Source organism: Nostoc foliaceum FACHB-393, from assembly GCF_014698505.1.
Lineage (GTDB): Bacteria > Cyanobacteriota > Cyanobacteriia > Cyanobacteriales > Nostocaceae > Nostoc > Nostoc foliaceum_A.
This window is the reverse complement of record NZ_JACJTD010000026.1, coordinates 1-57671: the sequence shown is the minus strand read 5'-3', so window position 1 is coordinate 57671 and position 57671 is coordinate 1. Positions and strand designations below refer to the sequence as shown.

The 57671-nt window shown below is 42.5% G+C and carries 41 protein-coding genes, 2 pseudogenes and 1 riboswitch (1 of these 44 running past the window's edge); of the genes and pseudogenes, 19 read left to right on the top strand and 24 right to left on the bottom strand.

The window, feature by feature from the left end:
- The 5 genes from H6G92_RS21025 to H6G92_RS21005 form a co-directional block, all read right to left on the bottom strand.
- Positions 1 to 1672: the 5' portion of a hydantoinase/oxoprolinase family protein gene (locus tag H6G92_RS21025; RefSeq protein WP_190895540.1), read on the bottom strand. 419 nt of this gene lie to the left of the window's left edge; only the first 1672 of its 2091 coding nucleotides appear in the window; its start codon is at positions 1670 to 1672; its stop codon lies beyond the left edge, outside the window.
- A 331-nt stretch (positions 1673 to 2003) separates the two neighbouring features.
- Positions 2004 to 3338, bottom strand: a complete 1335-nt coding sequence (locus H6G92_RS21020) for a GTPase family protein (protein ID WP_190895539.1) — start codon at positions 3336 to 3338, stop codon at positions 2004 to 2006.
- Positions 3339 to 3442: 104 nt separating this feature from the next.
- Entirely contained in the window at positions 3443 to 3667 is a 225-nt protein-coding gene (locus tag H6G92_RS21015; protein WP_190895538.1) for a hypothetical protein, read from the bottom strand.
- Positions 3668 to 3793: 126 nt separating this feature from the next.
- Positions 3794 to 6442 (bottom strand): hybrid sensor histidine kinase/response regulator, encoded by a 2649-nt coding sequence (locus H6G92_RS21010; RefSeq protein ID WP_190895537.1) that lies wholly within the window; start codon positions 6440 to 6442, stop codon positions 3794 to 3796.
- A gap of 197 nt (positions 6443 to 6639) precedes the next feature.
- A complete protein-coding gene (locus H6G92_RS21005) occupies positions 6640 to 7341 on the bottom strand; it encodes a rhomboid family intramembrane serine protease (RefSeq protein ID WP_190895536.1) in 702 nt (233 codons plus the stop codon).
- A 237-nt stretch (positions 7342 to 7578) separates the two neighbouring features.
- Between H6G92_RS21005 and H6G92_RS21000 the strand changes: the two genes are divergently transcribed.
- On the top strand, positions 7579 to 9708 hold the full coding sequence (locus H6G92_RS21000; RefSeq protein ID WP_190895535.1) for a tetratricopeptide repeat protein: 2130 nt from the start codon (positions 7579 to 7581) through the stop codon (positions 9706 to 9708).
- Positions 9709 to 9830: 122 nt separating this feature from the next.
- On the opposite strand, the gene H6G92_RS20995 is transcribed toward H6G92_RS21000, so the two are convergent.
- Positions 9831 to 11591, bottom strand: a complete 1761-nt coding sequence (locus tag H6G92_RS20995) for a serine/threonine-protein kinase (RefSeq protein WP_190895534.1) — start codon at positions 11589 to 11591, stop codon at positions 9831 to 9833.
- A 192-nt stretch (positions 11592 to 11783) separates the two neighbouring features.
- A complete protein-coding gene (locus H6G92_RS20990) occupies positions 11784 to 13337 on the bottom strand; it encodes a YcjF family protein (RefSeq protein WP_190895533.1) in 1554 nt (517 codons plus the stop codon).
- Positions 13338 to 13629: 292 nt separating this feature from the next.
- Here H6G92_RS20990 and H6G92_RS20985 point away from each other — a divergent pair, with 292 nt between their 5' ends.
- Together H6G92_RS20985 and H6G92_RS20980 are read left to right on the top strand one after the other, a co-directional pair.
- Complete coding sequence (locus H6G92_RS20985) at positions 13630 to 14154, top strand: DUF937 domain-containing protein (RefSeq protein ID WP_190895532.1); 525 nt, start codon at positions 13630 to 13632, stop codon at positions 14152 to 14154.
- 134 nt (positions 14155 to 14288) lie between these two features.
- Entirely contained in the window at positions 14289 to 14843 is a 555-nt protein-coding gene (locus H6G92_RS20980) for a pyridoxamine 5'-phosphate oxidase family protein (protein ID WP_190895531.1), read from the top strand.
- A 17-nt stretch (positions 14844 to 14860) separates the two neighbouring features.
- On the opposite strand, the gene H6G92_RS20975 is transcribed toward H6G92_RS20980, so the two are convergent.
- From H6G92_RS20975 to H6G92_RS20965, 3 genes are all read right to left on the bottom strand, one after another.
- Positions 14861 to 15037: a hypothetical protein gene (locus H6G92_RS20975; protein WP_190895530.1), complete on the bottom strand. Its 177-nt coding sequence runs from the start codon at positions 15035 to 15037 to the stop codon at positions 14861 to 14863.
- Between the two features lie 137 nt (positions 15038 to 15174).
- On the bottom strand, positions 15175 to 15591 hold the full coding sequence (gene arfB, locus H6G92_RS20970) for an alternative ribosome rescue aminoacyl-tRNA hydrolase ArfB (RefSeq protein ID WP_190895529.1): 417 nt from the start codon (positions 15589 to 15591) through the stop codon (positions 15175 to 15177).
- 46 nt (positions 15592 to 15637) lie between these two features.
- Positions 15638 to 15892, bottom strand: coding sequence for an RNA-binding S4 domain-containing protein (locus H6G92_RS20965; RefSeq protein ID WP_190895528.1), 255 nt, complete (start codon positions 15890 to 15892; stop codon positions 15638 to 15640).
- 383 nt (positions 15893 to 16275) lie between these two features.
- Between H6G92_RS20965 and dpdE the strand changes: the two genes are divergently transcribed.
- From dpdE to H6G92_RS20950, 3 genes are all read left to right on the top strand, one after another.
- Positions 16276 to 19587 carry a protein DpdE gene (gene dpdE, locus H6G92_RS20960; RefSeq protein WP_190895527.1) on the top strand — a complete coding sequence of 1104 codons (3312 nt, stop codon included), beginning with the start codon at positions 16276 to 16278 and terminating at the stop codon, positions 19585 to 19587.
- Positions 19588 to 19781: 194 nt separating this feature from the next.
- Positions 19782 to 20876: a DUF4350 domain-containing protein gene (locus tag H6G92_RS20955; protein ID WP_190895526.1), complete on the top strand. Its 1095-nt coding sequence runs from the start codon at positions 19782 to 19784 to the stop codon at positions 20874 to 20876.
- A 51-nt stretch (positions 20877 to 20927) separates the two neighbouring features.
- Complete coding sequence (locus H6G92_RS20950) at positions 20928 to 21878, top strand: AAA family ATPase (RefSeq protein ID WP_190895525.1); 951 nt, start codon at positions 20928 to 20930, stop codon at positions 21876 to 21878.
- A gap of 13 nt (positions 21879 to 21891) precedes the next feature.
- On the opposite strand, the pseudogene H6G92_RS20945 reads toward H6G92_RS20950, so the two are convergent.
- A pseudogene (locus H6G92_RS20945) lies at positions 21892 to 22014 on the bottom strand (fluoride efflux transporter CrcB); the annotation flags it as partial.
- A 54-nt stretch (positions 22015 to 22068) separates the two neighbouring features.
- Positions 22069 to 23700, bottom strand: a complete 1632-nt coding sequence (locus H6G92_RS20940) for a cation:proton antiporter (protein ID WP_190895524.1) — start codon at positions 23698 to 23700, stop codon at positions 22069 to 22071.
- Between the two features lie 85 nt (positions 23701 to 23785).
- Positions 23786 to 23872: riboswitch (Fluoride riboswitch) on the bottom strand.
- 529 nt (positions 23873 to 24401) lie between these two features.
- Between H6G92_RS20940 and H6G92_RS20935 the strand changes: the two genes are divergently transcribed.
- Together H6G92_RS20935 and H6G92_RS20930 are read left to right on the top strand one after the other, a co-directional pair.
- Entirely contained in the window at positions 24402 to 24881 is a 480-nt protein-coding gene (locus H6G92_RS20935; RefSeq protein WP_190895523.1) for a YbjN domain-containing protein, read from the top strand.
- A 79-nt stretch (positions 24882 to 24960) separates the two neighbouring features.
- A pseudogene (locus H6G92_RS20930) lies at positions 24961 to 25362 on the top strand (lipoyl protein ligase domain-containing protein); the annotation flags it as partial.
- Between the two features lie 3 nt (positions 25363 to 25365).
- Here H6G92_RS20930 and H6G92_RS20925 read toward each other — a convergent pair.
- The 4 genes from H6G92_RS20925 to H6G92_RS20910 form a co-directional block, all read right to left on the bottom strand.
- Complete coding sequence (locus tag H6G92_RS20925) at positions 25366 to 25980, bottom strand: HD domain-containing protein (protein ID WP_190895582.1); 615 nt, start codon at positions 25978 to 25980, stop codon at positions 25366 to 25368.
- A 700-nt stretch (positions 25981 to 26680) separates the two neighbouring features.
- On the bottom strand, positions 26681 to 28201 hold the full coding sequence (purH, locus tag H6G92_RS20920; RefSeq protein ID WP_190895522.1) for a bifunctional phosphoribosylaminoimidazolecarboxamide formyltransferase/IMP cyclohydrolase: 1521 nt from the start codon (positions 28199 to 28201) through the stop codon (positions 26681 to 26683).
- A 172-nt stretch (positions 28202 to 28373) separates the two neighbouring features.
- A complete protein-coding gene (locus H6G92_RS20915; protein WP_190895521.1) occupies positions 28374 to 28544 on the bottom strand; it encodes a hypothetical protein in 171 nt (56 codons plus the stop codon).
- An 80-nt stretch (positions 28545 to 28624) separates the two neighbouring features.
- The gene (locus tag H6G92_RS20910; RefSeq protein WP_190895520.1) at positions 28625 to 28864 is read right to left on the bottom strand and encodes a hypothetical protein; all 240 of its coding nucleotides are present in this window, start codon (positions 28862 to 28864) and stop codon (positions 28625 to 28627) included.
- 490 nt (positions 28865 to 29354) lie between these two features.
- On the opposite strand from H6G92_RS20910, the gene H6G92_RS20905 reads away from it, so the two are divergent.
- Positions 29355 to 31646, top strand: coding sequence for a glycoside hydrolase family 65 protein (locus tag H6G92_RS20905; protein ID WP_190895519.1), 2292 nt, complete (start codon positions 29355 to 29357; stop codon positions 31644 to 31646).
- 139 nt (positions 31647 to 31785) lie between these two features.
- Here the strand turns inward: H6G92_RS20905 and H6G92_RS20900 are convergent, their stop codons facing one another.
- Complete coding sequence (locus tag H6G92_RS20900) at positions 31786 to 34197, bottom strand: COR domain-containing protein (protein ID WP_190895518.1); 2412 nt, start codon at positions 34195 to 34197, stop codon at positions 31786 to 31788.
- A 621-nt stretch (positions 34198 to 34818) separates the two neighbouring features.
- On the opposite strand from H6G92_RS20900, the gene speB reads away from it, so the two are divergent.
- Together speB and H6G92_RS20890 are read left to right on the top strand one after the other, a co-directional pair.
- Positions 34819 to 35865 carry an agmatinase SpeB gene (gene speB, locus H6G92_RS20895; RefSeq protein WP_190895517.1) on the top strand — a complete coding sequence of 349 codons (1047 nt, stop codon included), beginning with the start codon at positions 34819 to 34821 and terminating at the stop codon, positions 35863 to 35865.
- Between the two features lie 261 nt (positions 35866 to 36126).
- On the top strand, positions 36127 to 36423 hold the full coding sequence (locus tag H6G92_RS20890; RefSeq protein ID WP_190895516.1) for a hypothetical protein: 297 nt from the start codon (positions 36127 to 36129) through the stop codon (positions 36421 to 36423).
- Between the two features lie 201 nt (positions 36424 to 36624).
- On the opposite strand, the gene H6G92_RS20885 is transcribed toward H6G92_RS20890, so the two are convergent.
- Positions 36625 to 37857, bottom strand: coding sequence for a DUF4336 domain-containing protein (locus H6G92_RS20885; RefSeq protein ID WP_190895515.1), 1233 nt, complete (start codon positions 37855 to 37857; stop codon positions 36625 to 36627).
- 335 nt (positions 37858 to 38192) lie between these two features.
- Here H6G92_RS20885 and H6G92_RS20880 point away from each other — a divergent pair, with 335 nt between their 5' ends.
- Both H6G92_RS20880 and H6G92_RS20875 read left to right on the top strand, forming a co-directional pair.
- Positions 38193 to 39158 (top strand): acetamidase/formamidase family protein, encoded by a 966-nt coding sequence (locus H6G92_RS20880; protein ID WP_190895514.1) that lies wholly within the window; start codon positions 38193 to 38195, stop codon positions 39156 to 39158.
- A gap of 64 nt (positions 39159 to 39222) precedes the next feature.
- The gene (locus H6G92_RS20875) at positions 39223 to 39843 is read left to right on the top strand and encodes an rRNA large subunit pseudouridine synthase E (protein ID WP_190895513.1); all 621 of its coding nucleotides are present in this window, start codon (positions 39223 to 39225) and stop codon (positions 39841 to 39843) included.
- 46 nt (positions 39844 to 39889) lie between these two features.
- On the opposite strand, the gene H6G92_RS39625 is transcribed toward H6G92_RS20875, so the two are convergent.
- The 4 genes from H6G92_RS39625 to H6G92_RS20855 form a co-directional block, all read right to left on the bottom strand.
- Complete coding sequence (locus tag H6G92_RS39625; protein WP_242059259.1) at positions 39890 to 40702, bottom strand: hypothetical protein; 813 nt, start codon at positions 40700 to 40702, stop codon at positions 39890 to 39892.
- Between the two features lie 461 nt (positions 40703 to 41163).
- Complete coding sequence (locus H6G92_RS20865; RefSeq protein WP_242059258.1) at positions 41164 to 42450, bottom strand: diaminopimelate decarboxylase family protein; 1287 nt, start codon at positions 42448 to 42450, stop codon at positions 41164 to 41166.
- A complete protein-coding gene (locus H6G92_RS20860; protein ID WP_242059257.1) occupies positions 42438 to 44363 on the bottom strand; it encodes an asparagine synthetase B family protein in 1926 nt (641 codons plus the stop codon). Before H6G92_RS20860 ends, H6G92_RS20865 begins: the two co-directional genes overlap by 13 nt.
- A 5-nt stretch (positions 44364 to 44368) precedes the next feature.
- The gene (locus H6G92_RS20855; RefSeq protein ID WP_190895511.1) at positions 44369 to 44992 is read right to left on the bottom strand and encodes a DUF3859 domain-containing protein; all 624 of its coding nucleotides are present in this window, start codon (positions 44990 to 44992) and stop codon (positions 44369 to 44371) included.
- A 197-nt stretch (positions 44993 to 45189) separates the two neighbouring features.
- On the opposite strand from H6G92_RS20855, the gene H6G92_RS20850 reads away from it, so the two are divergent.
- From H6G92_RS20850 to H6G92_RS20830, 5 genes are all read left to right on the top strand, one after another.
- Positions 45190 to 46221 (top strand): VOC family protein, encoded by a 1032-nt coding sequence (locus tag H6G92_RS20850; protein WP_190895579.1) that lies wholly within the window; start codon positions 45190 to 45192, stop codon positions 46219 to 46221.
- Between the two features lie 199 nt (positions 46222 to 46420).
- Positions 46421 to 47098 carry a hypothetical protein gene (locus H6G92_RS20845; protein WP_190895510.1) on the top strand — a complete coding sequence of 226 codons (678 nt, stop codon included), beginning with the start codon at positions 46421 to 46423 and terminating at the stop codon, positions 47096 to 47098.
- Positions 47099 to 47186: 88 nt separating this feature from the next.
- Positions 47187 to 47396, top strand: coding sequence for a hypothetical protein (locus tag H6G92_RS20840; protein WP_190895509.1), 210 nt, complete (start codon positions 47187 to 47189; stop codon positions 47394 to 47396).
- A 64-nt stretch (positions 47397 to 47460) separates the two neighbouring features.
- Complete coding sequence (locus tag H6G92_RS20835) at positions 47461 to 49125, top strand: FAD-dependent oxidoreductase (RefSeq protein ID WP_190895508.1); 1665 nt, start codon at positions 47461 to 47463, stop codon at positions 49123 to 49125.
- Between the two features lie 235 nt (positions 49126 to 49360).
- Positions 49361 to 50758: a sensor histidine kinase gene (locus H6G92_RS20830; RefSeq protein ID WP_190895507.1), complete on the top strand. Its 1398-nt coding sequence runs from the start codon at positions 49361 to 49363 to the stop codon at positions 50756 to 50758.
- A 23-nt stretch (positions 50759 to 50781) separates the two neighbouring features.
- Here the strand turns inward: H6G92_RS20830 and H6G92_RS20825 are convergent, their stop codons facing one another.
- Entirely contained in the window at positions 50782 to 52212 is a 1431-nt protein-coding gene (locus H6G92_RS20825; RefSeq protein WP_190895506.1) for a hypothetical protein, read from the bottom strand.
- Positions 52213 to 52834: 622 nt separating this feature from the next.
- Here H6G92_RS20825 and H6G92_RS20820 point away from each other — a divergent pair.
- Entirely contained in the window at positions 52835 to 53701 is an 867-nt protein-coding gene (locus H6G92_RS20820) for a GNAT family N-acetyltransferase (RefSeq protein ID WP_190895505.1), read from the top strand.
- Positions 53702 to 53877: 176 nt separating this feature from the next.
- On the opposite strand, the gene mfd is transcribed toward H6G92_RS20820, so the two are convergent.
- Complete coding sequence (mfd, locus tag H6G92_RS20815; RefSeq protein WP_190895504.1) at positions 53878 to 57411, bottom strand: transcription-repair coupling factor; 3534 nt, start codon at positions 57409 to 57411, stop codon at positions 53878 to 53880.
- Positions 57412 to 57671: the final 260 nt, after the last annotated feature.

Below are 57671 nucleotides of genomic sequence, written 5' to 3'. Positions count from 1 at the left end.
TAACTTTTTGGACTATTTCTGTTTGAGCATTAGCTTCATTGATTTCACTTCTAGCTTGAGTTTCTAAATATTCCATTAACTGCTCTAATTTAGGAATTAATGCTTGGTTTAAAGGCTGTTCTACTCCTTTTTCTCTAATGGCACGTACATCAGCTAATCCCATTCCGTAAGCAGATAGAACACCAGCATAAGGGTGAAGAAATATTTTTTTCATTCCCAAAGTATCGGCAATTAAACAAGCAACTTGCCCGCCTGCGCCGCCAAAACAACAAAGCACATATTGGCTAACATCATAACCCCGTTGCAGACTGATTTTTTTAATTGCATTCGCCATATTTTCCACTGCGATCGCAATAAATCCAGCCGCTACTTGTTCGGGAGTACAATGATTTAATGTAGCGCCTTGAATATCTTGGGCTAATTGTGTAAATTTTTGAATTACAGTATCTTTATCTAAAGGTAAATTACCATCAATTCCAAAAACCGATGGAAAATATTGCGGGTGAATTTTGCCTAACATCACATTGGCATCAGTAACCGCTAATGTCCCTCCGCGTCGGTAACAAGCAGGCCCAGGATTCGATCCAGCAGATTTAGGGCCGACACGATAACTAGAACCATCAAAAGAGAGAATTGAACCACCTCCAGCCGCAATGGTATTAATTGCTAATACGGGAACTCGCATCCGCGCCCCAGCAATTTCCGAATCTAGTTGTCGTTCATACTCTCCTTTAAAGTGGGCGACATCTGTACTTGTCCCTCCCATGTCAAAGGTAATAACTAACTCAAAACCTGCCCTTTTACTAGTTTGAACTGCGCCTACTATACCGCCAGCCGGGCCACTCAAAATACTATCTTTGCCTTGAAATTGTTGGGCTGAGACTAAACCTCCATCAGATTTCATAAACATTAATTTGACTCCAGGTAACTGACTCGCTACTTGGTTTACATAGCGACGTAGAATAGGAGTTAAATAAGCATCGACTACTGTTGTATCTCCTCGGCTGACTAATTTCATTAACGGACTCACTTGATGAGATACAGATATTTGTGTAAAGCCGATTTCTTGGGCAATTTGGGCTATTTGTTGTTCGTGTTTAGGATAGCGATCGCTGTGCATGAAAACAATAGCACAACTCCGAATTCCTGTGTTGTAAACTGCTTGTAAGTCATTTTTGGATTTTTGAATATTTATAGGTGTTAATTCATTTCCATGAGCATCATAACGCTCATCAATCTCAATTACCTGCTCATATAGCATGGTTGGTAAAACGATATGACGAGCAAAGATGTTAGGACGGTTTTGGTAGCCAATTCGTAGCGCATCTTTAAAACCTTTGGTGATAAGAAGAACGACGCGATCGCCTTTCCTTTCTAACAGGGCATTTGTTGCTACTGTTGTCCCCATTTTTACTACTTCTATCGCTTCATTAAGAATGGGTTTGTTGCTAGCAATACCCATGATATCCCGAATTCCTTGGATGGCTGCATCTTGATATTGTTCGGGATTTTCTGAAAGTAACTTGTAGACTATAATCCATTGCTGATTAGGCAGAGTCACAATTAAAAAGCGTTCAGGATGTCTTGAGAGTCTGTCTATAATTGTTTGATTATCAGTAACAGCAACAATATCTGTGAATGTACCACCGCGATCGGCAAAAAGTTTTAACATTATTCTGTTTCCTGTATAGTCATGAGAAATTACGAAATAGCTCTAAGAGGAAGTTTTAATTTGCACATTGAGATCGCAGGCGCTGGCAAGAGTTAGAGCGATTGCCATGATGTATCTCTAAGAACATCATTATTATTGTTCTTAGATTACATCTTTTGCTTAAAGTTGACACCAATGGGCACTGCCGTGCCCCTACACCTTGTGATGTAATGTTCGCATCTGAATGGGAACCGCTATATATGAATCTGCGAGTTATCAACCCATAGCAGCCTATGGGCGCTATGTGGAAAATCCATTGAGTAGTTTGCTTTGAGAAACGGATTCTTGAGTTTTAACGTTTAATTCCCTTAAACCGTTCTTGCGCCGCTTGAAACGCTTCTTGCATCACCAACTGAATTCTTTGGGGATCGGGTTTCTTACCTCCCATTAAATCACCAAAGTAAACGCAGGCAGCTTCCCCTAGTGCCCAGGTATAGGCGGCTGCCCAAGAGGCTGCGATCGCACTACCAAATCCTGGTATAAATTTAATTAATTCTCGGGCTATTGCCTGTGCTAAAAAACCACCTGCGATCGCACTCACAACACCTCCCGCCTGTGATGGAGTGACTGTCTGCCCATATAATTTACCCAACAGTCCCACCATTGATACTTGCAAGGCAGTGAGTACGGGCATTGTGGCAAATGGCAGAGGTACAGCGGCGAGAGTAGCAGACATAATCGAAAATGGCAAAATATAGCGGCGTGCAGCATCTCGGTAAAGATTACCAAGTTGCTTCCCAGCTTCTGCTTGATCTAATAGCTGATAAATCGCTTGCGCTTCTGCTTGTGGGAGTAGTTCTGCTAAGGAATCTCGCAGTGCTTCTAAGCCGTAAAATACCGGAGTGTAGCCATCTTCTTCTAAGGTAAAGTCAATTAGTACAGAGCGGTCAGTTATTCCTGCGAAGGCTTGCTGCATTGCGGTAAATGCGCGGTTGACTTCTTGATAATCTGGTGGATAGGCGGGATGATCGACGGTATCGAGAGGATAAACCTCGTGCAAGCAGGTAACTACCAACAGACAGGGAATGTCTGGATACTGCTGGCGCAGCTGTTTAGCGATTTGTCGTAGCGTGTCAGTTGCAAAATCATTGATTTTAACTGTCAGAAGCAGGATTCTGGCGGAACGAGTTTCCTTTTTTAAATCGCCAACTAATTCCTGAATGATTAATTGAGTATCTTGTTTAACATCACCGAGTCCCACCGTATCAGTAAAAATCAGTAACGGCAGGTCATTGGAAGGATAGGCATAGCGCTGGGTGTGTTGCGTGTGAGGACGAAATCCCTGACCGACAATTTCGGCAGAAACTCCCGTCAATCCCCGCACAATTGAACTTTTTCCGGCTTGGGGTTTACCAATCAGCAGTGCTTCAGTAGTTGGCAGTTCGGCTCGAACTTTCTCTAAAATCTCTGCAACCTGAGTTTCGCTCACGCTAAACCATTCAACAACCGTCTGTGCCAGTTGTTCTACGGGTAGGAGTTGCGTTAGATGTGTTGTTGCTTTATTCCAAACACTACCAATGCGGTTTGTCCAGGAATTATCCACCGATTTGGTAGTTGCTCCATTGGTCGGTTCACTCAATTGCTGAGAATTAGTTGACGGTGAGTCAGCATCACGTTGCTCAGTCATTTCCATCTAAACGTAGAAGACCCTTTTTCTAATCTTATAGCGATTCTCAAAGGGATAACCAGTACCGTTAGTAGTGTATAAACTTGGGCGATTGCGTTTTGGAGCTAGTGGTGTCTCACATTCCTAAATGAACTGTCGCCGTAGAAAAATGTAGCAAAGGAAATTATGATATCGACTAACAATGGCATTGCATCGACTAACAATGGCATTGCATCGACTAACAATGGCATTGCATCGACTAACAATGGCATTGCATCGACTAACAATGGCATTGCATCGACTAACAATGGCATTGCATCGACTAACAATGCGATTGCATCGACTAACAATGCAATTGTATCGACGAGATACCACGCCCACAAGGAACGTGGTTTAAATTAGTCCTTTAATAAAAAAGTTTTTTCGCCAACGAAACACTCGGTATATACCAACAAATAATCACCAATGACCAATGACTAATTAATCAAATCAGTAATTGCTTTCACCAATGCATCTGGATCTACTGGTTTAGAAATATGCATTTGAAATCCTGCTGCTAGTGCTTGCTGCTGATTCATTTCGCCTGCATAAGCCGTCAGAGCGATCGCTGGTACCAATCCTCCTTGTTGAGGCGATCGCGCCCTCACTTCACGCATCAGCATATAACCGTCTGTCTTTGGCATTCCAATATCGCTAATTAAAACATCTGGTATTGATTCAGACAGCGCTTGTAATGCTTCCTGTGCGGAAGATACGGCGGTTACTTCTACACCGTAGTCTTGCAAAATAAAGGTCACTAAGTCGCGGATATCTGGTTCATCGTCCACTACCAAAACTTGTGTATTCGAAAGGAGCGAGGATTCAGGCTCACAATCTAAAAACTCATTATTTTCACGCCGAACATCTTCACTTCTGACTAAAAGCGGTAGCTCAACAGTGAAGGTGGTACCTGATCCTTCTCCAAGACTTTCGGCTTGAACTTTTCCTCCATGCATCTCTACAACCTTACGCACGATCGCTAATCCTAAACCTAGTCCACCAAATGTCCGGGTAGTTGTGCTATCAGCTTGGCGAAAGTAATCGAACACATAAGGCAAAAACTCTGAGCTAATTCCCTTACCTGTATCGCTGATCTTAATTTGAGCTTGGTTACCAACTTGCATTAGTCGAATTTCTACCCGTCCGCCTGTTGGGGTAAATTTTACCGCATTCGAAAGTAGATTCCATACAACTTGCTGAAGCCGATTTGGATCGCCCATCACTTGCTCCAAAGTCGGATCAAATATAGTCTTCATTTGAATTGACTTAGCTTGTGCTGCTAGTTGTACTGTCTCTAGTGCTGCTTCAACTACCATTACCAAGCTAACTGGACAGATATTTAAGTTTAATTTTCCTTGGAGGATGCGAGACACATCCAACAAATCTTCAATTAGCTGGGTTTGTAACTTGGCGTTGCGTTCAATGGTTTCTAAGGCGTGGTTAGTGGTTTTTTCATCAAACTTGCGAGTCCGCAACATTTTCGACCATCCCAAAACGGAGTTGAGTGGGGTTCGTAGTTCATGGGAGAGAACCGCCAGAAACTCATCTTTGATTTTGTTGGCGATTTCTGCTTGTTTGCGTGCTTTGGTTTCTCGTTCGAGTAGGCGATCGCATTCTTTCTCGGCTGATTTGCGATCGGTAATATCTAGTACAAAAGCAACACCATTATCCTTGGAGTCATTTAACAAGGCTACCCCCAAAACAATTGGGACTCGCTTCCCGTTGCGGTGGATGTATTCTTTCTCGTAAATTTTGGAAATTCCAGTGGTTTGCAGTTCCAAAAGGGCGCGATCGTCTAAATCCTTATATTCAACAGGAGTAAGTTCTCGCCAATTAATTCTACCTAAGGTGGCAAACTCATCACGAGTGTAGCCAGCTAGCTGGAGAAAGGCATCATTGGCATCAAGAATAAAGCCATCTACATTCCAAAAAGCGACCCCGATCAGGTTGGATTCAAACAAACGCCGAAATCTGGCTTCACTTTCGCGTAATGTTTTTTCTGCCCGTTTGTGTTCGGTAATATCACGAGAAACAGTAATTACGCCTTCAATAGTTTGGTCGGAATTTCGTAATGGTGTGAGGATGTATTCATAATAATGCACGCCATCAGGAGTAACATATTTACATTCATCCTTGATTGGCTGCCCAGTTTTCATGACAGTTTGTCGTTGATTATCTACCTGTTCTATAAGGTCTGCGGGTACATCCAGGTCTTGCAAAGTTTTTCCGACAATATCCTGAGGCTTGAAGCCTAATACCGTAGCTGCATCATGACTGACATACTGATAGCAACCTCTGCCATCAAAGATATAAATGTGATCGACTGAGGCGGTGAGGATGGCATTTAAAATATTTGCCTGTTCTTGCACTTGGGTTGTGAGTTCACGAGTACTTTCTTCTGCTTGCTTGCAGACAGTAGTTTCCATACAAACGCCGATCATTCGTACCGCTTGTCCGCGATCGTCGTAGATAAATTTTCCCTTGGCAGAAATCCAATGTACACTTTGGTCTGATCGAACTATACGAAATTCATCGTTGTAGTCAGTCTTTTGTTCTAAAGCGTAGGCGATCCCTTGCATCACAGATTGCCTGTCTTCAGGATAAACGCACTTCTGAAACGTTTCGTAAGGGCCGTCAAAACTACCTGGTAGCACACCAAAAAGCACTTCATGATTTTCAGACCAGATGACTTGATTAGTAACAATATTCCAATCCCACAAGCCCATCTGGGAAACCTCTAGGGCTAGCCTGAGCCGTTCTTCACTCTCCCTTAGCGACGCTTCTACCTGCTGTCGCTCTGCAATTTCTTGTTGGAGTTGCTGTAAAGTGACTGCTACATCTGTTGGCACATTAAAAGCTGTGGATGTCTTTTGTTCAAGATGCCACTTGATATCATATTTAACAGCTTGAATATGGGGATATTGTAGTGCAAGTGCCAGTTTTTTTTCTAGCTCTATTACTTGCTGCTCAAGCGCTGTTTGCCTTTGCTGATAAAATATTTCTGATCGTTCTAACTCAGCTACACGCTGCCGTAGAACTGCTAATTCATCAGTGATTTTAAAGTTAATTTTATCAACATTTGGCATCTTATACACCGCTATATAACTAAACAATACCGATTTGAATAATTGGCATCCCCTAGTATTAGCAGTATGGATTTTTCAACTAAAAAACGCAATCCATCAAAAGGCACATAGGAGTTTTAGCCAAAAGATATCTTCTAACATTCAGATCGATGTCTGACGATAACAGGCTTTGCATCGAGCGGTGATTTAGTAATAAATCATCTCTTCAGACGCATGAAAGCTGCACCACTCAATAATCCCAGAACTTGCCCCCAGAAGACAACACCCGATTGATTTACGCCAACGGGAGGAATATTTAAACTACCAATACCATAAAATAATTGTTGCACAAACCACCAAAATATATAGAAAAAAGCTGGAAGTTCGATGGGGATATACAAGATTATTAGCGGCAAAATAGTGTCAATTTTTGCTTTAGGAAACTTCATAATATATGCTCCTAAAATAGCTGCGATCGCGCCATTCGCCCCAATCAATGGGACTGTCAAACTCGGTTCAGCCAGAACTTGCACTACTCCTATCATTACGCCAGCCGCTAGATAAAATCCTAAATAGCGTCCATGTCCCAAAATATTCTCAACAGTTTTGCCAAAAACCCACAGAAATAGTAGGTTTCCTAATATCTGGCTAAAACTACCATGTATAAATATTGCAAAAAATAGTGAAAATGCTCGCCAAATTACAATTATCCAAGCAGCAGAGTTGTTGAAGAACAATGCATTTGTAATTGCTCCACTAATCTGCGCTGGAATCAAACCCCAACTATTAACAAAATAACCTAGCCCGCCACTAAATTCTAGTTGAAGTTCCCATAAAAATACGGCAACATTAATACCAATCAGCCAGTAATTAATAACCGGTTTGATCCGGCAACGGATATTATCACTAATAGGAATCATACTAATTCGTAATTTGTAATGACGCTCGTTCGCTCTTAGCGTCTCCCTTTGGGAGAAGACTCGCTAACGCTGCGCTAACGTAATTCATAATTCGTAATTCATAATTAAGAAACACCAAATATTCCTATCTGCTCCTCTGCTCCCCACTCCCTACTTCCTACTCCCCGCTCACCCTATCCTCCCTAACGTGTGGCAAGATTGAAATCAGATCGCATCGCACTTAACTAGGCAAACGAGATGCTAGGAAACACTCTTGTAGGAAGATACCAAATTATTAGTAACTTGGGAGGTGGGGGTTTTGGTGAAACTTTTGTGGCCAGTGATACCCAATTACCCGGTTCACCTCCATGTGTCGTTAAGAAACTTAAACCCCAGGCAAGTGATCCGGTAACTTTGGAGACAGCTAGGCGTTTATTTGATACAGAAGCACAAGTTCTGTATAAATTAGGAACTCACGATCGCATTCCCCAACTGTTAGCTTACTTTGAGGATAACGCCCAATTCTATCTCGTACAGGAATTGATCGAAGGTCATGACCTGAGTCAAGAATTAATCCCAGGTAAAACCCTCAGTCAAGACCAAGTAATTTCACTTTTACAAGAACTTTTGACAATTTTAGAATTTGTCCATCAACAGAATGTAATTCACCGTGATGTCAATCCGCGAAACATTCTCAGACGGCACCCAGATGGCAAATTAATCTTAATTGATTTTGGTGCAGTTAAACAAATTACTACCCAGGTGATTACTCCCGAAGGCTCAACTAAAGGTACCGTTGCCATCGGTACGCCTGGATATATTCCTGGAGAACAAGCTCATGGTACGCCAAAATTAAGCAGTGATATCTATGCTGTGGGAATAATTGCTATTCAAGCTCTCACTGGATTATTACCAGAGGAAATAGTAAAAGATGCCGATACTAATGAAATTATCTGGCAAAATCAAGCTACGGTAACACCAGAATTCGCTCAATTCTTAGATAAGATGGTGTGCTACGATTTTCGACAACGCTATCCTTCGGCAACGGTAGCATTACAAGCTGTGAATGATTTAACACAACCACCCGCTGAGACAATTGCATTAACTCCTATTTCTCCAGCAAAGAATACAAACAAACATCAACCTAAAAAAGGCATATTGTTGAAGATTCTATTGACAATATTTTTAATTGGAGTCAGCGGAGTAGCATCAATATTAATTTTAAATTACATTAATTCAAATAACGCCATAGAATTATCCAAGCAAGGAAGTACGCTGTTTGATTTGCAACGCTATAAAGATGCATTAGAAGTATATGAAAAAGCCGTTAGTATTAGACCAGATTATGCTCAAGGCTGGAATGGTCAAGGCAAAACTCTATCTAAATTAAAAAAATACAAAGAGGCGCTAGCGGCATATGATAGAGCAATTCAAATTCAGCCAGATTATTTTGAAGCCTGGAGTGGACGAGGATTTGTATTGGGAAATTTGCAGCGATATCAAGAAGCGATCGCCTCTTTTGACAAAGCCTTACAATTAAACAATGAAAACTCGGAACTCTGGAATGCTAAGGGTGAAGCTTTAAGTAATTTAAGCCAATATGACCAAGCAATTAAATCTTATGAAAAAGCAATTGAATTTAAACCAGATAATTACGAAGCTTGGTATAAAAAGGGATTAGCGTTACAAAATTCTAACCGATATGAAGAAGCGATCGCAGCATACGAAAAAGTCGTGGATTTAAAGCCAGACTACGATCAAGCTTGGTATAACTTCGGAAATTCTTTAGTAAATCTACGACGGTATAAAGATGCATTTACAGCCTATGACAAAGCGGTGCAATACAAGCCAAATTATTATCAAGCTTGGTTTTCGAGAGGAAATGTACTGCTCAATTTACAACGTTATCCAGAAGCGATTGAATCTTTTAACCAAGTAATTAAATATAATCCTAGGAATTATCAAGCATGGTATAACATGGGTTGGTCGCTGCATCAAAACCAACGCTATGAAGAAGCAATAAAATCTTATAACAAAGCAGCAACACTTAAGCAAAACGACTATCAACTCTGGTATAATCTGGGGAATTCGCAATACATTTTGCAAAAATATGAAGATGCGATCGCGTCTTATAATAAGGCAGTCCGTTATAAACCAGACCATTCTGAAAGCTGGTATAGCAGGGGCAATGCTTTACTAAATTTGAAACGGTTTCAAGATGCGATCGCATCTTACGATCAAGCGATAAAATACAAGCCTAATTACCAACAAGCAATAGACGCTCGCAATCAAGCCCAGATTCAGCTGCAATCTGAGAAACCAAAGCCTATAATCGTGCCAATTATCCCAGTTCCTAATTCCACCAATCCACCGCAGACAGCACCCTAGTACATTAATAATTCGTAATTCATAATTCGTAATTACGGATTATTAAAAATACTTCTTATACATAGATAATAAAAAATTGTTTGTTATATGTAACAAGTCTATGCATCTAAAAATTACTGTAACTAGCGAATATTCACCTCTTGCAGATAATTTACTTCTTGAAGATATTCAGTTACTGAGTTTTTAGGTACGGATGAATTTGTTCTTTTTGCAGAAGCTACCTTTTGATTGTTAGCCAGTATACGTTGCTTTTGAGTATACTCATTCAATTTGACTTGAGCTTGAGCATAAACTAGAGTATCGTTGGGAATATTTTGGAGGAATTTTACAGCCTGATCAAAATCACTAATAGATGCTTTCTTATAGGCTTTCTGTAAAAAGTAGGCTGCTCTAATCTGGCGCTTTCGATTGTACTCAGCCAACTTGTCTTGAACTAAAGCACCTGCACGACTTTCTTTAGGAATTTGCCGCAGATATTGTAATGCAGAAGAAAAATCTTTTATCTCGGCACTTTCGTAAGCTTTTGCTAATAAATCTTGCGTCTGGACTTCAATATTTATGGAAGCTTGCCGAACTAGTTTATCTGTTTTAGATTGCCAATATAAAATATTTGGAATTTTAGCAGCAGCCTCAATAACATCTGACCATTTGCTCTCATGAAAAGCTATTTGAGCTATTTGATATTGCTGTGCAGCTACTTGCCATTGGTCTTGCCATTCTTCAATTTTAGCTTGCGCTTCTGGATAAACATTGCTGTGGGAGGGAATTGATTTAACTAATGCGATCGCTTCTTGCAAATCCCCAGCTTGATATTCTTTTTTTGCTTGAGATAAAGTGTCTGTTTCTGAGTATGCAGGTGCAGTATTAACTAAAGAATATACACTAAATCCCATCAATAAAGAATTAGCGGCCAGTCCTACTTTCATTCCTGTGAATAACGGGAATGATTTTCCAGATGTAGAATTGTGAGAATTATAATATTCAACCGCCGCCTCTAGAGGAAATTGCTCATCTGCTTCTAATATTTCTGGTGGCTGATCCCATATTATTTGTTTGAGTACCCGCAGTACCTCACTCGCAGACTGGAAGCGGTTTTGGTAATCGTAGCGAATCATTTGGCTGAGAACAGCAGCAAGATAATCGTTAACTGGCGTGTTTTCAGAACGCCAAACAATTTCATTAGTATAAGGATCAGCTTTTAATTGTAGTGGTTCTAGCCCTGTTAAAGCCTGGATGGCAATCATACCCAAAGCATAAATATCACTGTTGGGCTGTGTTTGTCCAATAAATTGCTCTGGCGGTATATACCCTAATGAAGTGACGGGAATTCTATAAATCGGCAATTCTGCACCTATGCCAAAATCGATAGACTGGATTGAGCCAAAGTCAATCATAACTAACTTGCAATCGCTAGTGCGTCTGATCAAGTTTTCCGGCTTGATATCGCAATGAATAACGCCTTGATAGTGAACAAATTCCAAAATACCTAAGACATCTATCAGGAATTCTACAACTTCCCTTTCACTCCACAAAGACCCCCACTGTTGATCAATAGGTAATTCCGCAGTCAGCGCATGTCCTTCAATCCGCTCTTGGACTAAATAAAATCGCTTGTTTTCTTCAAAGCAGTCGATAAACTCAGGAATTTGGTGATGGCTTCCCAAAAGCTTGAGGGTTTCAGTTTCAGTCAGAAACAGTAACCTCAGCATCTCCAAGTAGCCGGATTCGGAACTGCTAGCTTTGATCTGCTTAACAACGCATTTAGGATTCTGTGGATAATCTACGTCTACAGCAATGTATGTTTGTCCAAACACCCCTGCACCCAGGCTTTGGACAATTTGGTAACGCCCTTGTAGTAATTTCCCGATTATGTGGTAGGTCATGACCTGGTTACTCAGTAAGTTCTTTTATTTAATTTTTCTGACATTACTTCCTGTTTCCGGAATACTTTAGAAATAAATAACTAGAGTTTTAATGACTAAATGCAAATTGCATAATTTAAGTATTTTTGCGTAAACAAATTTAATGTTTTATTAAAAACCTAATAACAGTAAGCACATTGATTTTTGTATTGTTTAACTATTGGCTTCTTCTTCATGTTCAACTACTTCAGCTTTATCTGTTAACGGCTTAACCACTCGCGCGATCGCTTCTTGAATAAAAGCCTTGATAAATTCATCTCTGCGATTAATTTGAAACTGTCGCTGCACAACTTCCGTCATTCCACCATCACCCCAATCTTGGTCATGACGAAAATATTCAATAAAGCTTTTACCAGCAATTCGCGTTAAATAAGCTGCTGTTACGCCTTGAATAGCCCTACCAATAATAAAGGTGGCAACATTGAGTTGCAAAGCTGTAGATAATAATTGAATTGCTCCCTTGACAATGCCCAAACTGGCGATCGTTTTTGCTAAAGAAAGGGCTAACTCTCGTCCCCGTTCCATATTTAATTCACAGCCGTACACTCTGCCAATTTCCACGACCATTTGAGCATTAACGGCGGCTGTAGCCAATAAATCTACCACTGGTATGGGCGTAACTGATACCACACCAGCACCAATCCACTGAAACCGTTCTACGATTTTGTCAGCTTGACGACGACGCTGGCCATCGATGAGTTTTCGCGCCTCGTCTCCCAGTCGCAGAGATTGCAAAAGAATATTATCCGCCACCAAATCTTCACCCTCGGCCCGTAAAACAGCAGCCGTGCGCCGCAGCAAAGGAACAATATCCGGTTCCGGTTGGAAGATTTCGCCAGTTTCTAATTGTGCAGGTTGGGGATTAGCAGCGATCGCTACCACATCATTAGTTGCAATAAATCCCCGTACCCGTTGACGCAACCTAGCAAGGATGGATTCTTTATCTTCATCTGTATATAAATCAGTTTTGTTGAGAACTAGGAGCGATCGCTTACCAATTTCTGCCAACCCCCGTAGCGGCTCATATTCTGAACGTCGTAAGTCATTATCTACCACAAACAACAGTAAATCTGCTTCTGTTGCCAGTTCTCGCGCCATTTGTTCACGTTCCGTTCCCGCCACACCCGCTTCTAAAATTCCTGGCGTATCCGTAATTAAAATTTTACGTTCTAATCCCTTCAACCGTAGACAATAAGTTTCTCCAACCTGGGTTGTACCCATCGGTGCATCCACCTGACCAACCATGCGTCCCATAATCGCATTAACTAGGGAAGTTTTGCCAGCACTCCCCGTACCAAATACCACTACTTGAATTTCACCCCGTGCTAGGTTGGCTTCAATCTCTCGTGATTTACTTAATAAAGCCTGGCGTGCTACTTCATCTTGAATTTGCGCTACCTGTTGGCGCACAGCTTGGAGAGTTGTAGAAGCAGCGTCAGATTTGCCAGCAGGAATTTGGGCTGGAGTCACTCGCTTTGGGTTGCGGCGCGATCGCTTTTCCCCAGATTGAATCACTAATACATAATAGACAAAAGCGGCAACCAAGGCTCCGATGAGGACAATCAGCAGCAACAGCAGCAAATTGCCTAGCAACGGCGAATAGGACAATTGCCAATAGAGGCGCGATAGGGAATCAATTAGCCATAGGGCTAGCCCCAAAATGACGATCAGACCAACAATCAGCGTTACTATCCGTGACAGAGGCATGGTTGAGAAAAATTAATGGGTATTCAGCAGGCAGATGCTTCTGATCTTAATAGTTTCAGTATTATTTACCAGAGTAGTAAGAAGCAGCTTTTGCGAAATTTGAACCTTTGAGGGTAAAACTTGAGGTTTTGATCCCGTTTCATTTTAATATCGCTCTACCGATTTCTCATCCTTAAGCTAGTAGCTTTTAAGATTTTATTCGTTCATGATGAAGTTGGGGTCTGCTAATTTTTTAGTGGACTTACGCCAGTTTTGGCAAGATTTTTGAGAACAAGGAAAGAGAAATAGACTTATGGGACTTTTCGATCAAATTCTTGGTGCGGTTGCTAATCCTAATTTACAGGGGAACTTAGGTCAACTGGGAGGTATTGTGAACACTGTACAGCAGATGAGCGATCGCACTGGTGCAGATCCCTCTACCATCCAATCAGTCTTGTCAATTGTGGGTAGTCAAGTGCGTTCTGCTTTACAACAAAAGCAAGCCACAGATGGTAATCAAGCTGCACAAACTCTAGTAAATCAATATGCTGGTACTTCACCTAACCCCCAAGCCGTTAATTCGCTGTTTTCTCCTCAGATACAACAACAGGTAGCTCAGGTTGCTGCGCAGCGGACTGGATTGGATGCTGGTATAATTCAACAATTGCTGCCTTTAGCAGTACCTTTGGTACTGAATTTTTTGCAATCAGGTGCAAATGCTCAGAATCCTCAAGGTAGCGGGAATCCTGTACTGAATTCTTTCTTGGATGCTGATGGCGATGGTGATGTCGATATCGCTGATGCTATCCAAATGGCTAGCCGGTATATGAGGCGGTAACAGTTCTTAACTCCTACTCGTCACTTACTAATAGCCGCTTGCCGTCAGACATCGGCAATTCGGCCTTGCTAGATGTTTAACTAAGACATAGGCTGAGAATATGGGAAATTTGCAATATAGATATCAGACAGTCTATGGCTAAAGTTTTTGACTGTATTACTGAGGAACTGCAAGGCTTTATTGCTGCCCAACACCTTTTCTTTGTTGGCTCTGCACCCTTGAGTCCTACGGGTCATGTTAACCTTTCTCCTAAAGGTTTAGAATGCTTTCGTATCCTCTCTCCCAACCGAGTAGGTTACCTCGATCTCACAGGCAGTGCTAACGAAACATCAGCCCATTTACAAGAAAATGGGCGGATAACCTTCATGTTTTGTGCCTTTGAAGAACCTGCCTGTATCCTCCGTCTTTATGGTCAAGGAAAGACGATTTTACCGGATTCTCCAGATTGGGAATCCCTGTACTCTTTGTTTTTGCCGATTCCTGGAACTCGTCAAATTATCATCGCTGACATTGACCAAGTACAGACTTCCTGTGGTTTTGGCGTACCACTCTATGAATATCGAGGTCAGCGCCAGACTTTAGTAAACTGGGCTAGTAAAAAAGGTAAAGAGGGAGTTCGAGAATATCAACAGCAGAAAAATCTTGTCAGCATTGACGGTTTAGCCACACCACTGAGTAAATTATTTTAAATTTGATAATTTTACTTTTATGACCTTTTAGGATCGGTGTCACCACCAATTATTACTTGGAACAAGTTTCCTAGTAAGGAGAAAAATGCTGAAACTAACACTATTAGCATTAGACTAGCAAGGGCAGCAAAGGGAGAGATGATGAATAAGAGTAAGAGCGCAAGCATCAAAATCGTTAGTAATGTCTTATTCATCTTTTTTACCCTTCTATAATTGCTACTCTCAAGCTAACCAAACAAGTTATAAACTTGACCAGAGTCAATAGAAGGAATTAGTCTTAGTTCTTTGGTAATATTTTCAAAGAAATTGAGTGCAAAACTTTAATTTATAATCAAAAATCTGTCACCTGCCCTCTGTGAGACTTAACCTGTCCGCGCTTAGTTTTGTAGTCAAGGCGCTTTCTTTGAGAACTGCGAGTTGGTTTCGTGGGTTTGCGTTTTATCGTCACTACAACTGCGCTTTGAATAAGTTCTTGAAGTCGTTTCAAAGCTGACTCCCGATTGTTCTCTTGGCTTCGGTGTTCTTGTGCTTTGATGACAATAACTCCGTCCTGGGTAATGCGTCGATCACTCAGCTTTAAAAGCTGTTCTTTATAATAATCCGGTAATGATGAAGCCGCAATATCGAAGCGCAGGTGAATCGCCGTGGAAACCTTATTCACATTTTGGCCTCCCGCTCCTTGCGAACGAATCGCACTAATTTCAATCTCACTCTGTGGGATAATAACTTTGTTGGAAATTTGCAGCATTACTCACAAGACAAAACAAGAACTTTTCAATTTAGGATAAAATCCTTTACTCTGTTTGTTCGGGAAAATCTATTACTAGGTCTTGGTCTTCATTGTTATCCAAATTCACCTCTAAAGTCTTTCCTTCTATTGTTACTTTATCGCCCGGTACTAGTCGCCGCCCTCGTCGGGTTTCCAGCATACCGTTTACTTGGACATCGCCACCTTGAATCATCAGCTTGGCTTGGCCTCCAGTTGGCACTATACCCATCAACTTTAAATATTGATTTAACTTAATTGTGTTGTCTCTGATTTTCTTCATAGTAAATAAAACTACATCACCTTAATTGTATCGTGGCGTTATCAAGCCAAAGTGTGAATCTATCACGCTATGTACCATATAATCAGCTAAGTACAGTATTTCATTAATTGGTAGCGAAATAATTTTGGCAATACCCTGCAATACAATACCAATGTGTCCCAATACATTTAAAAACTAGTACAATAATCGCAAAGCAAATCAACCTTTGGGCTGATTTTACAACTTTGCGTGGTGGAGCATAGGCGTAGCCCGTCCTAGATATCGCTAAAACGAAAAACTGTAATACCGGTTTATTATCTATAATGTTGATCGACAAAACTGCCAGATATGGATTAAAAAACTAGTCTGGAAGGTTCTTTTAGTGTGTTCAGGGGACTGGATCTATGATTAAGCTTGGTTTATTGGTACAGTCCCAGAATAACTCTTTGGGTATCGGAAAAGTTACCGAAATATCTGATGCCAATGCGAATGTTGAGTATTTCTGTTCTATAGGGCAGCGTCTTCAAAAAACTTTACCTTTAAATTCTCTCTCTCAAGTCAAGCTTGAACCCCAGGCTCGATGCTATATTAAGTCCCAAATCCAGGATAAATGGATAGTTGGCAGAGTTTTCATCTGGGATGAAGATACGGAAATGTATCAAATTGATTTACCAGACAAGAAAACTGCGATCGCTTCAGAAGAAGACATTTACGTTCGTTGTAATCTACCAAATACAGACCCCATCGAAACTCTGGCGATGAAGGGTCACGAAACGCCTTACTTCCACGATAAAAGATTGGCTTTCGTCAAATCCTTGATTAAGCAACGCGCTGTCAGTCGCGGGATGACAGGACTGATTTCGGCAAATATTAATCTTTATCCTCACCAAGTTGAAGTAGTCAGGCGGGTACTGGAAGACCCAATTCAGCGCTACTTGTTAGCAGACGAGGTGGGACTGGGAAAAACTATCGAAGCGGGGGCGATTCTGCGTCAATTCCTTCTCGATGAACCGAAAAAAAATGCGGTGGTATTAGTTCCGCAATATTTGCTCAAACAATGGCGGCTTGAGTTAGAAAACAAGTTTTACATCTCCCATTTTGGCAAACGGGTAGCAGTGCTGGCGGTTGAAGATATCCATAAAATCAACCTGAAAGCGAAGATAGGCTGCTTAATTTTAGATGAAGCCCATCATATCGCAGCAATGGCGACCTCAAAGGATGCAACAGTGCGTCAGCGTTTTCAGACTTGCAAAGAACTTGCTCATAAAAGCGATCGCTTACTTTTATTATCCGCCACTCCTGTGCTCAACCATGAGCAGGATTTTCTGGCCATGTTGCACTTGCTTGACCCAACAACCTATAAAATTGGTGATTTAGAAGGTTTTCGCGCCAAAATTGAAAGCCGTCAGCAAGTTGGTAAAGTTCTCCTTTCTTTTAAAGAAGGTGCGGAACCTCTGGTTCTCAAAAACAACTTGCAGCAACTACGAAACCTCTTTGCTGAGGATGAGTATTTATTGAAGCTGGCGGATAATTTAGAAAATTGTTTACAAGCAAATTCTACTGAGCAAGAGCAAATAGTCCAAGCGATTCGTGTCCACGTCAGCGATATCTATCGACTACACCGCCGAATGCTTCGCAACCGTCGCGCTGCGGTGGAAGATGTGATCTTTGACCGCAATTTTACGCCGAAAGAAGAGTATGATTTGGACGAGCGATCGCTTGATATTCACGAACTTCTCAATCAATGGCGTAGTGTTGCTCCTGATGAAAAGTCATATCAGCGAATTTTTCTGCTGTTATTCCTAGCTTCTGGTACTTGGTTAGGCATTTTAGAGCAGGTAATTACCGCCCGTTTAACTGGTAAACCTCATGCTAAACTCATCCAGGAGTTTAAAGAAGATGATGTTCGCATCTTAACTACGACCCCCAAATTCGCAGGCGAAGAAGAGATTCTGCAATCCTTCCTAAAAGTTATTCGTCAACCCCAAGAGGACGGAGAACGGACGGAAAATTTGAAAACTGTGCTGCTGAATCAGCTAGGTACATACTTCAAAATTCCCGCAAACGTTCGGAAGAATCAAAAGGAATTCATCACAAGGATACAGCAGAGAATCAAGAGACCAATTACTGGTGATATTCTGCCCAAATTTATTGTATTTACCAGTTTTGTGCAAACTTGTGGCGAAATTGTCCGATATTTGTCTGATACCTTTGGTGCAGAGACAGTAGCCAAACATCAATTTGGAGAACCACCCGACAAGGTTGAAGAAGGCTTAAATAGGTTCAAGGATAACCCAAACTGCTTTATTTTAGTATGCGATCGCTCTGGAGAAGAAGGGCGTAACCTCCAGTTTGCCGATTGGTTAATTCATTTTGACCTTCCTTGGTCGCCTAATCAATTAGAACAGAGAATTGGCAGACTTGACCGCATTGGCAGCAAAATTGGCGTCCAATCCTGTGCATTGATTGGCCCCTATTTGGAAGATAGCCCTCACAATGCTTGGTATCAAGTATTAAAAAATGGGTTTGGTATTTTCCAACAATCAATTGCAAGTTTACAGTTTTATGTGGATGAAAAACTTGCAGAATTAGAAACAGTTTTGTTTCAATCAAGCGCGGCTGGATTGTTAGAGAGGATTCCGTCAATTCAAGAGCAAATTGAAGCTGAAATAGCAAAAATTAGCGAACAAAATGCTCTAGATGAAATTGATGCTAACGATGAAATTGCCACCGAGTATTTTCAAGAGCTAGATAATTACGATGCTTGTCATCTAGAAATGAAACGAGCCATTGAAGGCTGGATTTGTGACGCGCTGGGATTCAGAGGACTCAATAATCCCGACTCACCAGAGATGCGACGTTATCAACCCACAACGCGGACATTGGTTCCCATCAATGAGTTAAAAAACCGTTTTGCTGATAGTTATCTAGACCAATTTGGTACTTATAATCGCAGAGTGGCAAACCAGAATCCTGGTGTTAAACTCTTTCGAGTTGGGGAAGGATTTGTCGAAGCACTCTGGAACTATATAAACTGGGATGACCGAGGTGAAGCCTTTGCTCTGTGGCGCACTGATGCATCTTGGGATGCTAAAGAAGGGAAGGAGTGGTTCGGTTTCCAATGCAATTATGTAGTCGAGGCAAATTTAAGAATTGCCAAACAATTTTTACTAGATAACAAATTAGATAATTCTCAATTCAAAAACTTGCAGCGGCGTGTTGATGCTCTATTTCCACCAATTATAGAAACAATCTATGTTGATGGTCGCAATGAGCCAATACGTGTTGTTGAAGATAAAGCCCTTTTAAGTATTTTGCAACGTCCATATAAAGATAAAAACAATAATCAAGGACGAGATTACAATCTAGCAAAAGAGCGCTTAGGAATTATTGGCGATTTTGTTGACCCTAGTAAATGGCAAAATTTTTGCTATCAAGTGCGTAATACTTCTTCGGAATTACTTTCCAATCGTCACGATTTTATTGAATTGTGCCAAAGTTGTGCTAAGGTCGCCGAAAAGAAATTAGCCAATAGAGTAGAACAATTACGCCTGCGTCTGAACCAGCAAAGTTGGGATAATGCATTAGCTGAAGAATTGAAGATAGAAACTGCTTTAAATGCAGCCATTCTGCAAGGAATTCGCCAGCCCCAGATTAGGCTTGATTCTGTTGGTTTTATTGTTGTATCGGGGCGATCGCTTATGCAATTTGAGTGATATCTGATATTATTTATGTGCGGTTAAATAGCCTTAGTTACCCTATAAACCCCACTCTTTACATAAGGTGGGGTTTTTTGGAACTTACAATGAAAACTGGTGTAAAAAAATTAACTATATTTTTGACTTTATCGAAAAAATAAGTAAGTATTAGCACTAGTGATACTGAAACGAAGTCATTATAGTGATCGAAAATGAAACGTTCAAATCGCCTTGCTTGGATGGGAGCGATCGCACTCGCTGCGATCGTTTTACTGAGTTTGTTTGCAGCTCCCAATAATACTAAAATTAACACTGGCTCTACTTATAACCGCGCCTCCGATGGCTATGGTGCTTGGTATGCTTTTATGCAACAGCAGGGAATTTCTATCAAGCGCTGGCAAAAGCCTTTTAGTGATATTCAGCCAGAGAAAAACCCTGTTACCTTCCTACAGGTAAGCAGTTATCCAAGGGAGACGGTACTGGATAATCAAGAGCGGGAATGGGTAGAAAAAGGGAATACTTTGGTAATTTTGGGTGCGCGGGCGCGGGTTACAGAAGCGGAGTTTAGCACTCTGCAAAAATCTCCCCAAGGTGACATTAAAATTGATACACGTAGACGATATAAAAAAGCTAACTCCCAGCAAGTTGATTTAGGCGATCGCTTTGGTGCTGTTGTCTGGGAAGAAAATTACAAACAGGGAAAGGTGATTTTTTCTACCACTCCTTATTTAGCCGCTAACGCCTACCAAGATTATTTAAGTAATTTCAAGTACCTAGCCAGTTTAGTAACTGAAAAAGGCAACACAGTATTAGTCGATGAATACATCCACGGCTATAAAGATGCTGATGTCAGGAAGAAAGAAAGCGAAGGAAATTTATTTAGCTTTTTTGCTAAAACTCCTTTATTTCCAATATTGATACAGGTAGGTATCTTACTATTAGTGCTAATTTGGGCGCAGAATCGCCGCTTTGGTAAGCCAGTAGCGTTAGATACACCAGTTGCAGATAACAGCGAGGCATACATCCAAGCTTTAGCCGGAGTCTTGCAGAAAGCTGATACCACCGACTTTGTTGTAGAGATGGTGGGTAAACAGGAACAACTACAACTCCAAAAAGCTTTGGGATTAGGGCAAGTACTTTTAGAACGCCAAGCCTTAATCAATTTCTGGATAGAAAAAACAGGTGCAAGTGCAGCAGAATTAGATGCAGTTTTAAAGCTACAATCTCGCAAACAACCCATCAGTGAAAAAGACCTGTTAAGCTGGTTGGGGAAATGGCGAACCATTAGATTAATTCGTAATTCATAATTCGTATTTTTTTAGAATTGTACTCTGCGTTGGTTATTTATCAATAAAAATATGAGCGAAACACATCCTATCTTAATTCGTCTTGGTCAAGGTATTAATCAAGTAATTGTTGGACAATCTAGCCTCATACAGCAACTCTTAGTAGCACTGCTAGCGGGTGGACATGTAATTTTGGAAGGAGTACCGGGAACTGGGAAAACCCTTTTAGTAAAAGTGTTGGCGCAATTAATCCAAGGGGATTTTCGCCGGATTCAACTAACACCAGATGTTTTACCTTCAGATATTACTGGCACAAATATTTTTGATTTGAATAGCCGCAATTTCACTTTGAAAAAAGGGCCAATATTTACCGAAGTGCTGCTAGCTGACGAAATAAATCGTACTCCTCCCAAAACACAAGCGGCGCTACTGGAAGCGATGGAAGAGATGCAGGTAACGCTGGATGGTGAAAGTTTGCCTTTACCAGATTTATTTTGGGTGATTGCAACCCAAAATCCCCTGGAATTTGAGGGTACTTATCCCTTACCAGAAGCGCAGTTGGACAGATTCTTATTTAAGCTGGTGGTAGATTACCCAGATCAAGCTGCGGAAAAGCAAATGTTACTGAATCGTCAGGCGGGTTTTGCAGCCCGGCGTTTGGATATTAGCCGTTTGAAAACAATTGCAACAGTAGCCGACATTTTGCAAGCACGACTTGCAGTCAAAGAAGTTAAAGTATCAGAAGCGATCGTTGATTATTTGTTGGCGTTGGTTAGAACATCGCGTCAATATCCTGATTTAACTTTGGGTGCATCACCTCGCGCCGCCGGTGCTTGGTTGCAGACATCTCAAGCCTTAGCGTGGTTAACTGGAAGGGATTTTGTCACACCAGATGATGTTAAAGCAGTTGCATCGCCACTGTTACGTCATCGCCTGATTTTGAAACCAGAAGCTATGCTGGATGGTTTACAAATGGATGCGGTAATTGCGTCGGTAATTAATCAAGTACCAGTCCCAAGGTGAAAAATTATTTGTAATAGGGAAACTCTGTACCAAAAAGTTGAGTTAACCACAAACCGAGATAATAGCGCGAGAGTGCGCCAGCAATTGCACCGAGACTGATACCAACAGGGGTACGAATCGCAGGATTTTGCAGCATGATCGCTAGTACCGTTTCGCGTAATTCGTAATAACCATATTTCAGGAGATTAAGTTATTTATGGATACGTTCATCTTCAACTAGAATGACAGGAATGGGGCTGGATTCTAGTACTGCCTGGGAGACAGAACCCACCAGAACTTCATCCCAAGGCTGATGTCCTCGCTTGCACATGACAATATCAGCAACTCGATAGTCCTGAGCAACACGGATAATTTCTTCCGGTACTGAACCTGCAACGGTAATGAACTTATGGCGGATATCTGCTAAAATTCGTTGTGATTTTTCTTGCAGATACTCTACTTCTTGGGGATTGGTTGTGCGGATGACGTGCAATACAATCACCTCGCCATCACTCCGACGGGCAAGATCGGCGGCTTTAGTCAATACCTGACTAGCCAAAGGGGAGGTATCAACTGCTGCTAGTATGACAATACGACGTGCGATCGCAACCTTTGTAGGATCAACCTCGCCCCGCTCTAGCAATTTAGGTGCAAAGGTAGGAATTGCCCAGGCTCCCAAAGGTGCAGTGACTAGGATAGATAAAGCAGCGATCGCCAAAATTGTTTCTCCACCCTGAATTCCCTGTGCTAAGGGAATCGCCCCGATTGCCGCTTGAACAGTGGCTTTAGCAGAGTTTCCTGGCAGCAAAAATAGTCGCTCTCGCCATTTCCAGTTACTCCCTAATGTGGACAAATACCATCCGAGAGCGCGTCCAATCAGCGTGCCAATTGCTAGAATCACCAGTCCTGGTAGCAAAGTTTTTTCTAAAACTTGTAGTTGAATACTTGCCCCTAGCAACACAAACAAAACGATTTCTGCTACAACCCAGAGGCCATCGAAGCCAGAACGCAAGCGTCGTGCTAAAGGAGCATCCAACTCAATCAAGAAAAATCCTGTTGCCATCACTGCTAGATAGCCAGAGAAGAAGGGGAATTTCTCTGCCAGCACTACCAATAACAACGCTAAACTCGCTGCAACTAGGCTATCCTGCACCGCATTTTGAGTCCAGTTCTGCTTCGCTAGCAATAACACCAAGAGTTGTGCTGTCACTAAACCCAGCAATACTCCCAGAACAATTTGGCAAATAATTTGAAGAGGAAGGAGTTGAACTGCACTTAAGGTGATGCCAAAAGGCAATGTCACCCTGGAAGTTGCTCCTTGTGTCAAAAAGTTCAGTAACAAACTAAATACTAGTAATAGTAACACATCTGACAGGGCGCTGCCAGTGAGGATGGCATCAGGTATACCCTTAGTAACTCCCCAACCCAAACTTTTCAGTCGCAGCATTCCCGGTACTATTACAGCCGGCGACTCCGCTCCAATGATACAACCCAGCAATAGCCCGGTGGGAAAGTCGAACTGGAAAATCCAGATGGCAGCTATGGCAATGACTACGGCTTCGCACGCCGCAGGCAGAAATCCTAATCGCAGTGCTACTGTTCCTTGTTGTACAAGTTTTTCCCGGTCTAAACCTAAGCCTGCCTTCATTAAAATTACCATTACAGCGATCGTTCGCAAAGGAGCAGACGCTGCCAGTACATTAGGGCTGATTAGGTCAGCAACTTGAGGCCCCAGTATAATTCCAACCAAAATCATACCTACTAGGGCGGGGACTTTCAGCCGTCGGGCAATTTGTCCCACGAAAAAGCCGATCAGCAAGATTAAAAGAAAACTTTCTAACATCACGCAGCTTCAGAATCATGAATGGACAAGCGTGACTTGCTGACGGAAGCTTAAGGCTAATAGCTCTACCCTTCCGTAGCAAGCCGGAAAAGTAGGAGCCATTAGCCTTTTGATCAAATATTTAAGTAAAAACCAGAAGGCGGTTGTGGCGAGCTCCATCGCCTTGTGATTACTTTACATCCAAACTGTTTTATTGGAAAGTCATGCAATATCTAGTAATAACTTAATACTGATCTAATTTCATACAGAAATACGAATGATGCGGTTGTTAACTATCTATTTAATTATCAGCCCCAGCCCAATGCTTCACTGATTTGCGCTGCTAGTTTTAAAGGACGGAAAGGCGATCGCCTGCATATTTTCTCTCCTAGTGCCACTCTCACATGATATGTGATGCTGATTAGCTTGATTAGTTTTTAGCTATTCTAGAATGGGATTAGGCAATGGTGGGGGAGACTTGGGTAAATAAAGTACATCGTTATAGATGATTCAGTAATTGCCTCTACAAACAAAAATGGTGTCCCAGAGTTACCTCAAATCCACTGGAAATAGGCTTTTGGATCGCAAGTTCACGATCGCGATCGCAGCCCCACACTTTAGGCATTTGGAAAGTAGACCAAAAGGAAGCTCAAACTAACTGCGTCCACAAGTTATAAAGTATGTGTAGATAAAACAGCAAGTATGTTGAGAAAAAAATCTGTATGACAAGCTACCAAGAAACCCTAACTAGTAACGAATCCATTAATGAGCTAATCGCCGAGACGACAAGCATTAACCATGTGGAGGTAATTGAAAATGTTATTGACTCTTTGGAACAAGATGATAGTGCGATGGTTAGCCACACTCCAGAGGGTGGTTACCTCTGGAAGTTTAAGTATGGAAGTGTGCAAGTATTTGTCCAACTCAACGGGACAACCGATGAAGACACCATAACGGTTTGGTCTGCGGTGCTAAATTTACCTGCCAAAAATGAACCTAAGTTGATGCGGTATCTTTTGGAGTTAAACTGCTCTAGTACTTTTGAAGCGCGTTTCGGTATTATTGAAAACCGGGTGGTTGTGATATCAACACGCACCTTAGCGGAGTTATCTCCTGGCGAAGTGTCTCGGCTGATTACCGTTGTGGCAACGATCGCTGATAATAACGATGAAGCTTTACAATCTGAATTTGGTGCAACTTAAGGAATTTTGGATTTTAGACTTCGGCGTGAGCGCTCAGTCGAACGCTTTTGGATTTTAGATTGGGCTTCTGCTGCATCGGATACATAGCAAGCAGGTTTGGCGACTAATTCCTTTGCTAGAGGCGACTGGCAATGTGCAGATGGCGATTGACCGCTGGTTGCTAGAACAGCATTATTCGGGAAAGCATTCGCCAACTCTGCGCTTTTATACTTGGTCGCCACCTGCCATTTCTCTCGGCTATCATCAACTTCAATTTCCTGAATCTTGGCAATATTTAACTTGGCAAGGGCAAAAACTGGATTTAGTAAGGCGTTCTACTGGTGGACGGGCGATGCTACACCAAGGTGATTTAACTTACGCTGTATAGTCGCCTTCAGTGTGTACGAAAAAATTTGTGAGTTTTTGATTCAAGGGTAGCGATCGCTTGGCGTGGAATTATATTACGGGTACGGCTGGGCGAGGTTACATCCACAACCCTAGCGTATCAGCCCTGAATCTTGAGGTTAGAAGTCTCTTTTAGGTATCCTGCTATCACACAATCATCAATCAATTGCAGGACAAAAGGCCACAATTCCGGCGCACCCGTTTCTACTGGCGCTACCCGTTTCATCACCTGATCGCGCCTAATGCCATGAATGCGCCAAGTCCCGCCCTGAGTTTGCTGATTATGCACCAAGGGTTGTATACGGTCTAGGGCTGCGGCAAATTTAGCGGTGGGTGTTTCCCCTGCTTCAAACTCATCCCAAAGCAAACGCAACTCGCTACCTTGATCTGCTGGCAAAAGTCCAAATAAGCGTAACGCTGCTTGTGCTTCTCGTTCTGCTTTGCTGTCATTACCCTGCATATCGTAGCAGAAGGTGTCACCTGCATCAATTTCTACCAAATCGTGAATTAGCAGCATTTTGATGGCATGAAATATAGCAACACCCTTTGGGGCATATTCTGCTAATACACTTGCCATCACCGCTAAATGCCAAGAATGTTCTGCACTATTTTCCCGGCGTGACCCATCAATAAGTAGAGTTTGGCGCATCACCTGTTTCAATCGATCAATTTCGATGATGAACTGAATTTGTTGAGTCAGCCGATTGATTTGCACCTGAATTTCTGATTGTGGGTGGGGTTGACTGGATTTTGGACTGTAGCTGATTATCTCAAAAACTCCAGCAAATCTGCAAGGAATTTTTTCTGCATACCAATTAAAAAGCGCCTGGGAGTGTTGCCGTGTTTCCACCCCAGACGCTTTTTATTTTTAACTTGCTCCTCACACGATTAAATAGTATCACTGCTTCCATCAAAAGGCGAGTATATTGAGTGACACTTTCAAAACTGCACCGACAATCTCCTTTCTGATCCCATTTCACACTAATTGCTGCTACAAACACATTAGTATTGGGCGACATTTGTACGTCTCTATGGCCGATTTATTTATTGCCAAAATTTTTCTAATCGATATGGCAAGGAATCCAATTTCTGTATACAAATTAAAAAATGCCTGGGAGTGTTGCCGTGTTTCCACCCCAGGCATTTTTTATTCTTAACTTGCTCCTCACACACAAATAGAGAATATCACTACTTCTATTAAATGGCAAGTATATTGAGTGACATTTCTAAAATTGCACAAGCAATCCAATTTCTGACAAATTAAAAAGCACCTGGGAGTGTTGCCGTGTTTCCACCCCAGGCGCTTTTTATTTTTAACTTGCTCCTCACACACGACTAAAACATATCACTAATTAAATCAAAAAGCAAGTAAACTATGTGACACTTTTTAAACTGCACACCTAATGGGCAATAATTTAGTGTAAAAAGTGACGTACACCAGTTAAGACCATCACCAAACCGAGTTCGTTAGCAGCTTTGATGGAATCTTTATCGCGCAAACTTCCCCCTGGTTGGACGATGGCTGTAATTCCTGCGGCTGCGGATGTTTTCACAGAATCATCGAAGGGGAAGAATCCATCGCTGGCGAGAATTGCACCTTTAGCTTTTTCTCCAGCTTGTTCGAGGGCAATTTTAACTGAGCCGACGCGGTTCATTTGACCAGCACCTACTCCTAGTGTAGTGTGATCGCTTGTTACAACAATGGCATTAGATTTAACGTGTTTGCAAATTTTCCACGCAAACAGCAATTCGGCTAATTCGTCTGGTGTGGGTTGACGTTCGGTGACTATTTGCCATTGACTGGTATCTGCAACAATATCATCGGCGGTTTGGACAAGGAAACCACCTGCGATCGCTTTCACTGTATCCTTAGGGCCACTGCTCAAATCAGCTAGAGTCAAAACCCGCACGTTAGATTTCTTTGCCAGGATTTCTTGAGCTTCGGCTTCGCAACTTGGTGCAACCACGCATTCTAAAAATGTTTTGGTTAACTCGCTGGCTGTAGCCGCATCAATCGGGCGATTGAGTGCGACAATTCCACCAAAGGCAGAAGTAGAATCAGCATTGAAGGCTTTTTGGTAAGCTTCTGAAATAGTGCTTCCCAATGCCGTACCACAGGGATTTGTATGTTTGATAATCGTTGCTGCTGGGGTATCAGTAAATTCTGAAATGATTCGGCGTGCAGCTTCTAAATCAACCAAATTATTGTAACTAAGTTCTTTGCCTTGAAGTTTTGTAGCGGCTGCCCATCCCGTTGGAGTAGTACCAGTTTGATACCAAGCGGCGGGTTGATGGGGATTCTCGCCGTAACGCAGAGATTGTAATTGTGTACCGCTAAGGGTGTATTGCTGTGCTTCTGCGAGGTAAGAAGCGATCGCTTGATCGTAGCTAGCAGTGTGCGAAAATCCTTTTAATGCTGCCTTTTGCCGAAACTCTAGGGATGCTATGCCGTTATTTTGCCGCAATTCCTGTAAATACTCGTCATATTGGGCTGGGTCGCATAATACAGCCAGATGGGCGAAGTTTTTCGATGATGCCCGTAGCATAGCAGGGCCACCGATATCAATTTGTTCAACAGCTTGGGATAATGTTACCCCTGGTTTAGCGATCGTTTCCTCAAAAGGATAAAGATTCACCACCACTAAATCAATCGGGCGAATTTGGTTATTTTCTAAATCTGTAATATCTTGGGGAACATCTCGCCGCGCTAAAATTCCGCCATGAATTCGGGGATGTAGGGTTTTGACTCGACCACCTAAAATCTCTGGTGAACCTGTGTAATCTGCAACCTTCGTAACAGGGAGTCCCGCATCTTTGAGTGCTTGGGCTGTTCCCCCACTGCTGATTAAATCAAAGTCGAATTCTTCAACCAAGCTACGGGCGAGGTCAATTAAACCAGTTTTGTTAGATACACTCAGCAGGGCTAGACGCGCCATTGATCAATTCCTTAAAAGTAGGCTGAAAGCGAAGGATCTCAAGTTTTACATAAGCCTTGCTTCACTTCAAGACCATGAGGAATAATATTGACTCGTGTAATTTATATGCTTACATCCTCCAGAGTCAGCACTGTTGAAAATGCTGGAAATAAGGACTAAGTAGGCTTAGTCTCTAATATTTGCGATCGCCTAAACTAAAACTACTGATATCTGCTCGTGCCAAGCGGTCATCACTGGCATCTTTTTCTCTTATCAACCATCCTGTACTCAACTCCAAAATCTTTTGATGTGCCTTCACCCAGGCTTCCACTGCACACAAACGATGATCTGCTTGGGTGATCATGAGTTGCCCATAGCTTATATCATTTCACGAAAAATTTGATGCAGATGCAAACCCTAAAAGCCTTGCTAACTCTAAGTTTTTTAATTGCGAATTGCGACTTGCGAATTGTGAATTGGTATTAATCCTTGATGGTTTCCATGTGGCTTGTTCAGTTTTTGGCCAATCAGTTTGGCAATCTCCATCTGAACAAGCCACTCCACTATCACTGGAATATCATCAATCCGCTCCGAACTTATTTGTGTTTTTTCACTGCTCATCTTTTGCACCCATCTCCCGAAGATGTCCTCCAGACTATCGGGAAATGGTGTTATTAGTACCATTGGGTTGCTAATTTTGCTCTATTCCTTTCCCCTTATGGCATTAATTCCTCTCCTCTTCTCAAAATGAGCGAACGGACAGTGATTAGTCATCAGTCATTAGTACCAATGACCAATGAATGATGACTAATGACTAATTCACTTTTCGGGAATTTTAATTAAAAATAACAAACAAAATAATTTAAGCGAACATTGCCTGTTTCTCAACGCAATGAATTGTATGGTGATGCTGATAAATATGAAAGAAATTGATGAAAAGCTGAATCAATTCCTGGCTAGTTAAGATTTATGAGTTATAACTGGCGTTATTCAATAAATCTAACTGTAGACAGATGAAAAATGAAACGTTAGTGTTAATAGGAATGTCTTCTTTTTGTGTTTAGGCTAGATTCAAGTCTAGGCGCTAGAGAAAAAGAGTTAATCACTTAAAGATTTCTCCTAATTGTACTGCATCCTGCCCACAGCCAGCCCCTAGACATAGGTTTTATTACTCATGCTCAACGTCTCCACTCAAAATTTTCAGCACAATCAGCAATTAATTGACAATACTGACTGGAACGTTATTGAAACGGAGTTTGACCCGACGCAGTTACATCATAAAGAAACCGTCTTCACTCTTGGTAATGGGTTGTTAGGAGTGCGGGGTACGTTTGAGGAAGGGTATTCCCAGGATTTGCCAGCCACACTCATCCACGGTGTTTATGATGATGTGGCAATTACTCATACTGCACTGGTAAACTGTCCCAACTGGCTGCCATTGGTGGTGAAAGTAGCAGGCGTTCGCTTTAGCATGGAAAGTGGCGAAATTCTCAACTACGAACGTCGGCTTGATCTGCGTTTGGGTTTAGTTAGCCGTGATGTGAGGTGGCGTAGTCCTCATGGTCATACCCTAGATTTTCACTTTGAGCGTTTCACCAGTTTAGCAGATCAACATGTTTTGGCGATTCGCACTCAAATTACATCCGTAGACTTTGAGGGTGAAATTACTATCGAAGCAGAATTTGACAGTGAACCAGATACCCAAGGCGTTAACCATTGGCGAACCTTAAACCAAGGTGGCATAGATCAGATTATCTGGCTCAATAGTCAAACTATCCACTCAGGTATTAAACTTGGTATGGCTGCTAAGTTAGTGGTAGATGGTGACGAAACTACACCCGTATGCATCGAAAATGCTTCTAGTTCTCCCACTTTGACAACTACCTTGGAGTTATACCCAGGAAAAACGGTGACTGTCGAAAAGATTGTTACCCTGTTTACTTCACGGGAAACAGAAATCCCCATTGCTGCCGCCTTACAAAGACTCGCTGATGAACCCAGATATGCTACCCTATTGGCAGCTCACATTGCTGCATGGGATCAAGTGTGGCAAGACAGTGACATTATTATAGAAGGCGATCGCTTGGCTCAATTGAGCGTCCGTTACAATCTTTTCCAATTACTAGCTGTAACACCGCGCCACGATAGTCGGGTGAGTATCCCTCCCAAAACCCTCTCTGGTTTTGCCTATAGCGGACACATCTTTTGGGATACGGAAATATTCATCCTCCCCTTCCTCACCTTAACTCAACCAGCCCTAGCGCGGAACTTGCTCACCTACCGCTACCACACCTTAGCAGGAGCTAGACGCAAAGCTCAAGAAGCAGGTTATCAAGGAGCCATGTTTGCTTGGGAAAGTGCTACTACTGGCGATGAAGTAACTCCGCGTTGGGTACCAGCTCCCAACGGTGAATTAATCCGCATCTGGTGCGGTGACATTGAAGTGCATATCACCGCAGATGTCGCCTATGCGGTTTTACACTACTGGCAAACTACTAACGATGATGACTGGATGCGCGATTATGGCGCAGAAATTCTCCTTGATACGGCTGTTTTCTGGGAAAGTCGGGTGCAGTGGAACCAAGAGCGCCACAGTTATGACATCCTAGATGTGATTGGCCCTGATGAAAATCACGATCGCGTCGATAATAATGCCTTCACCAATCTGATGGTACGGTGGCATTTGCAGTCAGCTTTGGCGCTGTGGGACTGGCTCAAACAAGCTTACCCTGAAACCTCAGCAGAATTGGTACAACAACTCAATTTAACCACAGAGCGTCTGCACCGATGGGCGGAAATCCAAGAGCGTCTATTTGTTAATGAAGATGCCCAAACGGGTTTAATTGAGCAATTTGAAGGCTTTTTCCAGTTAGAAGACGTTAACCTTGCTGATTACGAACCGCGCAGCAAATCATTGCAAGGTTTGTTGGGAATTGAAGCCACAAGCCAAAAGCAGATTCTCAAGCAGCCAGATGTATTGATGCTCTTGTATTTATTGCGCGATCGCTACGACTATAACACCCTCGCCACCAACTGGGACTATTACAACCAGCGCACCGACCACAGTTATGGTTCTTCACTAGGCCCAGCCATTCACGCTATTTTAGCTTGCGACCTCAATCAACCAACTGAAGCCTATACACACTTTCTGCGATCGGCCTTGGTAGACTTAGAGGATGTGAGACTCAATGCCGCCGAAGGAATTCACGCCGCCAGTGCTGGAGGAGTTTGGCAAGCAGTAGTTTTTGGGTTTGGCGGGATTCGGATGACTCAGTTTGGCCCCGTTGCCTGTCCCAACCTACCACCTAACTGGACACGTTTGAAGTTTCGCCTGCAATGGCGTAACGAGTGGTATGACTTTGACTTACAAGCTGAAGCAGAAGTCAAAGTTCCCGTCTTGGCAGATACACACTCGAAAATTAGTGAGGTTATCTTCGAGTTAGATGAAGTTTTCATCGATAGCTAAGAGTTTCACTAGTAGAAGCCATATAGCGGTTCTCGTTTACATGAGGTACACCCGTAAGGGCACGGCACTGCCGTGCCCTTAATCTGACAAAAATGTGGGTAGAAGATTTTTCGACTTGTGCGTACACCGTAGCTATTTTCTACTGAGGGACTGCTGCTAATTTGATCTTCTTACAAATATCCACCAAAGCTTTATTCTCTTGTGCTGGGTTCAGGCTGTCTAAAGGTTGATTGGGAGGGTGCGCTGACTGATACTTTTCAATTTCTGTTTCGTCATAGCTGCTAAAACTCAACGGTATCCAAATAATCGTAAGTCCTTCGGCTTCAGCTGCATCTAATAATGGGGGTAACTCATTATCAGCAATAAAATCTGATGCTAAAAAATCTGGGCTGACCAACAATACTGCCACTTTTGCTGCTACCAAAGCATTTTCAATTGCTTCACGCCACTTAGCACCAGCTTGAATTTTGGTATCGTCCCACACCAGCATTTTTTGGTTGCGAATCATTGGTTTGAGGTGTTTCTGGAGTTTAGTAAGCCACTCCTGATCTTGATGACTATAACTGATGAAAACTTGATTTCTGGTTACAGTTTCAGACATGAGTATTTGTGGATTTTGTGAAGTGAGTAAAACATCGTCAATTAGTCTGCGGACATCTACCATATCACCGCTATCCTGGCACTGGATTTCGTAGCGATTATTGTCTCGGAATTTGTACAACACATCTCGGCGGTAAAAATGAGGCGTTTGACTATCATTACAGCTTTCACAATTACAAGGAACAAGTGTTTGATATTGCAGACGTTCGTAAGACTTATGGATTTTTTCTAGTTCATTGTTAATAACTACTAGCAGTTCTTTCTTGCGCTTGCCTGCGACGCGGACTTGAATTTCTCGTTGATTGTAGTGTTCAATTACTTCAGCACGGCTTTCGTATTTAGCAAGAACAACGCCTGTTTTCCAAACTAGGGTTTGTTGTTCAATATCAGAGTGCATTTCGACTATAAAGCGGGTGAGAATACCTTTCGGCATGAAGTCATATTTATAGCGCAGAATTAGGTTATTGGATTCATCCCAATTGAAATCAGGTTGGTTAACAGAGAGTAATTGAGGCGCAATATAAGTGCCAGGACGACTAGGAATTTCATAGGACAGTTTAAATTTCATCATTAGCCGCAATAGTTCTGGTCGCATATCGGCATATTTGCCTTCATGCCAAATGTTTGCTAAATCATTGCGATCAAATTGACCAAGTTTTTCAATCACTTGGGAATTATCTAACACTTTGTAAACGGCATCTGTACCCCAAGTAGGTTTGAGAATAACGGTTTTTATTAACAAGTCATCATCTTGGAAGTGAAGGCATACACCTAAATCATGCAGATAGCCACTGAGTTGGAGTTTATTCTCCTGTTTAGTAAAACCATATTTCTGACAAATATTCATATATTCTTCCAAGCTAATATATTCGCGGGAGTCACCTTCTAAAGCTTCCCGCACTTTAACCCAGGTTTTGGGGAGTTCTATTCCAACATGAGGTAAGTTAGTAATATAATGCTTAATTTTATTTAAGATTTCTGACAGACCGCGATCAGTGGCTAAGTTTGTAGTAAGTGTTTCCTTAAAATTAGTGAATTCGCGCCGTAACTCACGCTCGTTTATTTCTCGTTTGCGCTCCTGCTTTTCATTTTTGACAATTAACAAAGGACTATTACCGCTCAGTAATTCAACCGCATTTAACCAGTAATAAAAATCTGTGTCTTCTTTGCGAGTATCAGCAACCAAGGCATAAAGGGAGCGTTTTGTGAGGAAAAATTGGTGGGTAGCATGGTAAATTTCTTGACCACCAAAGTCCCAAATGTTGACCTGAAATTCTCTGTTATTGTCAAGCAAGAACTTCCATTGAATAACATCTATGCCTTCGGTGGTATTTTCATCTTGTTGTAACGTATATTTATTGTCTTGAATTTTTTTGGCTAGTGTAGTTTTACCTGCACCACCTTCTCCCACAATGATTAATTTAGCTTCGTAGAGGCGATCGGTTTTTTGTTCTAGTTGTTGTCTGCAAAAGTCAAGAATTGCTTTAAACCCTTTCGTGATAATTTCTGGTGGAGGTGATTCTAAACGATTACTGTTGAGGTCGAGGGATTGCAGGTTGGTGAGTTGGCCAATTTCCGGTGGCAGACTGCTCAGTCGATTGTAGCTGAGGTCGAGGGATTGCAGGTTGGTGAGTTGGCCAATTTCCGGTGGCAGACTGCTCAGTCGATCGTTGCGGAGTTCAAGGGATTGCAGGTTGGTGAGTTGGCCAATTTCCGGTGGCAGACTGCTCAGTTGATTGTAGCTGAGGTCGAGGGATTGCAGGTTGGTGAGTTGGCCGATTTCCGGTGGCAGACTGCTCAGTTGATTTCCGTAGAAGTAGAGGGTTTGCAGGTTGGTGAGTTGGCCAATTTCCGGTGGCAGCGTTGTTAAGCGTTTGTCAGAAAGGTCTAATTTTGTCAAATTGTCTCTGACAGCTTGTTCAATAATTTGCAGCAGTTCTTCGTTAGTCATTTCGGGTTTTACAGAGGCGATGCCTGACGACGAGTTGCTGCTTGGACGCGCAGCAGAAAAATTGAGCTAATTAATAATGTACCCTGTATCAAGGATTGCATTGAGGCGAGGTGGGTTAGCGTAGGCCGCCTTTGACATCGCTTATAACAAATGGCTACGTGTCTGTGCTTATATTTGGTTTGCAAATCCCTTACACCCAGTACCCTAAGAGGATGTTTGAAAAGTTTTCTTCTCGGTAACAAAACGTTCTAGATCCCCCTAAATCCCCCTTAAAAAGGGGGACTTTGAAGGGCTTTTGCCCCCCTTTTTAAGGGGGGTTGGGGGGATCAAAAGCTTGTGGGGCAATGTTAACACACTTGTGTGTACACCGTAGCCTTTTTAAGGGGAGCCAGCGCGGTCTTCTCTGCGAGACGCTGCGCGACCAAGTGGAGCGACTGGCGTGGGCTAGGGGGGATCAGTTAGTACCTAACATCACAGCCAACCAATTTTCAAACAACCTCTAAAAGAGAACTGAGGACTTTTGTCAACAACCTAGTTTACCGCCTGTGAAAAATTTTTATTACAATGCAGATGTCCACTAGGCGGCGTGCTGTCTATCCACGTAAATCGAGAAGTTAATCGATGAGTAATCAATTACAAGACTACAATCCTAGCGGCGTAGGTGAAATAAATGGCAACCTCTTAGGTTTGCCCTGCGATTACGAGTCTGCAAACTTGATTGTCTTTGGTGTGCCGTGGGAAGTCACTGTTTCCTATGGCGCAGGCACTGCTAATGGCCCACAGCGAATTCTCGATGCTTCGACTCAACTGGATTTGTTCGATTTTGATAACCCTGATGGTTGGAAGCAGGGAATTTTCATGGTGGAAATTCCCCAAGATATTTTAGAGAAGAACACATACTATCGCACCTTGGCAGCAAAAATTATCGAGCGATTAGCCCAAGGTAAACAACTCTCAGATACACCAGATTTAACTCCTGTCTTGACAGAAATTAATCAGGCTGGCGAACAGGTTAATCAATGGCTGTTTGAAAATTGTCAAGAAGCAATTAACAAGGGTAAACGAGTTGCAGTCATTGGTGGAGATCATAGTTCGCCTTTAGGTTATTTCCAAGCATTAGCGGCTAACTACGCCAACTATGGCATTTTGCACATTGATGCCCATGCAGATTTACGCGATGCATACGAGGGATTTGAGTTTTCCCATGCGTCGATTATGTTTAATGCGATGAAAATACCGCAAATTTCCAAGCTAGTACAGGTGGGTTTGCGTGATATTAGTCATGATGAAGTGCAAATGATTGACGAATCTGATAGTCGCATTATTGCTTATTACGACCCTGCCATTAAACAAAAGCTTTACTCTGGAACAACTTGGCTTGATTTATGCGGAGAAATTATCAGTCATCTACCTGAGTATGTTTACATTAGCTTTGATGTCGATGGTCTAGATCCAAAACTCTGTCCGAGTACAGGTACTCCTGTTCCAGGTGGATTGGAATTAGAGCAAACATTTTGTCTGTTCCGGGAGTTGGTTAATAGTGGGAGAAAAATTATTGGCTTTGATATCTGCGAAGTCGGTGATGCTGAGTGGGATGGTAATGTCGGGGCGCGGGTAGTTTACAAGCTGGCAAATTTGATGGATTTGTCTCAGCAGAATTCCCGATGAGTTGACAAGTAGCGATGTCTCCGACGGGTGGTTCCTGAGCGCAGCCGTAAAGCCTGCGGCATAGCTACGCTTAGGGCGCAGCCTCTCGTAGAGAAGGGCTACGCCTACGCTTTCCACACCAAAGTTTTTCACCAGACTCTTCAGCATTTTCACAGAGAATCAATATTAGGTGTTGCTTATTTACTGAACACCTGAAGAGTTTATAGCGGTTCCCACTCAGATGCGGTACAACATTATATCGCTAGGTGTAGGGGCACTGCCGTGCCCCTATGGGTGTACCTTACTTGGACAGTCTTTGAAAACTCAGCAAATATTCAAGTGGGAATTGTAGCATTACTTGCGATCGCACTAAATAATGGTCGTGCTGAAATTGGTCATGTATGGTTTACTCCCGCAGTCCAAAAAACTAAAGTCAATTTTGTTCGTGGAAGAAACAGAGATACTGATTGGTTCGCAATGACAGATAATATCATGTCCGGTAAAAGACTTATCATTAAGACCGCAGGGGGCAGGGGGCAGGGAGCAGGGGGAAAGAGAGTTTTAAGAATAACTAATTAAGCGGACATGATATAAAGAATGGTCGCGCTGTAAAGGCAATTTTGAAAAATGGCTTTATTCCCATGAAAATATTTCATTCATGGAACTAAACAACAGCTAGTATATTGTGGCGGAAATTTGCCTACCTTTACTTCTATGGGTTTTAGCTTGTCTCTCCCTCAAATATGTTTAAGTTAGGGAGAGGTTTATCGAACTCAGACTCTACACCTTCTCCTTTGCTGATGGCACAATGCCAAACTTATTTAAACCTGCATCGATTTCCCTAAGTGCTTTAAAATCCTCCTCTGGCAAAGGATAGCTGCTACTGTTGAACAAACCCCCACTGACAGCAGGTTGCTTTTCCAAAAAAGAGAAAGCTTGGCGAAACTGATACGGTTTGGCTTTAATTGGTGAATCAAAGTGGCAGGGAATAATCCACTCGAAGTCCCAACTTGCAACTTTCTCAGCCCAGTCGATGGTTTCTTTTGGTGCGCGGTTCAGAATCAACGTCTGTAAAATTGGTGCGACAAACAAACGTCCATTCCCTTGCAGGGCATCAAATGATCGCTGCCAATCTGGATGCCATTTAAAGGGATACAATCCAAAATAAGCTTTCTTTGAACGTTCTGGTGCTTTCAAGGCATCTTGCAATACCTGACTCCATTGGGGGATATTTAGGGCGCTTGGTTGAAAGTACAAAGCAAACAACGAGATGCGCTGCCAACCCTTACGGCGATTTGCCTGAATGTCTGCAACAATGTCAGTAGCATGATCCTTGGCATGAAATAGCAAAGGATATGGATCTAATAGGATGATCGCAGGTGGATCTTCTGGGATAGAAAGCACAGAATCTGTTACTAAAAGAGTATGCGATCGCTTGTGGAAAAAAGCAACTTCCGCAAACCGACCAGGGCCAAGCTCGATGGGGCCAAGCATCGCATAATCAAAGTCGTCAGCAAAGGGTGTTTTGCTACTATCTTCTGGGAGTACTTGAGTTCGTTTCGGGGGTAAGCCAAGCCAGCTAAGGGGGAGATTTAGCGGGAAACTCCACTGATGGGGAGCTACAAACACCTGTGCAGTCGGAAAGTATCTGGCGAATGGGCCGACGAAGACTTTGTGTTCTATACCGGAGATAGTTGGCAGGATGATGTACTTAACACTACCGTGTTCTGCCACCAACTCATTCACAAGCCTTATACACTCTGGAGTTGGTGCTACAGGCGCGTAGACGAGAAGGCCCCCAGCTTCGAGCTTAACCACAGTCATACGAATCGGTACAACAACGTAGAAAATCCCCTGAATCTGGTCAAAATTCCAGATTGCGTCCTTGACCACTTCTTTGCGGATTGTCTGTCGCCTGCCATATGGGTAGAGTGGCAGAACAGGCCATAATCTCCATGAAAAGTCTTTTGGATGTATCTGTTGTGTATTGACTATGCGTTCATCATCAGCCACTCTGCAACCCCCTCCAAATTCCCTGCTCAAATTGTTTTTATTTGCTATCCCCAAAGTTGGAGTTTAGCAAATTATTGAGATAATCAGATCAATTCTTAATTCCTAATTGTAATTCGTAATATCTCCAATTATCAGAAGATGCTTTACACAGCTAGCAGTAGAATTAATAGCTCTAGATCAATTTCTGGATGATCAATCATCAATTTTATTTGGCGCAGTTACTAATGGAGATGACTGTAAATTTGGTACACTCAATAGACAACAAAAGCTAATTATAGAAGATATTAAACTTTATTAATTTTGAATTTTGAATTTTGAATTCGGAGCGAAGCGACGTGACTCATTACATTTTAAAAGCCTCAAAAGAAACCGTTCATCTAGGTGGATTCTCCCATTTGCTAGAACCAGCACTCATTATTGATTCTGGAGATACAGTTGATGTGGAAACTTATAGTGGTTACTATGTTTACGACAAAGCACCACCTGAATTTCTCACACCAGAATTTCTCGACATTTGCCAAAATCTTGTACCAGAACGCAAAATTGCTGGCGGGCCGCATTTACTCACAGGGCCAATTTATGTGCGCGGTGCCGAACCAGGGGATGTTTTAGAAGTACAATTAGATGCGATCGCACCTAGTTTACCTGTCGGCTTTAATGCGATTCGTACAGGTTGGGGAGCTTTACCACATCAGTTTCCTGAACCTGCTTTGAGATTCATTCCTCTAGATTTAGCAAACAATATCGCTGAATTTCCGACGGGTACTGGCATCAAAATTCCCCTCAAACCGTTTTTTGGAATTCTTGGTGTAGCTACTCCAGAAACCTCTAGAACTTCTATCCCACCGGGTTCTTACGGTGGTAATATCGACAACCGCGAACTGCAAGCTGGTTCTCGTTTATTTTTGCCGATTTTTGTAGCAGGTGCATTATTTTCTATTGGTGATGGGCATTCTGCACAGGGAGATGGTGAAGTAAATGTCACCGCCATTGAAACTTCCATGAACGGTAGAATTACCCTCAAACTTCGCAAGGATTTACAACTAACAACACCAATTGCCGAAACTCCAACCCATATCATCACAATGGGATTTGCTCAAACCTTAGATGAAGCCTTAGAACTGGCTTTGAAAAACATGATTGATTTTCTGAAATGCTTCACCAATTTATCGCCAGAAGATGCTTATGTATTATGTAGTTTAGCTGTGAATTTCCACATTACTCAAGTTGTGAACAGTCCCCATAAAGGTGTGCATGGAATGCTACCTAAATCAATTTTTTCCAAGACGGTCAATTTGTAAGTTGCATTATATCGCTCATTTTTTACACTGTTATGATGCCTAAATTTTTGCATAATTTTGCCCAATGACAAATCATTACCGCTATATTATTTTTTACAAGCCCTATGGCGTTCTCAGCCAGTTTACAAAAGATGCTCCCACCCATAGCACCCTGAAAGATTATATTGATGTCCCTGATGTGTATCCCGTGGGACGCTTAGACTGGGATAGTGAAGGGTTGCTGCTGTTAACGAATGATGGACAATTGCAACATCGTCTCGCCCATCCGCGTTTTGGTCATCAACGTACTTACTGGGTACAGGTAGAGCGAATTCCAGATGTAGATGCAATAACAAGATTGCAAACAGGTGTGGAAATTCAAGATTACCGCACTCAACCAGCAGAAGTTAAGCTGTTACCAACAGAGCCACAGCTACCTGAACGGACTCCGCCAATTAGATTTCGCAAAAATGTACCGACAGCTTGGCTGGAAATGACCTTGACAGAGGGAAAAAACCGCCAAGTACGGCGTATGACTGCGGCTGTAGGATTTCCGACTTTGCGGTTGGTCAGAGTCAGCATAGCCCACCTAAAATTAGATGACCTACAAGTGGGTCAATGGCGCGACCTTACCACATCTGAATTGCAATTTCTGCATAATTTTGGTAAATCCAAAGGTTTTCCTTCAAAGGCCAATGCTTTGTAACAGAAATTCGACTTCTATTGTGCACATTTGGGATGCGATCGCTATATCAACCAAAACTTTGAACAATATACATATCATTACCCGTATCGCCTACTAAAAGCAAGCTGCTGTCATCACTTTCTAAATTTTGACTGCCAGCAATACCCCTTTGTAGAACTTTAATTATTCTTTGGGGAGTGAAAGATTCCAATTCCACAAACTTTCCAGATTCTAACCATGCTAATTCTTCAGCAGATAAATTTTGACGTATTTCTTCAGGTAATTGTTTAGCTGCTTCCGCCGAATCTGGAGAAGATTGAATGAACATTCCGTGTTTAGTAGCGATAATTTGACGTGGTGTTAGTCCAATATCAATAATCATAATCTCACTATCAAGAAACCAATTAGCATTATTTCTCAAATGATGAACTAAACCAATTCCTCGTGGATTGCAATCATGCACTGCATAGACTTTTAAATCTGGATTGCGGCGCAGCATTTGCATTGTGGTGTCAAAAATGCTTTGGGGATATCCAGTAATGCTGAGAATTGCACAGTTATTTTCAAAGTGAAAATTATTAGCAATTAATAGTTGAGCAATGCTAGCACTATCACAAACGACTAATCTATCAAAACTGTAAGCCGTTACATCAGGATTAACCGTGGCTGTTGTATTTTCCTGATTTGGAGGAGGCAGAATTTTGAGAATTGAACCATTTATTTGCTGCCAACGGTTTAGCCAGTCTTGAAACTGAGATTGTGAAAGTAAAAATTCTTGTGTTAATAATTTAACTCGACCTAATTGCCGAGTTCCTAAATATAGTGATAAAACTCCTGTAATAAAAATAATCACCAATAGAATAACTGTTCTCAAACTCATACGGATCGTGAGACTGAAAAAAATTCCTATACAAAGAAGAATTCCTCCTATAATTTGTAAATTTTTAGCATTGTCTTTGCGACTTATAATGTTGAGTTTACTTGAAGTACTGTTCTCAACAAATATCCAAATAAACACAAAGTTTACTATTAGTGGTATGAAAATAAATATTGACGTAAATAAATTAAGAAATAAATATAAAAATAGCCAGCTAAAGCGTGAAATTGACTTTGACCTTGACCTGAGACGATTATCTAGAAAATAAAGTAGTTGCTTGGGTGTAAAGAATAAAGTGTTGTTTGCAGAAATGTCAGCGATCGCCTTTGCAAAAAAAGGATCGGTAATCTTAACATTACTCATACTAGTCGGTTCAAAGGCAAACGGATGATTGCATTTTATACACCGACCTTGATTAGCTGTCCGGTCTTTTAGTTTATTGTCAGTTCCGCAGTTAATACACTTCATAACGGTTGTTGGATGTTAGTTATTAATTGATTTGTGAGCAAAACACTGTAGTCTTCTCGTTTGCGAATCAGACGGTATGTGCCATTTTCTAGCAAAACTTCCGCAGGTTTGGGGCGGTGTAAAAAGTGAGACGACATGGCATAACCGTAAGCACCGACATCTAGAATGGCAACGATATCACCAATTTCTAAGGCTGGGAGTTGGCAATCTTTCCCTAGATAATCTCGTGAATAGGTGGTGTTACCACAAATATCAGTTGTGAATAGGGAGTGGGGATTGTCTGCTTGCTTCCAGGTGACGATTTCTCGGTAGCCGCCGTGTACTGAGGGTACTGAAAGATTCGCAACGGTAGTATCAACTCCAACAATCTGTTTTTCTCCTTGCCATTTCACAGAAACAACTTGAGCAAGCAAAGTTGCACATCCAGCGATCGCACTTCGTCCCGGTTCAATCACCAAATCAATTTTCCGTCCTAAATGAGTAATTCTCTCGGTTAACTCAGCCCCAAAAATTTCCCAGTCAAAGGCTGCTTTGTTGTGATGATAAGGGTAGCCAAAGCCGCCACCAAAATCTAGATATTCCCAATCTGGTAACTGTTGTGCTGTGGCGATTACCGTATCAATCACCTGGGTGAAAGCCGTTGTTGCATTAGTTCCAGTTCCTCGATAGAAGTGTAAACCACTCAGCTTTAATCCAAACTCAGCAGTTAAAGCGATCGCATCACCAAATTCCTCTGGACGCACACCAATTCGGCTGTCTCCCGTAATTTCTGGCAAATTGAGGCGTAAACCAAGGCGAATATTTTTCTCTCTGCCTTTGGGTAAAACTTCGCAGCACAACTGCAACTGAGGAAGGCTATCAAAATTGAGAGTTGTAATTCCCCAATTCAGGACTTGTAGCATCTCAGCCCGATTCAAATTGCTCCCACTATAAACAATTTCACTAGGATCGAAACCAGCTTGCAATCCCAGGTAAATATCTCCTGGGGTATTAGCATGAAGTCCCCACCCAAATGAACAAAAAATTTTTAACAGCGCAATGTTGCCATTCGTAACACTGGCAAAACGAAATTGCGTGCGCGGATAGCTGACTGCTTTGGTAATCTGCTCAATAGTTTCACCCAAGCGATCGCCATTATAAACATAAAGCGGAGAACTGTAGTTATTCAGTAACTCCTGAGCAAGTTCTTTGCTAAATGGGGGAGATGAAAAAATTAATTTTTCACTCCTAATTCCTAACTCCTCACTCCTAATTCCTAACTCTTTTTTATCTAACCTTGCCATCGCTTATAACTCCTCCATAGCCAAGGATGTAACCAAAACGGATGATCCCAGCATTGTTTACTTAGTTCTTCATTTAAAACATGCGCTCGCCAAAGTTGCCAGATAATAAGTAACCAGAGTGTTTCACCAATCCGACGGCCTTGAATAGCTGCTCCTAGTTTGCCTTCAACGATTTGGGCCGCAATGTGAGGATAAAAGTGATTGTTGGCGCGAAGTATTTCTGGATTTAGCCAGATGCCCAATTGATGCCAAAAATCATTTAAACACCAAGAAGTTAAGGGAACCCCCATACCCCGCTTTTGTCGCCAGACAATTTCCGGTGGGAGCCAATTTTCTACAGCCCGTTTGAGGATATATTTTTCACAAGCTCCTTGTAAACAGAGTTCTCCAGATAGGCGGAATGTCCATTCTGCTAAAGGCAAATCACAAAAAGGCGATCGCACCCATAATCCATGAGCAAACCCCAATGCAGTTGCACGGGGATGGATATTCTGTGCTCCTTTGAGCATCAAACTGGCACGGCGGAGGCGATGCAGCAAAGATGGACATTCATCTTGTTCAAGAGCCGCTAACAGCCAATCTTCGGGATGCAAATTTTGGATCTGTGCATATACCTCCGGCTGATAAACTTGAGATTCATATCCCCCAAGACGGTGAAAAGTGCGGAGATATTGCTGCATAAAAGTTTCCTGTCCGGCGGGATTTTCTGCCTGATAAACACCTGCCGCAATTAAAGGTTTGTTTGTCCAACCAGCAAACAATTGATCTCCACCTTCGCCGTTAAAAATTACCTGAGTTTCCTGACTCGCTCTCTGAGATAGGAGATACAACGGAACACACACGCCATCTCCAAAGGGCAAATCCAATGCTTGTACAGTAGGAATCAGGGCATTCTTGATCGAACTTGGGGTTACTGCAACTTTAATAAGCGGAATTTTGAGAAACTGGGCGACTTGTTCAGCATATGGATATTCTGTAATTCCTGCATCACCAAAATCTAAAGTGTAGGCGCGGACTTTTACCCCTGCTTGTACCAGCAGCGCCGCCACCACTGAAGAATCGAGTCCGCCAGAGAGAAACACCCCAACAGGCTCATCTTTTAAATCGCAAATCTGTCGCCCAATGGAGTCTTTAAGGAGAGTTTGCAATTCGGTAATTGCTGTAGCTTCATCTGTTAACTGTTCTGGCGCTTCCCGCCACGAACGGATATTCTTAGATTGAGGCGTTTGCAGACTACCTAATTGACAATCACTTTGCCAAAATAATTCAGTTCCCGCCGTCACTGCAAATACTCCATTGATGGGAGTTAAGGGTGTGGGAACGTAAGAAAAACAGCTATAGCCATATAACCCAGGAATGCTAACTTCTGAATGCTGCAAAATCGGTAAGAGTAATTGCAGTTGGGATGCAAACCAAATTATTTGTCCTTGCTGAGTCCAATACAAAGGCACTTTTCCGAAAGGTTCTCTTCCCAAAATTAGGCAGTTGTTTTCTTGGAGACTTACCCAAGCATCGGGTGAGCTAAATAATCCTGATGCGGAGATGGCAGCAATTTGATTTTTAGAACTTACAGAGAAGAGATCCCCCAACCCCCTTAAAAAGGGGGCTTTCAAGGTTCCCCCCTTTTTAAGGGGGGCTAGGGGGGATCTAGATTTCAGGTGTTCAGCGTGTAAGTCCTGATTTTGTTGCCTTCGAGAATTTCCATCGATTTCTATATAAACAACATTCCAGATTTTCAGACCTAACCCCCTAACCCCCTTCCCTGCTAGGGAAGAGGGAAAATTCAAAGCCTCTCTCCTTGTAGGAGAGAGGTTTGGAGAGAGGTTTTCCAGAACACTATTTAACAGCGTTTCCAACTCCTGTTGAGCGCCGTAACCCCAATAGCCAAGAAAGTGATGCGGGATGTTGTCCATCTGGACTATTTAACTTCAAAGGTTTCATCGCTAATCTGCCGACCTTCCAGGAACATCTGCACCTTCCAATTGCCAACAGTTGCAGCCGGGTTAATAGTGTAGCGACACTGGGTATCCCAGACAGACGTATTAATTTCGCGGGTTTGATAGTTGTTTTGCTTGACAATTTGACCACTTGGGTCAATCCAATTACAGGAGAGAGCTAGCTTTTTACCCAAGGGTGCATCCTTTAAGGTGACACGATACAACACTTCTGGATTGGTTTGGCGGGAAACTGTCTTCAAGTCACCGCCACTATTTTGTACCAAAGTGATGCCGTCTTGTTGAGCAGAAACACGAGAGAGTGCAGAATTCTGCTGCTGGATGAAAAATATTGTAGATGCAATGGCAACCACTACAACTGCCACAACTCCAGAGGTAATCCATCGATTCCGGCGTTGCTGTATTTCCAGTGCTTGGCGGCGATTTAACTGAATCAGCGCTTCATCTAGTAACTCTGGCGGTAAATTCAACTCCTGTAAAATTTCTCTAACCTGCTGTTGGTCTAATTCCGCTTCCCGACGCACTTGCAGACCTTCTACTTCCGTGACTATTTGGGATAATTGCTCTTGAGTCAGTCGCTGCGTCATAGCTTAACTCCTGTTAAAAAAACTTTATAGCGATCGTTGATTACATCCAATCAGAAGAATCTATTATTCAGTCACATCTCACTTTTGTAGGTACATCATAAGCTACAAAATAAAGTTGTTGCTTTTCGGATTCTTTAAGAGATACTTTTGTCAACACAGACGCGATGAATCGCGTCTCTCCTAATTCAGCACTGATTATGACTCAAGAACAACAAACCGCTATTAAAGGTATCTATGAAGTCTGTATCGGCATCCCAGAGCCAATTTCTGCAATTCAGTATTGGGAGCAATTTGGCTATCGCATTGGTGAAGTGGGTGAATTAACCGCAGATGTAGCCTATCAATTATATGGGGTGAATTCGTCTTTACGCTCAATCCGCCTCTACCACCAAAATTCAGATCATGGTTTGATTCGGCTGATGGTTTGGCAAAACCCCACCCATCAAGGTTTGGGAATAGCATCAATGAAAATTAAAGGAAATCGCTGGGCGACAAGCTTAACAGCAGATGTGTTAAGTATCTTAAATCATATAGAAGATGCAAAAGCCGCAGGTTTCCCTATTAGGCACACTAACCCTTATTGGGAAGTCATCTACAACAAAGAGAGGAAAAGCCGTCCTTTTATTGAGCCAGCAGTTGGGGTGCGAGAAATGCTGCTACTGCAACCCTTGACTCGACAGGTTTTATTTCAACGGTTTGGCTATGCACTACCGCATTACGGACAAGTTAACGATAATGCTGCGCTCAAGACTAGTCAATTTACCCACATGGGGATCATCGTTCAAGATGACAGCAAAGAAACCCTGAAGTTTTACGAAGAAGTTTTGGGTTTGCTGCGTGTGCGTGATGATGTGGAAACTAGCTATGAGTCTTCGCCAGCAGGCCGAGATATTTTTGACCTTAACCCTGGTGAAAAATTTATTGTTACTACCTTTGATGATCCTCGTTCTTCTAAGTCTGACTTCATGGCTGCACGCAGCGGTAGACTTTACATCATTCGATTCCCAGAATCTATTAATTTAGAATCGCGCTTTGAGGCAGCCCAACCAGGTAGCTTGGGTATGTCTTTATATACCTATCGGGTTAAGGGAATACAGGAGTATTGCGATCGCATCAAAGCAAGTACTGTACAAAAAGTTACAGACATCATTAGTAATGAGTTTGGCGAGATGAGTCTCTCTTTTGTTGCGCCAGATGGCTACTTCTGGACTTTACTAGAAGGTAATTAACTAGTGCAAGAGCGTCGTAGACATCGCTAATTTCTTCAAGAGGAGTTATTAAAAGTTTTTACGCGCTCCTCCCCCTGTTGCCAGTTGTCGGGGACAATGCGAAAAAGCGCGATCATACTTTGTATAGCTCAAAAAAGTTTTATTTTGTTGTATTTTAATGGAAAAGGCTGGACATTCTCTACTAAAAATCAGGTAAATTATGCTCCGCTCATCCACTACATGGCTTGTTCCGGTAGCGTTGACTGTAATAAGTTTCGGGTCAAATTTCCCAAGTGCAATTGCACAGACACAATATCCATTTAAAACCACTTACAATTCACAAACGACCCTTACACCCATTACAGAAAACGTTTTAAGAATAAAAAGTCTTGGAGAAAACGTTGATGCACCATACGGTCTAACTAGACTTACAAATATAAGCTATGGTAAATTCAACCCGAATACAGGTGTGATTGCCATTGAGCCAGACCCAGCGGAGTTTGGTCTAGAGAACTTACCGTTTGGCAATCTGACAATCTCTGGTCAAGGAGAAGATAGACTATTTGGAACTGTCAGTGGTAGTGCCATACTTGATTTCCCAAATTCTGTGGGAAGGGTGACTAATACTATATCTATTACTGGTGGCGCGGGCAGATTTAGCGGTGCTACTGGAACGCTCCTTCTTTTGGAGAACCTTACACTCGATAACCCAGATATAACTGCTCCTGTAAGAGGTTTGCCTTTAATCTCAGGTTCAGTTCAAACGTTTCAAACAGTTCCAGAGGCAAGTCAGATCACAGCACTCCTTTGTATGGGAGTGATTGGTTTTTCTGGATTGAATCGTCGGCGCAGTTACGAAAAAAAGACAAAATATTCTCAAGCTCATTCTGGAAGATAGTGAATCGTGAATCACCTAAAGCTGATTCGTGCAATGCTGATGTTAAACGTTCTTCCAGGGTCAATAAAGTGCAAGGAGATGAAAAAGTATGGCTGAACATCCATTTCATGATCAACTGAGTTTAGAAGAACAAACTGAAAAACTCGGAAAGCAAGCAGTAACCTTGGGTTTGATTCCAAGCTTTGTAGTGCATTACTTTCCCGATACCTGGGTATTTTATATCCCTAATAAAAATCAATCCGAACCGTTGACACCAGAAGAGGCATACTTTCGTTTAAAACAACTGGTTAAACAGTAGATATTCTGACGACAGATTTTTGAAGATAACGGCTAGGCACTGCAATTATTAAGTAACACTACTTATGGCGAAACCTGCAATTTTAACCATCGATGATGATCCAGAAGTGTTGCAAGCAGTGTCACGAGACTTGCGGCATCAGTATGGCGATCGCTTTCGCATTGTCCGGGCAGATTCTGGTATTACTGCTCTAGACGCAGTGCAGCAACTCAAATTGCGGAATGAAGCAGTTGCTCTATTTTTGGTGGATCAAAGAATGCCTCAAATGGGAGGTGTGGAGTTTCTTGAACAGGCAAAAGTCATCTTTCCTGATGCGAAACGTGCTTTGCTGACGGCCTATGCAGATACGGATGCAGCCATTAAGTCAATTAATAGTGCCAGACTTGATTATTACTTACTCAAGCCCTGGAATCCACCAGAGGAGCGACTATATCCGGTTTTGGATGATTTGCTAGATGATTGGCTAGCTGGATTCCGCCCACCCTTTGAAGGTATCCGAGTGATTGGTAATCGCTGGTCGCCTTTTTCCCATCAGGTGAAAGACTTCCTGGCGCGTAACCAGATTCCATTTAAGTGGTTAGATATTGAACTGGAACCGGAGGCGGCAAAATTGGTGGAATACGCCCAAGCTGATTGTAGACAACAATTGCCTTTGGTGCTGTTTCCCGATGGTTCTCGATTAATCCAACCATCTAATTTAGAGATTGCCGCCAAAATTGGACTGCAAACCCAGGCAGAGCGACCCTTCTATGATTTAGCGATCGTGGGTGGTGGCCCTGCCGGACTGGCAGCCGCCGTCTATGGTGCTTCTGAGGGATTAAGTACAGTCTTAATTGAGCGTGAGGCTCCAGGCGGGCAAGCAGGTACGAGTTCACGGATTGAGAACTATCTAGGGTTTCCTGTTGGGTTGAGCGGCAGCGATTTGGCACGGCGTGGAGTCACTCAGGCGCGGCGATTTGGGGTAGAAATTCTCACTCCTCAAGTAGTAACCGGAGTTAAGCTGCAAGATCCTTATCGGGTTCTACAATTGGCGGATGGCAGCGAGATTAGTTGCCATGCACTTTTAGTTGCAACCGGCGTTTCCTACCGTTGGCTAAATATTCCAGGAGCCGAGAAGCTCAAGGGAGCAGGAATTTATTACGGTGCTGCCATGACTGAAGCGATCGCCTGTACTAATGAAGAAGTTTACCTAGTAGGCGGGGCAAATTCTGCTGGACAAGCAGCAATGCATTTTTCTAAATATGCCAGCAAAGTGATCATGTTGGTGCGGGGAGAATCGCTTTCATCGAGTATGTCACAATACTTGATTGACCAGATTGCAGCGACTGCAAATATCAAAGTTTGCACAGGTTGTAGCGTTGTGGAAGTGAAGGGAGATGAAAATTTAGAAGAAATTGTGATTGCCCATGCCAAGACTGGACAAACTGAAACCGTGCCAGCGCGATCGCTTTTTATCTTCATTGGTGCTAGCCCTAAAACTGATTGGCTCGATGGTGTTATTCAACGCGATGCCCAGGGGTTTATCCTCACAGGACCGGACTTGATGCATAATGGCAAATCTCCTCAAGGTTGGCGTTTGGAACGCTCTCCTTTCTTACTAGAAGCCAGTGTTCCTGGCATCTTTGCGGCTGGAGATGCGCGATCTGGGTCAATTAAGCGGGTGGCATCCGGTGTGGGAGAAGGTTCCATCGCCATTCAATTCGTTCATCGCTACCTAAGTAATGTTTAAGTGAAGCGGTGAATACCAAGCTGTTTAAGTAAAATCTGCAACCCCTCCCTGCCCTCTCAACTACGGCGTACACACAAGTCTCTTGACCCGCATCTTAGTTGCATCGACCCGCATCTTAGTTGCATCGACCCGCACCTTAGTTGCATCAACCTGCAAAAATTAACCCACCCTACGTTACACAGCAACTTTAAAAAACTTGTGTGTACACGGTAGGCCCTCTCAAGGAGGTTCATGAATGTTATGTATTGAAGAATTGATCAACTTAGACCCGTTTCAACGGCTTTCTAAAGAGCAATTGGAGTGGGCTTGCGATCGCGCTCAAACAGTTGAACTCCGCACCGGAGAAGTGTTGACGCATGAGGGAGACCCTGGACGCGGCTTATTTATTTTAGTCAAAGGTAAAATTAAGCTTACTCGCCGCAGTGAAGGAGTTGAAATTCCCATCGGGCAACACGAAGCTCCATCCTTTTTTGGGGAAATTCCAGTCCTCACAGATGAACCTGTACCTGTGACAATGCGGGCATTGACAAATTGCAACCTATATGAGATTAAGGCAGAGGACTTCCGTAAACTGCTACATGAATGTCGTGATTTTGAACGGATGGTCTTCCGCATTATGGAACGTCGGCTTCGGGGGCTAGAGTCCTTTATTCGTGGGCGGGAAAAGATGGCAGCTTTAGGGACACTTGCCGCCGGTCTAGCTCATGAACTCAACAACCCAGCCTCAGCCCTCGTTCGTACCTTAGGGGAAATGCCGGCCGCCATCCTGGAACTACAACGAATGAACTTAGTTTATGGGCAACGCAATGTTGAGGAAGCCCATACTCAAGACTGGTTGAGACTGCGCGATCAAGGCTATGATGCGATTTTGAATAATCGTCTAGATCCGGTGACACTAAGCGATCGCGAAACCGTGTTGCTGGAATGGTTAGAAGACTATGGTGTAAAGCAAGCCTGGAAATTAGCGGAACCTTTAGCGGAAGGTGGTGTTGAGGTCGAAACCCTAGATAAGATGATGGAACGTTGGCGCAACGATGAGACCGAATTACGAGAAATCGGATTGCACTGGCTATCGCTCTCATTTGAAGTCATGTCGATGATTAAACATGGTTTGCGAGGAGCCGAGAGGATTTCTGAACTTGTGCAATCGATGAAGTCTTATGCTTACCTCGATCAAGGCATTCAGCAAGAAGTAAATATACATCAAGGTTTAGAAGATACATTACGATTGTTTGTTCATAAACTTAAGTGCGACATCCAAATACAACGCAATTACGATCAACATCTTCCTAAAATCCTTGCCTACGGCAGTGAACTGAATCAAGTGTGGACGAACTTAATTGACAACGCCATTGATGCAATGAATAGTAAGGGATTGCTGGAAATTACAACTTGGCATTGCGATCGCTTTGCTCATATTGACATAATCGATTCTGGCAGTGGAATTCCACCTGAAATTCAAACGCGCATTTTCGAACCCTTTTTCACCACCAAATCAGTGGGGCGTGGTTCAGGACTCGGTTTGGAAACCGTTCGCCGGATTATAGAAAATCGTCATCATGGTACGCTCTCATTTGAGTCACAGCCGGGCAGAACTTGTTTCACTATCTGCTTACCTTTGCCAAATCAATAAACCTATCCCACCAATAGTGGAGATTAGCGATCGCCTTTGCTAGAGCTTAAATCATCTGCACTATTTAGAGAATCACTACTATCTAGTTGATTTGGCAGTGTATTTGACGCGACTACACTATTAGCTAGTTTTTTTTGCAATATATTTAAACTATCTACATCGCTTGATAACTCATTAGTAACTGGTTTATATTCAGAGTTTTCTCGATTAGCGCCTGCTATTTCTTCTGCTTTGCCTATAAAATCCTTTGCTAGTCTTTCACTAAAGCCAACAACGAATGCTATTACAAAAATTAGAGACCTTTGTTGGTCTTGAGATGATTCTGGATTGGTAGTTGGATTTAGCTTAAAGACACTTGGATTAATAAACATTAGTATTATTCCAGAGTTAATCAAAGCCAAAAACAAAACAGCAAATGCTCCCCCGATCATTGGTTTAAAAGCACCAACAAGAAATGGAGTTAATGGGTCAGAATATTTCTTCTTCTGAAATTCTTCAATTCTGATTAAAATACTGATAATACTACCTAATGTTCCTGCCGAAATAGCTAAACTTAGTTGGAGCAGAAATTCATTATACTTCGCATTCACAGATTGTCTTTTGCTATATTGTGCATTTAATTCAGCAAGATTACTATTTAGTGTGGTTAGCTCTGTACTCTTAAATTCTGTATTTTTTTGTGATATTATACTGAGTTCTTTAATTTCTTCTTTACTTTGTTTCAATTTACTACCATCATTTATGGAAGTAGAATTTATCTTTTCTGATTGATTATCTTGTTCAGCTTTATTTTGGATTTGCTCAACCCGGTTATCTGTATACTTTTGAATCTCTTTTATTTCATTTTGTAATAATTTTTTGCTGATATTATAATTATTATTGTTGTAATAATTAACAATTTCTGAGAAAATCCAAAGTCCTGCGATAGAAGAAGAAGTAATTCCTCCATATATAAAAACGGCACTGATAAGCCCAAAAATTACTTTAGTTGTCGTTGATGGTGAACGGTGGACTGATAGAAATGGATTGATAATAAATCCTGTGAGGGGATGTTCATATTTGCAAACAATTTGTTCAACATCAAATCTAATAGCTTGAGCAATATTGATATTCGATGATGATTCACGCAGAGCTTCTATTGCAAATATTAAAGCTTTAGAGAGTTCAGTAAGTTCTATTTGAATTTTATCCCGATTGTCAGGTATAACTATTCTCGGTATTTTGTCCCACCAAATCTTTTGTGGTGTATTTCTATTGATGAGTTTTTGAAGTCTATTAAACAAGATAATTATTTGAGATATTTCTTTTCCGGCTGCTATCAATCCTTCTTGTTTAATTGGATCTACAAAACTATTTAGATTGTTTTTATAAAAATCTTTTATAAGTGCTTGGATAAGTGTTCTACTTTCATCTAAATTCCAATCATTATCAGTTATCTTTTGATTAGAAATCATTTTGCCTCCAATTATTTTCTAAAGTTTATAAGTGTTGAATAGGGCTAGTACAGCAAAGCGCAAATCCAGTTAGTTTGAAAAGATAAAGGTAGGGAAACTTTCATCACAGTGTACTAGTGAATATTTTTAAGCTCATCCCGCCCCTAAAAGGAGATGGGATAACACGTGCATACTGATGACGGTTGACGGTTAACAGTCATCAGTCAACAGTTAACGGCGGCAGGGCGGCTATCCCGGACACCCTAAAAAGCAAGTGGACTTCCCGCCGCCTTGGTGAAATAGTTTGAGGAAATTTGTCAAGATACTCAACCACTTTGTTTTTGCTTAGTTGCTGCTTGTATCGATCATTCACTTTTTAGCATGGAATATACAATTGGTCAGTGAATAGTACACTCAAGGGTACTTTTGGTATAGAAGCATTCGCAAAGTGTCTGTCTGCGGCACGCTGCGCGTACCCCTCCAGGGAAACTGCGCGTAAGCGTCCCGCAGGGAACTTAGAGAAGTTGTTTGTCACCAAACATCGCTGCGGTTATTCTAGGTATAACCAGCTTTACAAGTGGCATTGGTACTATTACCAAAACCGCTTATTCGGTAAACTGAATTGGACACTCAGGAGTTTTTTGTGCCTACTTTGAGAACCCTGCAACCTGGAGATGAAGTATCGCTAGAAGCATTTCTCTTGCAACACACCGATACTTCTATGTTTTTGCGCTCTAATTGGCGAACTGCGGGACTGCTTGATGAAGGCGCAAGATTTCAAGGAACTTATGTAGCGGCATACATAGATGAAACTATAGTGGCAGTTGCAGCCCACTTTTGGAATGGCATGGTAATAGTCCAAGCCCCTGTACATTTGCCAGAGGTGGTGCAAGCAGTTGTGGCACAATCAGGGCGTGTCATCTCTGGAATTAGTGGGCCAGCAGCACAAGTTGAAGCGACAAAAAGCATTTTGGGACTTAGCAACCGACCAACTCAGCTTAATGAGCCTGAGATATTGTTTTCTCTGGCACTGCGAGACTTGCAAATACCTCAAGCCTTAGCAGCGGCCAAGTTGCAGTGTCGTTTACCACATCCAGAAGAGTTGGAATTACTCACCGAGTGGTGCGCTGCTTATAATGTGGAAACTTTAGGACAAACAGATACTCTCAGTTTGCGTCCAGCTTACCGTGTCGTAATTGAAGCACGTCAAGCTATGGCTATGCATTGGGTTTTGCTAGCAGGAGATACTCCAGTTTCTTACTCTGCCTTTAATGCCAGCCTGCCTGATATTGTGCAAATTGGTGGAGTGTGGACACCGCCAGCCCTGCGGGGTAAAGGCTACGCCAAAAGTGTGGTAGCAGGCTCGTTGCTAGATGCGCGATCGCAAGGAGTAGAACGCGCTATCTTGTTTACAGGTCATAATAACCAATCAGCCCAAGCCGTTTATCGAGGAATCGGGTTTTTACCTACTGGCGAGAAGTATGGTTTAGTGTTATTTGAAGATACTTAGGCTTGAACAATATTGGCTTAAACACAGATATAGCAGCTTACCTTATCCCCCCTTTTCCATATCCTGTGAAAAATCAGGTTTACAAAAGGCAATGTATGCGACGAGCTACGCCTACGCAGACTTCTTTCCGAGAGCGATCGCCTGTAATCCTAATTAATAATGCTGATTGCTTTTGATTAAACAACAGCCGCCTCTGGAATCGCACCTTGCATTCTCCCGAAAGCATCAATCAAATTCTGCAATTGTTGATCTGCTTTAAAAACTCCTAACCCGCGCACTGTAACTTTACCAGGAGAATATACAAAGCGCGTTTTGAGATTGTCGGGTAAATTCGCTGCTAACAAATTCCAAGCTGGTTCTTCCATTGGTGTTTCTAAAACGACGTGCTGCTTGTTTTCTGGTTTAATCCGGCTAAATCCGAGTTTTTTCGCTAGCTGTTTGAGTTCCATGACTCGCAGAAGTTGATTTGCAGACACTGGTAAAGTACCATAGCGATCGCTCCACTCGGCAGCAATCTGCTTTAATTCTGATTTAGATTTAGCTGTCGCCACCGCCCGGTATGCACTCATCTTTTGATCCAAATCGGTAATGTAATCTGCTGGGATAAATGCTGTCAGGTTGAGGTCAATCTGCGTATCCTCCACTTTCGGTATTTCTTGTCCTCGGATTTCCCGTATTGCTTCTTCCAGCATTTCCATGTATAAATCAAAACCGATGGCATTCATTTGACCAGATTGTTCTGCACCTAGCAAGTTACCTACACCTCTAATTTCCATGTCGCGCATCGCTAGCTGATATCCAGAACCTAGCTGAGTAAATTCCTGAATTGCTCGTAATCGTTGCCGTGCCGCATCAGATAATTGCCGTTGCTTCGGATAAAATAACCAAGCATGAGCTTGGATACCTGCACGTCCCACACGACCGCGTAATTGATATAACTGTGCCAATCCAAAGCGGTGAGCATCTTCAATCAAAATCGTGTTGACTCGCGGAATATCTAAGCCAGATTCAATAATTGTCGTACAAACAAGGATGTCTGCGTCACCATTACTGAAGGTGAGCATGGTTGATTCTAACTCGCTTTCATCCATTTGACCGTGAGCGATCGCAAATCTAGCTCCCGGTAAAACTTCTCGTAAATTGGCTGTTGTCTCTTCAATTCCGTCCACTCGCGGAACTACATAAAAAACCTGTCCACCTCTATCTAATTCTTGACGAATTGCAGTGCGGATACTTTCGGAATTTATTGGTGATAGATGGGTTTTAATCGGTCGTCTGGTTGGGGGTGGCGTGGTAATCAAACTCATTTCCCGAATTCCCGACAAAGACATATACAAAGTCCGGGGAATGGGTGTGGCGGAGAGGGTTAGCACGTCCACTTGAGTTTTCAAGCTTTTAATTTTCTCTTTTTGGTTTACCCCAAATCGCTGTTCTTCATCCACCACCAACAGTCCTAAGTCCTTGAATGATACACCTTTTCCTAAAATTTGGTGCGTACCAACCACTACATCTAATTCACCCGTTGCCAACCGCTTTTGAATATCACGGCGTTCTTCAGCAGAACGAAAGCGGTTGAGTAAACCGACATTTACGGGGTAGGGTGCAAAACGTTCTTTGAGTGTATGGTAATGCTGCTGTGTTAAAATAGTAGTTGGCGCAAGGAGTGCCACTTGTTTACCGGCGGTGACTGCTTTAAAAACAGCACGAATCGCCACTTCCGTCTTACCGAAACCGACATCGCCACAAACTAAGCGATCCATTGGGCGCTCGCTTTCCATGTCTCGTTTCACATCTTGTACAGCTTTCAGCTGATCCGTTGTGGGTTGATAGGGGAAAGAATCTTCCAGTTCCTCTTGCCAAGGCATATCACCTGGGAAGCTAAAACCTTGTTGTTGCGATCGCGCTGCATACAGTTTCAACAAGTCCACCGCCAATTTTTTGATGGCTTTACGGACTTTATTCTTGGTATTTTCCCAAGCTTTCCCGGTCATCCTGTTGAGTTCCGGTGCTTTGTCACCTGCGGCGCGGAACCGAGATAAAGCACCTACTTGATCGGCTGCAACTCTGAGTAACCCATCAGCATACTGAACTACCAAATAATCACGAGTTTCGTTATTAATCGTCAAACTTTCCAGCTTGACAAATTTGCCAACACCATGATTTCTGTGAACCACATAATCGCCTGGACGCAGCTTATTGGGATCAACTTGCTTAGAAGTAGCTTTGTGGCGCTTACGGATATAGCCGGGAGTCGCCAAGGAATGCTGCCCAAAAAATTCCCGATCTGTAACTATTACTAATCGGTATGTAGGCAGAATAAAACCTTCTAGTTCGGCAAGACCAGAATATTTTAGGGCTATGGGAGTATGGTTAATTTGGAGCTTATCTATCGCTTGGTAGTCGCGGGGATTGGGGATAAACTGAGCCGGACAATCATGTTCTTGCAATAGAGAGACAGAACGTGAAGGTTGAGCAGAAAGCAGCCAAATAGAGAAATTGCGATCGCGTTCTTGGCGGATGGTTTCAGCTAGTTTAGCAAACTGGTGCGGTGTGACTGGAACAGGTCGGCTGGCAAGATTGATCCCATCATTTTCCTCTGCCAGTTCCGAAAAATATAATGTTTTAAATTTTGCAACGTCAGCCAGACACTGATCAAACGACCGATGAATTTTTGGCAGGTTTAATTCTTCGCCAGTCCCCAGTCTCCACTGTTCCTCTGCATTTTCTACCCAGCGATCGCTATGAGCATGACACTGTTCTGGCTCATCAATGGCAATCAGGGTATTTTCTGATAAATAGTTTAGCAGGGACGCTGGTTGCTCGAAAGCCAACCCCAAAAAGCGACGACTACCCTCCAAGAGTGATGAGTTCTCAGTGCTAAGTTCTGAGTCAGAATTTAACTTATCACTCATAACTCGCAACTCAGAACTATTCTTCAGTGCCCCCATGACGATGGGAGCAAAGCTAGTGGGGGTAAGAATTAACTGATCAACTTTGTCGAGGGCGGAACGTTGGGTTGCTGGGTCAAATTCCCGCATTTGCTCGATTTCATCGCCAAACCATTCCAGGCGGACTGGAAACTCAGATGAGACTGGGTACACATCAACAATATCGCCCCGCCGGCTCCACTGTCCTTCTGTTTCCACCAGAGGTACTCGTTCGTATCCCAGAATAGTTATTTTCTCACTGAAGCTATTCAGGTCTAATTCCATCCCCCGCTTCAATGTAAGACAGAATTGCCCAAAAGCTTCTGGTGGAGGCAAATGAGGTTGTAACGCCCCTTGAGTAGCCACAATTGCCAAAGTTCGCTTAATTCCGGGATTGGGGAGAGTGTTGCTCATTTCTCTGTCCCCTGTTCCCTGTTCCCTATCCCCTGTCACCAAATCTGCCAGTACTTGCATTTGCCCCCAACTCATCTCAGTTTCCGGGTCAAAAGGTTCGTAAGGAGAAGCCTCGGAGGTGGGGTAAAAATGTACTGTTTGCCATCCCATTGCCTCCAGTTGTGCATAAACGCGTCCAGCTTCTTCCAGAGTGGCGCAAACCACAAACAAATCCTTGCCCTGAGACTGCGCCAAAGCCGAAGCCACCAAACCCTTGGGTAGTCGAGGAATGCCATTTAACCGCAATTCTTGTTGTCGGTTTAGCTTAGAAATAAATTCAGTGGTGAGCGGCGATCGCGCTAAGGCACGCACAATAGAAGAAAATGACATAAGTACTACTAGCGGTGGGAGTCTTTGTCTGACTTTTCACGGGATGTGGAAAAGGGGATTGGTTCGCGACCAGCTATCGCGAACCAATCCTCTGGACTTAAGATAATTTGCGTCCTCTAATATAAGGTGCTTGTAAGCTAATCGGCATTTAAGCTGCATAATATAAATGCAGAATAGATTGAAATTAACTATGCCACCACCAGCCAAAAACTTTTTAACTTCGGAACAAATTACTCAGCTACAGCAGGCTCTTAAGGAGA

Bases quoted from the DNA above. Each gene is read 5' to 3' on its own strand.
- H6G92_RS21010 (WP_190895537.1), bottom strand. From the start codon at position 6,442: ATGCCAAATGTTGATAAAATTAACTTTAAAATCACTGATGAATTAGCA.
- H6G92_RS21000 (WP_190895535.1), top strand. From the start codon at position 7,579: ATGCTAGGAAACACTCTTGTAGGAAGATACCAAATTATTAGTAACTTG.
- H6G92_RS20835 (WP_190895508.1), top strand. From the start codon at position 47,461: ATGGCGAAACCTGCAATTTTAACCATCGATGATGATCCAGAAGTGTTG.
- H6G92_RS20825 (WP_190895506.1), bottom strand. From the start codon at position 52,212: ATGATTTCTAATCAAAAGATAACTGATAATGATTGGAATTTAGATGAA.
- H6G92_RS20860 (WP_242059257.1), bottom strand. From the start codon at position 44,363: ATGGACAACATCCCGCATCACTTTCTTGGCTATTGGGGTTACGGCGCT.
- dpdE (WP_190895527.1), top strand. From the start codon at position 16,276: ATGATTAAGCTTGGTTTATTGGTACAGTCCCAGAATAACTCTTTGGGT.
- H6G92_RS20995 (WP_190895534.1), bottom strand. From the start codon at position 11,591: ATGACCTACCACATAATCGGGAAATTACTACAAGGGCGTTACCAAATT.
- H6G92_RS20990 (WP_190895533.1), bottom strand. From the start codon at position 13,337: ATGCCTCTGTCACGGATAGTAACGCTGATTGTTGGTCTGATCGTCATT.
- H6G92_RS20840 (WP_190895509.1), top strand. From the start codon at position 47,187: ATGGCTGAACATCCATTTCATGATCAACTGAGTTTAGAAGAACAAACT.
- speB (WP_190895517.1), top strand. From the start codon at position 34,819: ATGAGTAATCAATTACAAGACTACAATCCTAGCGGCGTAGGTGAAATA.
- H6G92_RS20915 (WP_190895521.1), bottom strand. From the start codon at position 28,544: ATGATCACCCAAGCAGATCATCGTTTGTGTGCAGTGGAAGCCTGGGTG.
- H6G92_RS20850 (WP_190895579.1), top strand. From the start codon at position 45,190: ATGACTCAAGAACAACAAACCGCTATTAAAGGTATCTATGAAGTCTGT.
- H6G92_RS20965 (WP_190895528.1), bottom strand. From the start codon at position 15,892: ATGAAGAAAATCAGAGACAACACAATTAAGTTAAATCAATATTTAAAG.
- H6G92_RS20905 (WP_190895519.1), top strand. From the start codon at position 29,355: ATGCTCAACGTCTCCACTCAAAATTTTCAGCACAATCAGCAATTAATT.
- H6G92_RS20935 (WP_190895523.1), top strand. From the start codon at position 24,402: ATGACAAGCTACCAAGAAACCCTAACTAGTAACGAATCCATTAATGAG.
- H6G92_RS20950 (WP_190895525.1), top strand. From the start codon at position 20,928: ATGAGCGAAACACATCCTATCTTAATTCGTCTTGGTCAAGGTATTAAT.
- H6G92_RS20985 (WP_190895532.1), top strand. From the start codon at position 13,630: ATGGGACTTTTCGATCAAATTCTTGGTGCGGTTGCTAATCCTAATTTA.
- H6G92_RS20845 (WP_190895510.1), top strand. From the start codon at position 46,421: ATGCTCCGCTCATCCACTACATGGCTTGTTCCGGTAGCGTTGACTGTA.
- H6G92_RS21005 (WP_190895536.1), bottom strand. From the start codon at position 7,341: ATGATTCCTATTAGTGATAATATCCGTTGCCGGATCAAACCGGTTATT.
- H6G92_RS20875 (WP_190895513.1), top strand. From the start codon at position 39,223: ATGACAAATCATTACCGCTATATTATTTTTTACAAGCCCTATGGCGTT.
- H6G92_RS20900 (WP_190895518.1), bottom strand. From the start codon at position 34,197: ATGACTAACGAAGAACTGCTGCAAATTATTGAACAAGCTGTCAGAGAC.
- H6G92_RS20830 (WP_190895507.1), top strand. From the start codon at position 49,361: ATGTTATGTATTGAAGAATTGATCAACTTAGACCCGTTTCAACGGCTT.
- H6G92_RS20955 (WP_190895526.1), top strand. From the start codon at position 19,782: ATGAAACGTTCAAATCGCCTTGCTTGGATGGGAGCGATCGCACTCGCT.
- H6G92_RS20980 (WP_190895531.1), top strand. From the start codon at position 14,289: ATGGCTAAAGTTTTTGACTGTATTACTGAGGAACTGCAAGGCTTTATT.
- H6G92_RS20975 (WP_190895530.1), bottom strand. From the start codon at position 15,037: ATGAATAAGACATTACTAACGATTTTGATGCTTGCGCTCTTACTCTTA.
- H6G92_RS20865 (WP_242059258.1), bottom strand. From the start codon at position 42,450: ATGGCAAGGTTAGATAAAAAAGAGTTAGGAATTAGGAGTGAGGAGTTA.
- mfd (WP_190895504.1), bottom strand. From the start codon at position 57,411: ATGTCATTTTCTTCTATTGTGCGTGCCTTAGCGCGATCGCCGCTCACC.
- H6G92_RS21020 (WP_190895539.1), bottom strand. From the start codon at position 3,338: ATGACTGAGCAACGTGATGCTGACTCACCGTCAACTAATTCTCAGCAA.
- H6G92_RS39625 (WP_242059259.1), bottom strand. From the start codon at position 40,702: ATGAGTTTGAGAACAGTTATTCTATTGGTGATTATTTTTATTACAGGA.
- H6G92_RS20940 (WP_190895524.1), bottom strand. From the start codon at position 23,700: ATGTTAGAAAGTTTTCTTTTAATCTTGCTGATCGGCTTTTTCGTGGGA.
- purH (WP_190895522.1), bottom strand. From the start codon at position 28,201: ATGGCGCGTCTAGCCCTGCTGAGTGTATCTAACAAAACTGGTTTAATT.
- H6G92_RS20910 (WP_190895520.1), bottom strand. From the start codon at position 28,864: ATGGTACTAATAACACCATTTCCCGATAGTCTGGAGGACATCTTCGGG.
- arfB (WP_190895529.1), bottom strand. From the start codon at position 15,591: ATGCTGCAAATTTCCAACAAAGTTATTATCCCACAGAGTGAGATTGAA.
- H6G92_RS20855 (WP_190895511.1), bottom strand. From the start codon at position 44,992: ATGACGCAGCGACTGACTCAAGAGCAATTATCCCAAATAGTCACGGAA.